This is a genomic window from Caviibacter abscessus (genome assembly GCF_001517835.1).
Lineage (GTDB): Bacteria > Fusobacteriota > Fusobacteriia > Fusobacteriales > Leptotrichiaceae > Caviibacter > Caviibacter abscessus.
Genome location: NZ_LOQG01000001.1, coordinates 230,686 through 275,563, shown reverse-complemented (window position 1 = coordinate 275,563; position 44,878 = coordinate 230,686). Strand labels below are relative to the sequence as shown.

The window sequence follows — 44,878 nt, the reverse complement described above, 5'->3', positions numbered from 1 at the left end:
CAAAGAGTAATAATTGCAATTGCACTTTCATGTAAACCTGACATATTAATTTGTGATGAACCTACAACAGCACTTGACGTTACAATACAAGCACAAATACTTGATTTAATAAGACAATTAAAAGATGAAATAAAAGCAGGAATAATATTAATAACACATGATTTAGGTGTAGTAAAACATATGTGTGATGAAATATATATAATGTATAAAGGAAGATTTGTAGAAAAAGGATTAAAAAATGATATATATGGTAATGCAACACATATATATACAAAAAGATTAATCGCTGCAATTCCAGATGTAGATCCTACAGTTAGAGAAAAAAATATGATAAATAGAATTAATATTGAAAATGAATATGTTGAAAAAGAAAAAGAATATTATGATAATAACGGAAGAGTATTAGACTTAAAACCTCTTTATAAAGATTCAACTCACTTTGTTGCATTGAAAGATGAGGTGAAGTAGTATGTGGAAAACAATACTTAGAAGAATTTTAGTTATGATACCTCAAATTATTATATTAAGTATTTTAGTATTTATATTAGCTAAGTTTATGCCAGGAGATCCATTTTCAGGAATGTTAGATCCTAATTTATCTCCTGAAACAATAGAAAGTTTAAGAAGAAAACTTGGTCTTTATGATCCTTGGTATATACAATATATTAGATGGATAAAAAACTTGTTCCATGGAGATTTTGGAATGAGTTATACATATAAGCTTAAGGTAATAACTTTAATAGGACAAAGAGGATATAATACATTTATATTGTCATTATTTAGTGTTTTATTATCTTATTCAATTTCAATTCCTTTAGGCATATTAGCAGGAAGATATAATGATTCAAAATTTGATAAAGCAGTAATATTATATAATTATATAAGTTATGCAATACCAACATTTGTATTATCAATATTAATGCTATGGTTATTTGGATATCAATTAAATTTATTCCCTACATCAGGTTCAGTTGACTTAAACGTGGAGCCTGGAACAATAGCATATTATTTTAATAGATTATATCATATAGCATTACCTTCTATAACGTATGCACTACTTAGTACGGTTGGAACAATACAATATTTAAGAAATGAAGTAATAGATGCTAAGGAACAAGATTATGTAAAAACTGCAAGAAGTAAGGGAGTTCCTGAAAATGTAGTTTATACAAAACATATATTTAGAAATTCTTTATTACCTATAGCAGCTTTCTTAGGTTATACAATAACAGGATTATTAGGTGGTTCTGTATTTATTGAAACAATATTTGGCTATCCAGGTATGGGACAGTTGTTTATAAGCTCAATAAGTTCAAGAGATTATAGTGTTATAACAATATTAGTATTGCTTTATGGAATACTTACATTAATAGGTAGTTTATTATCAGATATAATATTAAGTGTGGTAGACCCTAGAATAAGAATAGAGTAGGAGGAATTTTATGAATAACAATGAAGAAAAAAAACAAGAAATAAGTAATGAAATTCCTACAGGCTTTAATGTTATTAAAAGGGAATTTCAAAAAGATAAGGTTGCTTTGTTTTCTTTAGCACTTTTAGTTGCACTGATATTAATTATATTTATAACAGCAGCATTACTTGATAAAGAAGCAGTAACAAAAGTTGAAATATTAGATTCTTATGCAAGACCTGGTGAAGGATTTTTACTTGGTGCTGACTCAGGAGGGCGTCCTATATTTGGCCAATTAATAATAGGAGCAAGGAATTCAATTTTAATAGGATTTAGTGTTACATGTATAGCACAATTTATTGGTATTTCAATAGGATTAGTTGCTGGATATTATGGTGGAAAAATAGACAGTTACATAATGCGTATAATTGATTTTATAATGATATTACCTATAACAATGGTTATTATTGTATTTATAACAATAGTACCTAAATATACGGTCCCTAAATTTATATTCATTCTATCAGCATTTGCTTGGGTTGGATCTGCAAGACTTGTAAGATCAAAAGCATTATCAGAATCAAGAAGAGACTATATACAAGCATCAAAAACATTAGGAACAAGAGATTTTGTAATAATAGTTAAAGAATTATTACCTAATATAAGTTCGATAATACTTGTTAATTTAACATTAACTTTTGCCGGGAATATAGGAATTGAAACAGGGCTTACATATCTTGGATATGGATTACCGCTATCAACTCCTTCACTTGGGACACTAATAAGTTATGCATCAAAACCTGAAGTAATATCATCAAAACCTTGGGTTTGGATTCCAGCGTCAATACTTATATTAATATTAATGTTATGCATTAATTATGTAGGACAGGCATTAAAAAGAGCTACAAATGTTAAACAAAGATTAGGATAATATATTTGGTTAAATAGGAGGAATTTAAAAAATGAGAAAATTTTTATTAAAAAGCATGGCAAGTTTAATGCTAATATCGCTAGTTTCTTGTGGTTTAGGTCAAAAAAAATCGCAACAAACAACAAAAGTAGATACATCTGCTTTTGCAGAAAATTGGGTTTCTGATGAAGCAGGAATTGAAGGTGGAGTAATGAAAACAGCATTGGTTTCACAATCGCCATTTAAAGGTATATTTTTACCTATATTATCTAATGATAGTTTAGATAGCGTAATATATCAAAATATATATGAACAAGTGTTATTAACAGACGGTAATTTTGATGTTGTAGAAGGTGGACCTGGATCTCTTAGTGTTGATGTTGATAATAAAGTATTAACTGTAAAAATAAAAGAAGGAATGAAATGGTCAGATGGACACCCTTTAACAATAGATGATTATATTTATACATACGAATTAGTGGCACATCCGGATTATACAGGTTTAAGATATGATAAAAGCTATAGACTAGTTGAAGGTATTGAGGAATACCATGCAGGTAAGACAAAAACTATAAGTGGACTTGAAAAAGTAAGTGATACTGAAGTTAGAATTCATGTTAAAGAAATTGCACCAACTGTATTAAATGGTGTTGGAGGATTAACTGGTTATTTCACACCAAGACATTATTTACAAGATGTACCTGTTAAAGATTTAGAAAGCTCAGATAAAGTTAGATTACATCCTTTATCATATGGTAGATATATTTTGAAAAAAATAGTTCCTGGAGAAAGTGTTGAATTAGTACCAAATCCATATTATTATGAAAAAAAATATATACCAAAAGTTGAAAAGTTAATAATGAAAGTTATACCTGAATCTTCAGTGATATCATCAATGAAAAAAGGAGAATTTGATTTTTATTCAGGTGTTCCAGCAAATCTATATACAGAATATAAAGATTTAAGTAATATAGCAATAACGGGAACAACAGATTTAGCATATACATATTTAGGATTTAATTTAGGTTATTGGGATGCAAAAAAAGGTGAAAATATAACTGATACAAATGCAAAATTATATGATATAAATTTAAGAAAAGCGATGGCTTATGCTATGAATGTTGAAGCTGTAACAAAAAAATTCAGTAATGGTCTTTCAGAAAGAGGAAACTCACCAATACCACCTGCATTTAAAAAATATCATACAGATGAAGTTAGATTTACATATAATCCTGAAAAAGCTAAAGAAATATTAGATAAAGCAGGATATAAAGATATAAATGGTGATGGTATAAGAGAAGATAAAAATGGTAAACCATTAGAAATAAATGTTGCATTCATGGCAGGTGGAGATACAGCAGAACCAGTTTCAAAGCAGTATTTACAAAACTGGGAAGAAATAGGACTTAAAGTTAATTTAGCAACAGGAAGATTAATTGAATTTAATAGTTTTTATGACAAAGTTATAGAAAATAATAAAGAGATAGATGCTTGGATTGGTGGATGGAGAGTAGGAACAGCACTTGATTTAACAGGAGTTTATGCAAAAAATTCTAAACTTAATTTAGCTCGTATTGCGTCTGATAAAAATGAAGAATTAATTAATAAAACACAAAGTGTTGAAGGTGTAAAAAATCCTCAATTTAGAATTGATGCGGTTAGAGAATGGGAAAAGAATTATATGGAAAATGAATTAGGATTTATTCCATTAACGTTCGGATATAGAGTATCTCCTGTAAATAAGAGAGTTAAATACTCTTCATCAGTAGCAGATAATTCTAAATTACATAAACTTATAGATCAATTAACATCAAAAGAAGCATATATAGCAAAATAAATATATTAAGGGGGACTTTAAGTTCCCTTTTTTTTACTTGACATAAGCAAAAAAAGTATGTATAATCTTTTTTGTGATGGCAGTATGGTCGAGGGGTTTAGGCAGAGGTCTGCAAAACCTTTTACATCAGTTCGAGTCTGATTACTGCCTCCATTTTTTTTTATTTAATTTTGTTTTAATTTACGAAAAAATATGGTAGTATATTAATAAAAATAGTAAGGAGGAACATTTATGTCTACAATGCAAAGTCTAGATAGAGCGTTAAGTATTTTGGAAGTTTTATCTGAGGAAGAAGAAATAGGTCTTACATTAATCAGTAATCTTGTTAAACTTAATAAAACTACAACCTATAGAATAATAAATGCTTTAAAAGATAATGGATATGTTAAACAAGGAAAAAATAAAAAATATTCATTAACTTTTAAAATGTTTAGATTAGGAAATAGAACAGTCCAAAAATTTGATTTTATGAGTGAGGCAAAAAGATTTTTAATTAAACTTGCAAGTGAAGTAGAGCAAGTTATACATCTTGTTATACAAGATGGAGCACAAATACTTTATGTAGATAAATATACTCCTTCAAAAAAAACTGCTGTAATGAAAAATTCAGTAGTAGGTAAAAGAGCACCTATGTATTGTACAGCAGCAGGTAAAGCTATACTTGCATTTCAACCAGAAGATAAAATAAAAAAAGTATGGGACGAAAGTGAGATAGTAAAATATACATCAAGAACTATAATAAGTTATGATACATTTTTGCAAGATTTAAAGAGAATAAGAAAAAATGGGTATTCTACTGAATTTGAAGAATATCAATTGGGAGTATATTGTATAGGAACTCCTTTTTATAACCTACATGGAGATATAGTAGGAGCAATAAGTATCTCTGTCCCATTAAATGATGGTCAAACTAAGACATATTACGTAGATAAATTAATGAAATACGGTCAAAAAATATCAACTATCATTGAGGGGTGATTTTTCATGGGACGAAAAGAAGCATATGAACTGTTAATGCAAAAATGTAAAAATAATAATCATTTAAATTTAAAAAAAATTGAAGATGCATATATACTTGCATCTGAAGCACATAGCGGACAATATAGAAAAAGTGGAGAAGAATATATTATTCACCCAATAGAAGTTTCTCAAATATTGGTAGATTTAAAAATGGATACTGACACTATTGTGGCAGGTCTTTTACATGATGTTGTTGAAGATACTCTTATTACACTTGCTGATATTGAATACGTTTTTGGACAAGATGTAGCTCATCTAGTAGATGGAGTTACAAAACTTAGGAATTTACCTAAAAAGCAAGGAAAACAAATTGAAAATATCAGAAAAATGGTAGTTGCAATGTCACGTGACATTAGAGTGGTGATTATAAAGCTTGCAGATAGACTACATAATATGAGAACATTAAAATACCAAAGCTATGAAAAACAAATAGAAAAATCAAAAGAATGTTTAGATATATTTGCCCCTATAGCTCATAGAATAGGTATGTCAAAAATTAAAAGTGAGCTTGAAGATATAAGTTTTAGTTATCTTAATCCCGAAGCATATCAAGAAATGAAAGTGCTTGTAAATGAAAAAAAAGAAGAAAGAGAAAAATTTACAAATAAAGTAATAGATATACTAAGCAAAGAACTAGAAAAATATAAAATTAAAGGAACTGTAACAGGTAGACCAAAACATTTATATAGTATTTATAGAAAAATAAATGAAAAAAATAAAAAATTTGCTGATTTAATGGATTTGACAGCAATAAGAGTAATTGTAAAAAAAGAAGAAGAGTGCTATATGGTACTTGGAGTTGTACATAGTATTTTTGTGCCAGTTTCAGGTAGATTCAAAGACTATATAGCAGTGCCTAAATCAAATGGTTATCAATCAATACATACAACAGTAGAATTTGATAATTCACAAAAAGTTGAAATTCAAATTAGAACTAAACAAATGCATGAGGTTGCAGAAGAAGGAGTTGCAGCACACTGGAAATACAAGGAAAAAAAAGGCAAAGATAAAAACGAAAAATATTATCAAGTAGTTAAAAAGATAATAGATACAAGTTTAGATAAAGATAGTGGAGGTACGTTTGTACAATCTGTAACTGATGAATTATTAAATGAAACTATATTTGTATTTACTCCAAAAGGAGATGTTATAGAACTTTCAAACAATTCAACCGCACTTGACTTTGCATTTCAGGTACATACACAAATTGGATACAGAACTATCGGTGCAAAAGTTAATGATAAGATAGTTCCTTTAGACAGCATACTTGAAAATGGAGATAAAGTAGAAATTTTAACTTCAAAAGCAACAAAAGGTCCTGGTAAAGATTGGATAAATATGGTAAATAACCATAGTTCAAGACTTAAAATTAGAAAATGGTTTAAAGATAAAGAATTTGAGGAAAAATCAAAACAAGGTGAAGAGTTACTAGAACAGGAATTTCAAAAAATAGGTCTTAAATTTAAAGAACTTGAAGATGATGAAAGAGTATATTTGTATATGAAAAAATATAATTTATCAAATATACAAAGTCTTTATTACAAATTTGCTGTTGGAGATTTAAAATTAGAAACTTTTATTCAAAAATTTAAACAACTTATTTCCCAAACAGAAAGTGAATTAATAGAAGAAGAACAAAATAAAGCATCAAGATTTGCTAATAAGCATAATAATGCAAATAAATCTGGAATAAAAATTACAGGAGCAGATAACACATTATTTCACTTTGCAAAATGTTGTGATCCACTTCCAGGTGATAATATAAAAGGGTATGTAACAAGAGGACGTGGAATAGTAATTCATATAGGAACTTGTCAAAATATTAAAGAGCTGATATTAAAAGAACCTGACAGAGAGGTTGAAGTTTATTGGGACGAAGCTTTAATTAAAGATAATTCTTGTAAATATGAATATTCATTTACAATAAAAGCTATAGATAGAGAAGGTCTTTTATTTGATGTTATCAGGATTTTAAATGAACATAAAATGGAACTTTTAAGTGTAAACAGTATGAATAAAAAAGAACATGGACATTACTACGTAATGGTTAATTTAAGAATAATGATAAAAAATAAAGAAGATTTTGAAAGACTTAGAAAAAATTTATTTTCAATGAAAGATATAGTAGATATAATATAAGGAAAGGAGATGTATGATAAGTTATATATCATACAAGTAATCAGTTGAAACCAATTACATATGAATTAGAACATAAAGACGGTAATGCTAGGGTTGGAACAATAAAAACACCACATGGTATTATACATACACCAGTTTTTATGCCAGTTGGAACACAGGCAACTGTAAAAACTATGACTAATGAAGAGTTGGAAACAGTTGGAAGTGAAATAATCTTAGGTAATACTTATCACTTACATTTAAGACCTTCTGATGAATTAATATCATCTTTTGGCGGGCTTCATAAATTTATGAACTGGAAAAAACCAATACTTACGGATAGTGGTGGATTTCAGATTTTCAGTTTGGCACCTATTAGAAAAATAAAGGAAGAAGGTGCATATTTTAGCTCACATATAGATGGTTCAAAAAGATTTATAAGCCCTGAAAAATCAATAGAGATACAAAATAATCTTGGAAGTGACATAATGATGGTATTAGATGAATGCCCTCCTGGTATGTCAACAAGAGAGTATTTAAAACCGTCAATAGATAGAACAGTTAGATGGGCTAAAAGATGTATAGATGCAAATAAAAATCCTGATAAACAGGGTCTTTTTGCAATAGTTCAAGGTGGAATATATAAAGATTTAAGAGATTATTGCTTAGATGAATTACTAAAATATGAAGAAGATTTTTCAGGATTTGCAATAGGTGGACTTGCTGTTGGAGAGCCAACAGATAAAATGTATGAAATATTAGAGTATATAACACCTAAACTTCCGGAAAATAAACCAAGATATTTAATGGGCGTTGGAGAACCACTAGATATGTTAGAAGCGGTAGAACATGGAGTTGACATGATGGATTGTGTTCATCCATCAAGAATAGGAAGGCATGGAACTGTTTTTACAAAATATGGTAGATTAGTTATTAAAAATGCTAAATATGCAAAAGATCCGAGACCACTTGATATTAGTGACAATTATGTGTGTAAAAATTATACTAGAGCATATATTAGACATTTATTTAAAGCAGATGAAATTTTAGGTCAAAGACTTGCGACTTATCATAATATATGGTTTTTACTTAATTTAATGAAAGAAGCAAGACAAGCAATACTTGAAAACAGATTTAAAAGCTTTAAAGAAGAATTTATTAAAAATTATACTATGGGAGAAAAAAGTGATTGGATAAAACCAATTGAAATAGAAAGGGAAAATATATGATAGACAACAAGTTATTTGAAAAGTTTGAAAAAAGATACGAATCTGAAATAAAAAATAAAGTCATTGAAAATGCTATAGCAAATGTAGGTATAAATGAATCAAGTATAAGACAAGATACACTTAGAAAACATACATTTGTCTTTTCAGATGAAACAAAAAGAGGAGAAATAACAAATCAAAAAAGAAGCGGAAGATGTTGGATGTTTTCTGCATTAAATGTTGCAAGAGTAAAAACAATGGAAAAATTAAATCTTGAAACTTTTGAATATTCACAATGTTATTTACAATTTTTTGATAAAATTGAAAAGGCTAATAGCTTTTTAGATTATATAATTGAAACAAAAGATAAGCCATTAAATGATAGATTAGTTCAACATATATATTTTACTTGTGCTGAAGATGGAGGATATTGGAATTTCTTTGCAGGTCTTGCTAAAAAATATGGATTAGTACCTAAAAAATGTATGCCTGAAACACATCATTCATCAAATACAACTATTTTAAATGAAGTTATTGATTTAAGATTAAAAAAAGCTGCAATGTTAATAAGAAAAGCAAGTTCAAATGAAGAAATAGAAAAAATAAAAGAAGATGTACTTTACTCAGTATATAATATATGTGTTAAAGCTTTAGGAAATCCTCCTAAAACAGTTGAATGGGAATATAGAGATAAAGATAAGAAATTTAATAAAATAAGTGGAATAACACCTCTTGAATTTATGAAACAATACGCTCCCGAAGATATGCTTGATATGGTTGAGATTGTAGCAGATCCAAGACAATCAAATGAAAAAGGAAGACTTTATGAATTACCATATACAGCTTCTGTTAAAGAATATGGATCTTCAAGATTTTTAAATGTAAGTTTAGATGAACTAAAAAAAGATATAATAGCATCAATAAAAGATGGTGTACCTGTATGGTTTGCATGTGATGTAAGTAGATTTAGTGACAGAGAATTAGGTATTATGGATTCTGATTTATTTGATTATGATAATACATTAACAGAATTAGGACAGTTTACTAAAGAAGAAAGACTTAACAACAATGCTTCATTTTTAACACACGCTATGGCTATAACAGGTGTTGATCTTGATGAAAATGGAAAACCTGTTATGTGGCAAGTTGAAAATAGCTGGGGAGAAGATAACGGAGAAAAAGGAATGTTTTCTATGTCAGATAAGTGGTTTGATGAACATACTTATTCAGCAGTAGTTGATACAAAATATATTTCAGCTGAATTTGCAAAAGGTCTAAATGAAGAAGTAATTATGTTAGATTATTTTGATCCACTTGGATAGATAATAGAAGAAGTTTTAGAAATGGAGATTGTTTATGATTTTTAAATATAGAAAGGGAAATCCTATTCCAACTGAAAGTACAGTTTTAGATGTGAATATCAGTGAAAATATAGAATTTCTAAACAAAAAATTGATAAATAATGAAATATTTATAAACATTGACGAAAGCACTTATGTGTACGGACTTGGTGGGAGTAATAGAGGAATAAATAAAAAAGGATATATATACACATCTTACTGTAATGATGATCCTGTACATACTGAAGATAAGACTTCTTTATATGCAGCACATAACTTTTTTGTTTTGAAAAATGATAAAGAAATATATGGTTTGTTTATAGATAGCCCTGCCAAAATAACTTATGATATAGGTTTTTCAGATATAAATGAATTTAAAATAAGTATAGAAACTGATTCATATGATATTTACTATATTACAGGAAGCAGTATACTTGATATTGTAAAAGAATATAGAAAACTTGTTGGAAAAAGTTATTTAGCTCCTAAATGGGCATTTGGATATGGTCAAAGTAGATGGGGATATATGAATGAAAGCGATATTGAAAATGTACTAAAAGGTCACAATGAAAACGATATTCCGCTAGATATGATATACCTTGATATTGATTATATGGAAGATTTTAAGGATTTTACGGTAAATGAAGAAAGATTTCCTAATTTTAGTAAGTTTGTATCAAAAATGAAGGAGCAATCAATACATTTAATTCCTATTATTGATGCAGGTGTTAAAATTGAAAAAGGTTATGATTTATATGAACAAGGAGTAGAAAATAATTACTTTTGCTTTGATAAAGAAAATAAACCATTTATTGCAGCTGTTTGGCCTGGTCAAGTTCATTTTCCTGACTTTTTAAATAAAGAGGCAAGAGCGTGGTTTGGTAATAAATATAAATGTCTAATTGATAAAGGTATAGATGGTTTTTGGAATGATATGAATGAGCCTGCTATATTTTATTCTAAAGCAGGAATAAATGATATGTTTAAAACCATAGATAAATATAGACATAAAGAGAATATAGGTATATATGAATTATGGGAAATGAAAGACAGTTTTATGAATATGAATAATTCAGATAAAGATTACTCTTCATTTTATCATAATTATAACGGACAAATAGTAAATCATAAAGATGTTCATAATTTATACGGATATAATATGACAAAATCTGCCGGAGAACAAATTAGTTTGATATCACCTAATGAAAGAATTTTACTTTTCTCTCGTTCTTCATTTATAGGTATGCATAGATATGGAGGTATATGGACAGGAGATAATAGTTCATGGTGGTCACATATATTATTATCATTACAAATGATGCCTGGATTTAATATGTCAGGATTTATGTACATAGGTTCTGATATAGGTGGATTTTCATCAAACGTTAGTGAAGATTTAATGATGAGATGGTTACAACTTGCAATATTTACACCACTTATGAGAAATCATTCGGCAATAGGAACAAAGGAACAAGAATTATATAGATTTAAAAATATAGAAAAAATGAAAAATATAGTAGAATTAAGATATAGACTTTTACCATATTTATATAGTGAGTATATGAAAGCAATTTTAAATGATGACATGTACTTTAAGCCTTTATCTTTTGTATATCCTGATGATGAAATGGCTTACAATATTGAAGACCAGCTTATTATAGGTGATGAAATAATGATAGCTCCTGTTTATAAAGCGAATGGTAACGGTAGATTTGTATATATACCTGAAAGAATGAAAGCAATTAAATTTGTTTCATCAAGTGAATATGAAGAAAAAATTTATGAAAAAGGAAATTATTTTATAGAATTAAAATTACATGAATTTGTTATATTTATAAAAGAAAATAGAGCAATTCCTTTTTCTAATATAGCTAAAAGAGTTGAAAATATAAACTTTGAAAATTTTGAATTTTTAAGTTTTGGAAAAGCAACATATGATTATTATTTTGATAATGGTCTAACAAGGGAAATTAAAGAAGAAAATATAATAAAATATGAAATATAGCAGCCATTTGGTTGCTATTTTATTTTATGGTATAAGTAAAAAAAATATGATATAATTATGTTATCTTAAAAAAGAGGTGTAGAAATGAAAAAATATCGTATATCACAGTTTATATCACAAGAACAAATTGAAAAAAAAGTAGAAGAATTAGCTAAAAAAATTAAAGAAGATTATAAAGATGAAGAAGTTTTATTAGTAGGATTATTAAAAGGTTCTACAATATTTTTAGCAGATTTAATAAGAAAATTAGATCTTAATTCAAATCTTGATTTTATTGTTGCATCAAGTTATGGTCTTGATATGGATAGTTCAAGAGATGTAAGAATATTAAAAGACTTGGATACAGATATAAAAAATAAAAATGTACTGATAGTTGAAGATATAATTGACACAGGATATACGTTGAGTAAAGTTACAGAAACTTTAAAAATTAGAAATCCAAAAAGTATTAAAATTTGCACTTTACTTGATAAACCATCAAGAAGAGAAATAGATATTAAAGTAGATTACATAGGTTTTCAAATAGAAGATAAATTTGTAGTTGGTTATGGTATTGATTATGCAGAAAAACATAGAGGTTTACCATATGTTGGATATGTTGAAATGGAAGGATGATTTAATTTGAAAAAAGATACTTATGTTGTTTTAGGAACTCAGTGGGGAGATGAAGGAAAAGGAAAAATAATTGATGTTTTAGCTCCAAATGCAGATTATGTTGTTAGATTTCAAGGTGGAAATAATGCGGGTCATACAGTAGTTGTAGGAGATAAGAAATTTATACTTCATTTATTACCTTCGGGGGTAGTTAATTCAAAAGGTAAGTGTATTATAGGTGCAGGTGTAGTTGTGGACATTGAAGTTTTATTAAATGAAATATCTGCATTAGAAGAAAGAGATTTAAAACTTGATAATTTATTTATAGATGAAAGAGCACACATAATAATGCCTTATCATATTTCAATAGACAAAGCTAAAGAAGAAGCATTGGGAGAAAATAAGATAGGTACGACTAATAGAGGTATAGGTCCTGCTTATAACGATAAAATTTCAAGAAACGGTATAAGAATGGGAGATTTATTAGAATTATCAAGATTTAGAGATAAGCTTGAATGGAATATAAATGAAAAAAACGATATTTTGAAAAAATATGGAAAAGAAACATTTGATATCGAAGAAGTTTATACTAAATTTGTTTATTTAGCAGATAAAATAAAACATAGGATAATAGATGGTGTAGTTGAAATTAATGAAGCTATATCAAGTGGTAAAAAAGTTCTTTTTGAAGGAGCTCAGGCACTAATGCTTGATATTGATTATGGAACATATCCTTATGTTACATCATCGTCACCAACAGCAGGTGGAGTTTGTGTTGGAGCAGGAATAGCACCTTCAAAAATTAATAGAATATTAGGTGTTATTAAAGCATATACAACAAGAGTTGGAGAAGGACCTTTTCCTACAGAACAAGATAATGAAATAGGAGAAAATTTAAGAAAAGTAGGGTATGAATACGGAGCAACGACAGGAAGACCAAGAAGATGTGGGTGGCTTGATTTAGTTGTAGGTAAATATGCAGTGTTAATAGATGGATTAACAGATATAGTTCTTACTAAACTTGATGTTTTAACAGGATATGAAAAAATAAAAGTTGCAGTTGCATATGAAATAGATGGTGTTGAATATACAACATATCCTAGTATGCTTAGAAAATCTAAAAAAGTTAATGTAATATATAAAGAATTAGACGGTTGGAAAGAAGATATTACAAAAATAAAAAAATATGAAGATTTACCTAAAAATTGTAAAAAATATGTTGAGTTTATTGAAAATTACTTAAATTGTAAAATTACAATGATATCAGTAGGGCCTGATAGAAATCAAAATATATACAGAGGAGAATTTTAATGTACGATACATACCAAAATCCTTTAAATGATAGATATGCAAGTAATCAAATGAAGTATATATTTTCTCCTGATAATAAATTTAAAACTTGGAGAAAATTGTGGTATATATTAGCAAAATCTCAAAAAGAATTAGGTATAGATGTAATAACTGATGAAATGTTAATTGAGATGGAAAATAATATAGAAAATATTGACTACAATTTAGCAAATCAGTATGAAAAAAAATTAAAACATGATGTAATGGCACATATTCACGCTTATTCAGATTGTTTAAAAGATGCAAAAAAAATAATTCATTTGGGTGCAACATCTGCATATGTTGGAGATAATACAGATGTATTACAAACTAAAGAAGCACTTATACTTGTAAAAAAAAGGCTATTAGAACTAATAAGAACTTTAAGAAATTTTATAGATAAATATAAAGCAGTTGTATGTTTAGGATATACACATTTTCAATCAGCACAACCTACAACTGTAGGTAAAAGAGCAACACTATGGCTAAATTCATTTATTTCAGATTTGGAACAACTAGATTTTACGATTAATAATTTAAAATTTAGAGGAGTTAAAGGAACTACAGGAACTGGTGCGAGTTTTAAGGAACTGTTTTCAGATGACTATTCAAAAATGAAAGCTTTGGACGAAAAAGTAACCAAATATGCAAATATGGATAAAAAACAAATTGTTAGTGGTCAAACTTATGATAGAAAACAGGATTCAAGAGTTTTAGAAATGTTATCGCAAATAGCACAATCATCATTAAAACTTACGAATGATTTTAGATTGTTACAACATTTAAAAGAAATGGAAGAGCCCTTTTCAAAAGATCAAATTGGATCTTCTGCAATGGCTTATAAGAGAAATCCAATTAAATGTGAAAGAGTTTCGTCGCTTGCTAAATTTGTAATTTCAAATAGTCAAAATGGTGCATGGGTTGCAGGAACTCAGTGGTTTGAAAGAACTTTAGATGATTCTGCAAATAAAAGACTTTCTATACCACAATCATTTCTTGCAATAGATAGTATACTTATACTACTAATAAATATTATGAAAGATTGTGTTGTTTATGAAAATATGATAAGAAAAAACTTATTAAATGAACTTCCATATATGGCAACAGAAAATATATTAATGGAAGCAGTAAAAAAAGGACAAGATAGACAAGAAATTCATGAAGTTATAAGGCAGCTTTCTATGAAGGCAACTAAAGAAATAAAATTAGAGGGAAAAGCTAATAAACTTATCGAGTATATATTAGAAGATAAAAGAATTAATATGACAAAAGAAGATATTAGTGATATTTTAAACCCTGAACATTACTGTGGATTTGCAATTGAGCAGTGCAGTGACTTTTTAAATTATGTTGATGAAATATTAAAGCAAAATAAGGAATATACAATATCTGATGAGGAAGTTTTGATATGAATAAAGTAGTAATAGTAGGAGCATTAAGATCTGCTATCGGTGTTTACAAAAAAACATTTAATGACATTGATTTAATTGATATGTCATCTATTGTTTTAAAAGATTTACTACAAAAATCTAAAATATCATATGATATGATAGATGAGGTAATAATGGGAAATGTTTTGCAATCAAATAGGGGTCAAAATATTGCAAGACAAATAGCAATAAAAACCGGATTATCACAAAAAACGAGTGCGTATACTGTAAATATGGTTTGTGGCTCAGGGATGAAAGCAATAACTTTAGGTGCAAATTCTATTATATCCGGAGAAAATGAAATCGTAGTTGTTGGGGGCTGTGAACATATGAGTTCAACACCAATTGAAACAATATTAAAAGATGGATTAACTGATGCGTTTTCTAATGTCCATATGGGTATTACAGCTGAAAATATAGTAAAAAAATATAATTTTAGTAGAAAACAATTAGATGAATTTTCTCTTAAAAGTCAGTTAAAGGCAGAGAAAGCAACGATTATAGGTAAATTTAATGAAGAAATAGTGCCGATAAATAATGTATCAAAAGATGAGTTTATAAGATATGGACAGACATTAGATAAATTGAGTAGTCTAAAACCTGCATTTACTGAAAACGGAATAGTTACAGCAGGTAATAGTACAGGTATAAATGATGGAGCTGCTATGCTTTTATTAATGTCTGAAAAAAAAGCAAAAGAATTAAATCTTGAGATATTAGCATATATAAATTCATATGCAAATTGTGGATTAGATCCTAATTATATGGGACTTGGACCTATATATTCAACAAGAAAATTACTTGAAAAAAATAATATTAATATTGAAAGTATAGATATATTTGAAATAAATGAAGCTTTTGCGGCACAATCGTTAGCAGTTATAAAAGAATTAAATATAGATGAAAATAAAGTAAACGTTAATGGTGGTGCAATAGCACTAGGACATCCTATAGGTGCAAGTGGTGCAAGAATAGTTGTAAGCTTAGTACATGAAATGATAAGAGAAGAGCATAAAAGAGGAATTGCAAGTCTTTGCATAGGTGGAGGACAAGGCATCTCAATATTACTTACTAGAGGAGAGCTTAAATGAAAATTGGTATAGATAGAATAGGTGCATATATACCCAGCTTATATCTTGATATTGCTGATTTAGCTGAAAGTAGAGGCATTGATAAAAATAAATTTTTAATAGGTTTAGGACAAGAAAAAATGGCAATAGCACCAGTAACTCAAGATATAGTTACTTTAGGAGCTATGGCAAGTTTACAAATTTTAGATGATGATACAAAAGAAAAAATAGATATGATTATAGTTGGAACAGAAACAGGTCTTGATCATTCTAAATCAAGTGCAGTACAAATAAAAGAAATTCTAGGAATAAATGACTATTGTAGATGTTTTGAAATAAAACAAGCTTGTTATGGGGCAACGGCAGGACTACAACTTGCATATGATCATATATTAAGAAATCCTGAAAGTAAAGTTTTAATAGTAGCTAGTGATATTGCTAAATATGGTGTTAAGTCATCAGGTGAATCAACACAAGGTGCAGGAGCAGTTGCTATGTTAATAAGCAGTAGTCCTAGAATATTAGATATTGAAACTGACGGAGTATATTATACAAAAGATATAGATGATTTTTTTAGACCTAATAATGAATGTTATCCGGTAGTAAACGGGGCTTTATCGAAAGATGTATATCTTGATTTTTTATGTAAAGTATATGAAAGATACAGCAAAAAATATGATAAAAATATAGATGACTTTTCAGCAATATGTTTTCATATACCATATCCAAAATTGGGATATAAAGGTCTTAAATTAATAGCACCAGAGAATAAAAAACTTGATGATGAGTTTCATAATTCTATAATATATAACAAAAAAGTTGGAAATATTTACACTGGTTCAATGTTTCTTAACTTTTTATCGCTTATTGAAAATTCAAAAACTTTAAAGCCAAATGATAGAATAGGATTTTATAGCTACGGTTCAGGAGCAGTTGCTGAATTTTTTTCAGGAACTTTAGTTGAAGGTTATGAGAAAGTATTAAATAAAAATTATCATCAAAATTTACTTAATAATAGAAGAAAAATAACTATTGAAGAATATGAAAATATCTTTTTTGAAAAAGTTGAAAATGGTATTTTATATGAAAATAAATATAATGATAATATTTGGTTTAAGGGTGTTTTTGATAATGTTAGAAAGTATGGTAAAAAATAATGTGTGATTTCAAAGGATTTTATAAAAAAACCAGAGAGCAAAGATTAGACATTTTAAAAAGCAATAATATAATAGACGAAAATGCGTATAACTATCTATTAGAAAGTAAAATATTAAGTAATGAAATAGCATCAAAAATGGTAGAAAATCAACTTTCAGTTTATGGACTGCCATTTTCTGTTGCAACAAATTTTATAATAAACAATACATCATATATTATACCTATGGTAGTTGAAGAACCTTCGGTTGTAGCAGCAGCAAGTAACGGTGCTAAAATTGTTGGAAATATAAGTACAAGTATGGAAAAACGATATATGATAGGTCAAATATCATATTATGATGTTTTAGATATAGAAAAAGCAAAAAAATATATACATGATAATGAAAAAAAATTACTTAAATTAGCTGATTTAGCACATGAAAGTATAGTTAATTTAGGTGGCGGAGCAAAAAAAATAACAGTAGAAGAAAAAGGAGATTTTTTAATAGTTTACCTTTATGTAGATGTACTTGATGCTATGGGTGCTAATATTATAAACACTATGCTTGAAACTATTGCTCCGATAATTTGTGAAAATATAAGTTCAAAAAGATTAATGAGTATAATTTCAAATTATTCAACAAATTCTGTTGCGTATGCAAATTGTAAAATTAAAGTTGAAAAAGAATTAGGAGAAAAGATACAAAAAGCCTATGAATTTGCGTTAGTTGATGAATATAGAGCAGTAACAAATAATAAAGGTATATTTAATGGTGTAGATGCTTTAGCTATAGCTACAGGAAATGATTGGAGAGCTATTGAAGCTTGCGGAAATTCTTACGCTTGTAGGAACGGAAGATATGAACCATTAACTAAATGGGAATACAAAGATGGATATTTATATGGTAGTATAGAACTTGCAATACCTATTGCAACAGTTGGAGGCTCTATAAAACTTAATGAATTATCAAAAATATCTTTGCAAATTTTGAAAAATCCTAATGCTAATATGTTATCTCAAATAGCTGTTGCACTTGGACTTGTACAAAATTTTGCAGCTTTAAGAGCTTTAGTTACAGATGGTATACAAAAAGGTCATATGAAATTACAAGCAAATTCAGTTGCACTTTTGGCAGGTGCAAATAAAGATGAAGTTGAAATTATAGTAAGTAAAATCATAGAAAATGGAAAAATTGATATAGATAATGCAAAAAAAATTTTAAAAGAGGTAAGAAATGAGTGCACACGCTAAAGTCATTTTATTTGGAGAGCATAGTGTTGTATATGGTAAAAAAGCAATTGCTATGCCTTTATATGATTTAAGTATAAGTGTTAAAATAGTTAAAGAATATATAGAAGAAAACGAGCATGTTAAGTTTATAAAAGAATACATAATGAATAAATACAATATGCCGGAGTTTTTTATTAGAATAAACTCAACTATACCTATTTCAAAAGGCTTAGGTTCAAGTGCTGCACTTGCACTTGCAATAGCAAGAGAAGTAAAAAAAATAAATGATAATATAGATATTTATGATGTAGTTCTTGAATCTGAAAAAAAGGCACATAAAAATCCAAGTGGAATTGACAGTACAGTTGTTTCAGGAAAAAATAGTATAATTTTTGAAAAAACTAAAGGAATAACAAACATAGATATTTCATTGAACGCTTATTTGGTAATTTTTGATAGCAATATAAGTGGAAGTACAAAAGTAGCAGTAGAACATGTAAAAAATACAGGAAGAATGGATATTATTGAAAAGTTGGGAGATATAAGTGAAAGAGCTATAAAATATATATGTGAAAAAAATATATATGAAATAGGAAAACTTTTTAATAAGTCACAAAAGTTATTAAAAGAGTTAGGACTTAGTAACAATTATATAGATTATATGATAAAAAATATAAATTATCATAGCTTAGGTGCTAAAATTACAGGATCAGGAATGGGTGGTTGTGTTATAGCACTTTGTGAAAACAGTAAAAAAGTTTCACAGCTTTTAAAACAAATGAGTAAAAAGGGAGTTAAATTGGTATGTGTTGCAAAGATATGAGCATTTCATATATGAATATAGCAATAGTTAAATATTGGGGTAAAAAGGAATATAATCCATATTTAATACCACTTGTTCCAAGTATTTCATATAGGGCAAAAAATTTATACACTAAAACAAAAATTGAGAGTTCTGATATTGATGAATTTTATTTAAATGATAAACTGCAAGATAAAGTACAATGTAAAAAAATTTTTTCATATATAGACAAAATAGTTAAAAATAGACCAAAGCTTAAAGTTACAAGTTATAACACTATGCCTACAGCAGCAGGACTTGCTTCAAGTGCATCTGCATATAGTGCATTAATTCAAGAAATAAATAAGTTTTTTAATTTAAATTTAAGTATAGAACAAATGGCAAAATATGCCAGTATAGGTTCTGGTTCAGCAGGAAGAAGTTTTTATGAATTATGTGCTTTTGATGAAAATGGTAATATTTATGAATTACATACAGATTTAAATTTATGTATGTCTGCTATTATAATTTCAAAGGAAAAGAAGAGCATTAGTAGTAGAGATGCTATGCAACATTGTATAGATACTTCACCATATATGAATGAATGGGTAGAAGTTGGAATACGTTCATTTAATGACATGAAAAAAGCTTTACTAGATAATGATTTTACAAAAATAGGTGAAATAATGGAATACAATACGATGTTTATGCATAAGACAATGAAAACTGCAAATCCACCTTTTACTTATTTGACAAATGAAAGTATAGAATGTATTGAATATATTAAAGAGCTTAGAAATAAGGGATATCAAATATATTTTACCACAGATGCAGGGCCTAATGTAAAAGTATTGTACTTAAAAGAAGATGAAGAAAAAATTATTAATAAATTAAAAGAAAAATATAAAGATAAAGTAATAGAGTGTTGAGGTTAAAAAATGATAGTTAAAGCTCCATCTAAACTATATTTAGCAGGAGAATATGCAGTTTTAAATTCTGGAAGTTATGCAATAATAGCTTCGGTAGATAAATTTACATATCTTGAACTTATTAAAAGTGATGAAGAAAAAATAATATCTAATATAGAAGATAAAAGTAATATTTTAGTGTATGCAAGAAAAGTTGCATTTGATTTTGTAAAAAAATATGACAAGTTTACATATAAATACAGCACAGATTTATATGTTAATAATATAAAGCTTGGACTTGGTTCATCTGCAAGTATAACAGTTGTAACAATTAAGGCCATATTACAATACTATAATTTTTCATATACAAAAGATGATTTGTTTTTACTTTCAGTTAAAGCACTTAATATAGCAGGAATTTCAGGTTCTATGGGGGATGTAGCCTGTATTTGTTATGATGATTTAATATTGTATAAATCAATTAATTTAAGTACAAATGAATATGAAATAAAAAAGATAAATTTAAAAAATAATTTGAATATAAATGCAATTTGGACAGGAATACCTGCAAGTACAGGTTCTCAAATTAAAAATATGAAACAAATTATAGATACAAAAGAGTTTAAAATATTTAATGAAAAATCAAATATGTTTACACTTGAACTTTTTAAAATTTTAGAAACATCAAATACTTATGATTTACAACAATGTATAAAAAATCTTAGAGATAATTTAAAATATTTTGAATCATTTTCAAATATTAAAATATACACTGATAAAATAAATGATATAATAAAAAAGAATAAAAATAGTAAAACAAGTGGAGCAGGTTTAGGGGACTTTGTTATATCACTTGAATTTGGAGAAAAAGATGAGAAAAGACCAACACATAGAATTTTCTTTGATACAGGACAATAAAAATAATTGTCTTGATAAAATTAGACTTAAATATTATAGTTTACCAAATATAAATATAGAAGATGTAGATATATCAACAAGTTTTTGTGGTATAAAACAAAAACTTCCTTTTTATATTAACGCAATGACTGGAGGAAGTGAAAAAGCAAACCTTATTAATAAAAGATTGGAATTAATATGTAAGAAATTATCAATATTTATGTTTTCAGGTTCATATACTCCAGCCTTAAATAATGATAATTATTATTATCCTAAAAATATGGGTGTTAATATTGGTGCTGATAAAAGCTTTGAAAGTATGCAAATCGCAATAAATAAGACTAACGCAAAAATATTACAAATACATATAAACCCAATACAAGAATTTATGATGAAAAATGGTGATATAAATTTTTCAAATTGGGAAAATAATATAAAAAAAGCTTTAGAAAATATAACTATACCAATAATCCTTAAAGAAACGGGATTTGGTATGGGAGAACATAGTTTTGAAAAAGCTTTAGAACTTGGTATAAAAACAATTGATATAAGTGGAAAAGGTGGAACTAATTTTGCATATATTGAGGATAAAAGAATAAATAAAGATAGATCATATCTTTATGAACTTGGTTATAGCACAAAAGATAGTTTAATTTATTCAAGGAAATATCAAGATAAGCTGGAAATTTTGGCAAGTGGCGGAATAACAAATCCAATTGATATAGTAAAATGCCTTGCACTTGGTGCAAAATCTGTTGGAATTGCAGGACATATATTAAAATTAATTGATAAATATACAGATAATGAGATAATAGATGTCTTAGAACAATGGATATATGAAATAAAGGCAATAATGGCAATAACAAATTCAAAAAATATAGAAGAACTTAAGGATAAATGGGAGGAAATATGAGAATTAAACCATTAGGAAATAGAGTACTTGTAAAAACAATAAAAGAAATTTCTAAAACAAAAAGTGGCATAATATTATCGGACTCGTCGACAAAACAAGATATTTTTACAGCAAAAGTTATTGAAGTTTCTGATGAAGTGTCAAATATATTAAAAGATGATGTGGTAATTTTTTCAAAATTTAAAGGAGAAAACATAAGAGTTGATGAAGAAGATTATATAATAATTGAAGTAAAAGATATTTTGGCAAAGGAGAAATCTAATGAGTAAAGTTATTAAATTTAATGAGGATGCTAGAAAATCGCTTGAAAAAGGAGTAGATGTATTAGTTGATTCTGTCAAAGTAACTCTTGGACCTAAAGGTAGAAATGTTGTACTAGACAGAGGATATGGTGCTCCAATAATAACAAATGATGGTGTTACAATTGCAAGAGAAATAGAACTTGATGATATAGTTGAAAATTTAGGTGCACAAATTGTTAAAGAAGTTGCTACAAAAGCTAATGATAGTGCAGGAGATGGTACAACAACAGCAACAGTTTTAGCGGGAGCATTAATAAAAGAAGGGTTAAAATTAATTTCAGCAGGACATAATCCTGTATTTTTAAGAAAAGGTATGGAAAAAGCTGGACAGGAAATAATAAGAAGATTAAAAGAAATATCAAAAAAAGTTGAAAATGATGAAGAGATAAAACAAGTAGCTCAAGTATCAGCAAATAGTGAACATATAGGAGAATTAATATTAAATGCCATACAAAAAGTTGGGAAAACTGGAGTAATAACAGTTGAAGAAGATAGATCTTTACAAACAAGTCTTGAAATAGTTGAAGGTATGCAATTTGATAACGGGTACTTATCTCCATATATGGTAACAGATACACAAAGAATGAGTGCAAATCTAGAAAATCCATATATATTATTAACAGATAAGAAGATTTTAAGTATGAAAGAAATCTTACCATTACTTGAAAAAGTTGTAGAAACATCAAGACCTCTTTTAATAATTGCTGATGATATTGAAGCAGAAGCTTTAGCAACATTGGTAGTAAATAAAATAAGAGGAGCATTAAATATTTGTGTTGTCAAAGCACCTGCTTTTGGAGATAGAAGAAAGGAAATGCTTGAAGATATTGCAATATTAACGGGGGCTCAAGTTATTTCAGAAGATAAAGCAATGAAGCTTGAGGATGCTCAAATTGATGATTTAGGTCAATCTAAATCTGTAAAAGTAAGTAAAGATAAAACAATAATAGTAGATGGTAAGGGATATACAGAAGAAATAAAACAAAGACAAGAACAAATAAAATCTCAAATAAATTTATCAAATTCTGAATATGAAAAAGAAAAACTATCTGAAAGACTGGCTAAACTTTCAGGAGGAGTTGCGGTTATAAAAGTAGGGGCTGCAACGGAAACTGAAATGAAAGAATTGAAAATGAGAATTGAAGATGCCCTTAATGCAACAAGAGCAGCTATTGAAGAAGGTGTTATAATTGGTGGAGGAACTGTACTTGCCAAAATATCACATTCAATGAACGATTTTTGTTTACAAGGTGAAGAACAAATAGGTTGCGACATTGTAAAAAAAGCATTATATGCTCCTTTAAAACAAATAGTAATTAATGCCGGACTTGATTCAGGAGTTGTTATAAACAAAGTAATAGAAAGTGATAAAAATATAGGATTTGATGCTTTAAAAGAAGAATATGTAGATATGGTTGAAGCAGGTATATTAGATCCAGCAAAAGTTACAAGAATTGCAATACAAAATGCAATATCAGCATCTTCTTTATTAATTACAACAGAAGTAGCTATTGCAACTAAAAAAGAAGAAGAAAAACAAAATATAAACGGTATGTACTAAAAAATTAAGCTCAGGTTTATTACTTGAGCTTTATTTATAAAAAAGGAGAAAAAATGAAAAAAATATTGTGTTTTCTATTTTTATTAATTATTTCAATATCATGTTCACATAAAGAAGGTAAATATTATGAAAATACTAATGAAGATATAATTAATAAATCCGGAATATATTATGAAATATTTGTAAGATCATATGCTGATAGTAATGGAGATGGTATAGGGGATTTAAATGGTATAATTTCAAAATTAGATGAATTAAAAGAATTGGGCGTAAATGGTATTTGGCTTACACCAATTTTTACATCACCAAGTTATCATAAATATGACGTTACAGATTACTATAATATAGATAAGGAATATGGAACAATAGAAGATTTTAAAAATTTGGTTAAAGTTGCTCATCAAAAAGGTATAAAAGTAATAATTGATTTACCAGTAAATCATACAAGTAGAGAACATAATTGGTTTAAAAATGCAAGAAGTAGTAAAAATAGCGAATATAGAAATTATTACAGAATAGAAAATAAAAATAATAAAGAAATAAATTTTAAAGTTAAACCGCTAGGTTCAAAGGCATGGACAAAATTAAATGAAAATGAACTATATTATTCAATATTTTGGGAAGGAATGCCTGATCTTAATTTTAGTAATAAAAAAGTTAGAGATGAAATTAAAAAAATAGCAAAATATTGGGTTGAAATTGCAAATATTGATGGTTATAGATTAGATGCAGCTTTTCATATTTATGGTCAAGGTGAATATGAAAAGAAAATAAATACTCAAGAAGAAAATATTAAATGGTGGAACGAATTTAGAAATAGCCTTAGAGAAATAAAAAAAGATATATATTTAGTTTCTGAAGTTTGGCAAAGTTACAATCAAATTGCAAAATATTATAAAGTATTTGATTCAAGTTTTAATTTTACATTTTCAGAAAAAGGAATAATAAAAGCAATTATTTCTAAAAATGGAGATGAACTAGCGTATAATTTAGAAAAGATATATAAAAAGTATTCTGAAATAACAAAAAACTATATTGATGCCCTATTTTTAACAAATCACGATCAAAATAGAATAGCAAGTATATTAAAAAATACAGAACAGCAAAAATTAGCGGCTGCAATATTATTAACTCTACCTGGCAATCCTTTCATATATTATGGTGAAGAATTAGGAATGAAGGGTATAAAACCTGATGAAAGTATAAGAGAGCCATATTTATGGGGAGATAATTTTCAAACTAAATGGGAAGATATAGTATTTAATGCTGAAACAGATAATATAAAAAAGCAAAAGCAAGATAAAAATTCAATTTATAATCATTATAAAAAATGGATTAATATTAGAAATAAAAGTGATGTAATTAAATATGGAACTTTTAAACATATAAATATGGAAGATAAAGAAATCTTTGCATATGAAAGAGAATATGAAAATAAGAAAATTAAAATATATCATAATTTATCAAATGAGCAAAAAGAAATAAAAATTGATAATAGTTCATTAAAAATTAAAGGATATGAAAGTGCTATTATTTATTAAATAAATTATTACAATAAATTTTTAAGAGGTTGTTTTTCACACAACCTCTTTTATATTACTAAAATTTCCGTAATATTAACGGTAAAATTACAAATGGAAATTTATATAAATCATGGTAGGATTATTAGAGAGGAGTAGGTAAAGTTGCGTGATAAATACATTAAAATTTATGATATTTTAAAAGATAAAAAAAATCACACTTCTTTTGAAATATCAAAAAAAATAAATATGTCAGATAAAACTACAAGAAATATATTAAAAGAACTTAAAAAAATATTAAATAATAATGACTGTGATTTAATATCTGTTAGAGGGGTTGGCTATAGAATAGATGGTAATTTAGATGATATTTATAAATTATTATATGAAAAAGAAAAAATACCTACAACAAAATCAGATAGAATTAAGTTTTTATTTGAGATACTTGTAGTCCAAAATAGGTTGATAAAATTAGATGATATTTGTGAAAAAATATATACATCACCAAGTACAATATCAAGTGATATTAAGGAACTAAAAGTAAAACTTAGTGAATATAATTTAAAACTAGTATCAAAACCTTATCATGGTATTAGAATAGTTGGTAGAGAAACAGATATAAGAAGTTTTTTAATAAACTATTATAGTAATCATTTTAATGAAAATATTTTCGTTGAACCTGATGAAAAGTTTAAAATAATTTTAGAATTTACAAAAAGATTTGTATTTATGGAAGATATAACATTATCTGATTTATCATTTTTCTATTTAGTGATAACTATTTATGTGTGGATTAATAGAATGAAATTAGATTTAAAAATAGAAAAAAATATATTTTATTCAATAAATTATTTTGAAAAAAAAGAAATTGTAAAAAAATATATATTTGAACTTTTAGAGAGATTAAATTTAAAAATAAATATTACTGAAAATGAACTTAAATATTTAACTGTACATTTTATGGCTAAAGAAACATTTGATTTTAAAACTTTAAATTCAAAAGAAATAGATGATTTAATAAATAAATTGCTTAGCCAAATTGATATTACGTTTAATACCAATATAGCGAATAACACGGAACTTTATAAAAATTTATATTCTCATTTATACCCTCTTATAATAAGAATAAAATTTAATATAAAAACAAAAAATCCATTATTAGAAGATATAAAAAAGAATATGCCATTTTCATACAGTATAGCTAAATACGCAGGTAATATTTTAAATGAAAAATTTAATAAAATAATTTCTGATGATGAAATAGCGTATTTAGCAGTTATATTTGAAATGGGTATAGAATACAATAAAATCCCTCAAAATAATATTTTAATTGTTTGTCCTACAGGAAGAGGAACATCTAAGTTCTTAAAATATATGTATAAAAAATTATTTGGAGAATATATATATAATATAGATACATGTGGTATTAGAAACTTGGAATACATTAATTTAAAGAAATATGATTATGTTTTTTCTATAACTAATATAGAGAATGATTATGGTGTAAAAATAAACAAGGTAAATTGCTTTTTAGATAATAGCGAAAGAATATATATAGAAAATCTTTTAAAAGGATATAAAAATTTTGAAGATAGTGTATTTGATAAAAATTTATTTATTGTTCTAAATGGAAAACCTGATAAAAATGAAGTATTAAAAATTATGTCTGAAAATATAGTTAAACATACAAATGTTAAGTTTGATATATATAATTCTGTTTTAATGCGTGAAAAATTAGGATATACGGAAATGTTTAACGGTGTTGTTTTAACTCATCCATTAGATAGTGGTCACGGATTAAAGAAAATATGTGTAGGAGTGTTAAAAAATCCAATAAAATGGGATAAAAATTTTGTGAAAATTGTTTTATTAATTTGTATAGATAATTTAGATAACAAAATTGATGAAATTTACTTGAAAATAGGTAATTTAATTGAGAATAAAGCTAAAATTGAAAAACTTGTTGAAAAACCTAATTTTGAAAATTTTTTAGATGTAATAAATGATAAGGAGGATTAAAAAATGAATGATGATAAAATGATAGAAATTGTAATGGATTTGATTATTGAAGCAGGAAAATCAAAATCTCATTCTATGTCGGTTATATCTTTTGCAAGAAATTATGAATTTGAAAAAGCAAATGAAGAAATAGTAAAAGCTAGTGAAGCGTTTATAGGAGCTCACGAAATACAAACTAAATTAATAGCACAAGATTTGGAAAATGAAGGAATAAAAATAAATTTATTAATAATACATGCACAAGATCATTTATCAATGGCACTTATGGCAAAAGAAAATGCTTTGGAAATAATGAATATATATAAGAAAATAAAAAATATGGAGGATAATAAATGAAAATAAAATTATTTTGTGCATCAGGTATGAGTACATCGTTATTAGTAAATAAAATGAGAGAAGCTGCAAAATTAAATGGAATAGATGCTGAAATTTCAGCATATTCTGCTGATGTATTTATAAATGAAGTAGAAGATTGTGATGTAATATTATTAGGTCCACAAATTACATATATGTTAAATGATTTAAAAAAAATAGCTGATGAAAAAGGAAAAGCTATAGATGTTGTTCCAATTATAGATTATGGAATGATGAATGGAGCTAATGTATTAAATCATGCAATAAAAATATATTCTAAATAAAAAGGAGGATAAAATGAAAAATTTCATTAATTCAAAGCTACTTCCTATAGTTATGAAATTTACTAATTTAAAAGGAATAATTGCTTTAAGAGAGGGAATGTCTGCAATATTAACTATAACTGTTGTAGGTTCTATATTTTTGCTGTTAGCTGAATTTCCTTATGAGCCTATAAAAATATTTCTTGCAGATAAGGGAATAAGTCCATACTTATATCAGGTATTTAATTCAACATTTAATATGTTATCATTGGTATGTTCTATTACTATTGCTTATAGTTATGCCAAAAATGAAAAAATAGAGCCTATAGGTTGTGTTATTACTTCGCTTGTTTCATTTTTGATAGTATCAAATCAATTTATTATACAAGATGATAAAAAAATTTCTGGAGTATTATCTTTAGCGAATACATTGGGTGCAAGAGGTATGATAGCGGCTATAATAGTATCACTTATGTCATCTTATCTATATTGTCTATTTATTAAAAAGAAAATGATAATTAAGATGCCTGAAAGTGTTCCTCAAGGAGTTGCAAATTCATTTTCAGCTTTAATTCCTGGAGCTATAATTTTATCAATATTTGCTTTAGTTTATGGAATTATAAATATAGTAACTAGTGGAGATTTAGTTGATATAATATATAAATTAGTTCAAACACCACTTTTAAACTTGACTGATTCTTTAATTGGAGTTATGATAATAGGGTTCGTTGTATCGTTTTTATGGTGGTTTGGAATACATGGAAACAATGTTGTAGGTGGAATCATGACTGGGATTTGGTTAAGTGCTATTGCAAATAATCAAGAAATAATAAATAAAGGATTAGTTCTAACATCTGAAAATGGTGGAAGAATAGTAACATATCAATTTCATTATTTATTAATAACTGTAACAGGTTCAGGAATTACAATAGGTATGGTTATTGCTATGTTACTTAGTGCAAGATCTCAACAATTTAAGCAAATAGGTAGACTGAGTATAGTACCTGCAATTTTTAACATAAATGAACCGGTTATGTTTGGAACGCCAATTGTGTTTAACCCTATACTTTTTATACCATTTGTATGTACTCCTATGATAGTTTCTTTAATTTCATACCTTTCTATTAAAAGTGGATTAGTTCCGATGTTTGGAGGAGTAAATCCACCATGGACGACACCTCCTATTTTATCAGGGTTATTAAGTGGAGGAATTAGAACAGCTATATTACAGATTATAATAATAGCAATATCAACAGCGATATATTATCCATTTGTTATATATCTTGATAAGAAAGCATTAGAGCAGGAAAAGAGGTAAGATGTATGAGTAGTTTTAATGATGATTTTTTATGGTCGGCTTCAACAAGTGCATATCAGGTTGAAGGAGCTTCTGATAAGTATGGTAAAGGATTAAGTATTCAAGATATTAAAATTCCATTACCAGGAACACCAGATTTTAAAATATGTTCAGATCATTATCATAAATATAAAGAAGACATTAAGTTATTTAAGGAGTTAGGACTAAAAGCATATAGATTTTCTATTGCTTGGACTAGAATATTTCCTAATGGTTTTGGTGAAATAAATAAAGAAGGTGTAGAATTTTATTCTGATTTAATTGATGAACTTATAAAAAATGAAATAGAACCTATAGTTACAATGTATCATTTTGATTTACCATATGAACTGGAAAAAAATGGAGGCTGGGAAAATAGACAAGTTGTAGATTATTTTGTTGATTTTGCAAAAGTATTATTTGAAAAATATGGAACTAGAGTAAAATATTGGCTTACAATTAATGAACAAAATATGATGATAATACATTCAGATTTAATTGATGGAACAAAAGGTAATGAAAAACTTTATCAAAAAAATCATCATATGCTTTTAGCACAAGCAAAAGTTATGGATTTATGTCATAAAATGTTGCCAAATGCAAAAATAGGACCAGCACCTAATATTGCTGTAGTTTATCCTGAAACTTCAAGTCCAGAAGATAATTTAGCTGCACAATACGCAAATGTTTTAAGAAATTGGTTATACTTAGATGCTGCTGTATTTGGAAGATATAATCATATGGCTACAAAATATATAAAGGATAAAGGATATATTTTTAATGTTAGTGAAGAAGATATAAATATTTTAAAAAATGCTAAACCAGATTTTATAGGAATTAATTATTATAATACATATTGTGTATCACATTCTAAATCTACAAATGATATATCTAAACTTGATACAGTTTTAACTGAAAAAGGATATTATAATGCAGTTGCCAATAAATATTTAGAATTTACAGAATTTGGTTGGCAAATTGATCCTCTTGGATTTGAAATAACTTTAAATGAAGTATATAGTAGATATTCACTTCCTATATTAATTACAGAAAATGGATTAGGTGCATATGATAAGTTAGAAGAAGATGGAACCATTCATGATGATTATAGAGTAGATTATCTTAGAAAACATATTAATAGTATGAAAAGAGCAATTCAAAATGGAGTTGAAGTTATAGGTTATTCTCCATGGTCTGCAATTGATTTAATATCAACGCATCAAGGTTTTGAAAAAAGATACGGCTTTATTTATGTAAATAGAAATAATGACGATATATTGGATCTTTCAAGAATAAAAAAAGATAGCTTTTATTGGTATAAAAAAGTAATAGAAACAAATGGAGAGAAATTATAAATAATGAACAAGGAATTTTATAATATAAGATTCCTTGTTTTTTTACAAAATCTTTTAAAATTATTATCTTGACAAATTATTTAAAAATTGATATATTAAAAAGGTATCAAAAAAGTATTAATGGGCAGATGTCCGAACTGGCTAAGGAACCGGTCTTGAAAACCGGCGAAGGTGTAACAGCCGTCTGGGTTCGAATCCCAGTCTGCCCGCCAGTGGTGAAGTGTTAGAGTGGCCGAATATGCTCCCCTGCTAAGGGAGTGTCCAAGTAATATTGGACCGAGGGTTCAAATCCCTCCTTCACCGCCATTTTTTTTATATTCTATATGTGCTTCTAGCTCAATGGATCAGAGCATCTGACTACGAATCAGAAGGTTACAAGTTCGACTCTTGTGAAGCACGCCATAACTGTACCATATAGGTACTTTTTTTTGAGGAGAAAAATGATAACTAATATTAAAATAAAAGATTTTAATATATATCAAGATACAGACTTACAGGCGATAACTATTGATTCATTATTAATTGCAGATTTTGTGAAAATAAATAGAAAAAGTAAAAAATTTTAGATATAGGCTCAGGAAATGGAATAATATCTATGTTATTGTCAAAAAAATCTAATACTGATATACATGGAGTTGAAATTTTAAAAAGGTCATATGATTTAGCCATTAAAAATGTTAAAGAAAATAATTTGAATATACAAATGTTCAATGATGATGTGGAAAATTTTTCTGTTGGTAAACATCAAGAATATGATATCATAGTTTCAAATCCGCCATATTTTGATTTTGAAAAAAATGAAAATCAAATGAAACAAAACATAGAAAAACAAATAGCTAGAAATGAGAAAAGTCTTACTATTGAAAAAGTAATAAGTCTTAGCTCTTTTATGTTAAAAAATAATGGGCATTTATATTTAGTATTTCGTGCAGATAAGCTTTTTAAAGTTTTTAAATTTTTAGAAAAATATAATTTGACACCAAAAGTTTTAAAGTTCGTTTATACAAAAAATGATTCAAGTGCAAAAATAGTTTTACTTGATTGTGCTAAAAATGTTAAAGATAATTTGATAGTTGAAAAAAGCATTTATGTATATGATGAAAATAATGAAAAGAGCAAATATATAAATGATTTATATAGTTAAAATGTACCTAAAAAACAAAAACTAGTTTGAAGGGACATTTTTTTATTTAACATTTTGAGTCAGTTCAAATGTTGCATTTACTTTTTATTTTAAACTAGGTATAATAATACTACTAGAGACTAATATTTATTCATAAGATTAAAATACAATAAATTTGAAAGAAAGTGTTAATATGTTAGGATTGCTTGTTATGTTTTTTTTGTTTACAATAATTGTTGAAATTGCACCATTTTTAGTGTATGTGTGGTTGATAGTTATATTTTTAAAACATAAGATATTTTTTCTAACAGTAATAATAGTTGGCATTGTGTTAATTTATAACATAGAATGTTGGGTTTTAAAAAAATTAATATTTTGTATGGAGCAAAAGGAAAAAAATCAGGATAAAAATAATAAATAAAATAATATCTATGATGAAAGGCACTTTTAAGGTGTCTTTTTTATTCTAAAAGTGATAAATAATAATCTTTCAAATATAATTTATATAATTGAAAATATTACTTGATATGTGATAAAATAAAATGGCAAATTAAAATATAATGAGGTAAGAATATGGAATTTTCTGATAGAATAAAAAATATGCAATATTCACCAATAAGAAAGCTTGTTCCTTATGCTGATAAAGCAAAAAGTGAGAGAGTTAGTGTTTATGGTTTTCATATAGGACAACCTGACGTAAAAACTCCGGATTCGTTTTTTAATGGTGTATTTTCTTATCAAGAAAAAATAGTTAAATATACAAATTCACAAGGTTTATTAGAATTATTGGAAGCATTTGAAAAATCTTATGAAAAATTTAATATGAATATAGGGAAAGAAAATATATTAGTAACAAATGGAGGTAGTGAAGCATTACAATTTGCTATACTTACTATTTGTAATAAAGGTGATGAAGTTTTAGTTCCTGAACCGTATTATTCAAATTATGATAGTTTTTTAAGAACTGCTGATGCAAAATTAGTACCAATAGTTACAAAAATAGAAGATGGGTACAGATTACCAAAAAAAGAAGAAATACAAAAATTAATAAATCCAAAAACAAAAGCTATTTTATTTTCAAATCCTTGTAATCCAACAGGTGTTGTATTAAGCACTGAAGAAATGAATATCATAAAAGAGATAGCAATTGAAAATAATTTATACATAATTTCAGATGAAGTTTATAAACAATTTATTTACAGTGGACAAAAATTTAAATCTTTTCTTAATATGACAGACATAGACGACAAAGTTATAATGGTAGATAGTATCTCAAAACATTATAGTGCTTGTGGAGCAAGAATTGGTGTTGTAGCATCAAGAAATAAAGAACTTATCGCACAAATGATGAAATTATGTCAAGCAAGATTATCAGTATCAACTATTGAACAATATGCAAGTGCAAGTTTATTAAAAGGGATTGATTTGTATATTCCTGATGTTGTTGAAGAGTACATGAAAAGAAGAGATACAATGTATGAAAAATTAATGGAAATTGAAGGCGTAACAGCTTGTAAACCTGATAGTGCCTTTTATATTATCGCTAAACTTCCGGTAGATGATGTTGAGAAATTTACTTTATGGTTATTGAATGAATTTAGACATAACAATAGTACAATTATGTTTGCTCCAGGTCCTGGTTTTTATTCAAATGAACATTATAACTACGGAATACAAGAAGCAAGATTTTCATTTTGTTCTCATAATGTAAAACAAATTGAATATGGAATTGAATTACTTAAAATAGCATTGAAAAAATATAATGGAGAAAATAGATAATATGTATAGAAATGGAATTGTAAAAAACATTGAAATATCTTTAATTAGACAAATAGCGTTAAAAATGAAAAATTACTCAGATGGTATAGACTTAACAATAGGAGAACCTGCTCAAGATTTACCTGAATCAATAAAAAAAGAAATGAGTGATAGAATATTAAATGATAAAATAGGTTATACCCAAACTGGAGGAATGCCTGAATTAAAAAAAGAAATTGTTAAATATTATAATGAACAGTTTGAATCAGATTATAAGATAGAAAATTGTCTTATAACGGTTGGCTCTACAGAAGGATTATCAACTTTTATAAGATATTTTGTTCAAGAAGGTGACGAAGTATTAATGCCAACTCCTACTTATCCTGGATATGCCCCTAATATAAAAATGCAAAAAGGAAAAGAAGTTTACATTGATACAAGCAAAAATAATTATAAATTAACAGCAGAAATGTTAAAAGCTGCAATTACGCCAAAGACAAAGGCATTAATATTAACTTATCCTAATAATCCTTCAGGATCTGTTCTTGAACTTGAAGAAATGGATAAAATAGCACAAGTTATTAGAGAAAATAATATATATGTTTTAAGTGATGAAATATATGGTGCAATAGCTTTTGAAAAGTATAATTCATTTGCAAGATATAAAGATTTAAAAGATAAAATAATTGTTATAAATGGATTTTCTAAATCACATTCAATGACAGGTTATAGAGTTGGATATATGTTAGCATCAGAAGTACTAATTTCTGATTTTACAAAATTATCGCAGTATACAACAACAGGAGTATGTACTATAGGTCAATATGGTGCAATAAAAGCACTACAAGATTACCCTACTAGAGAAGATATAATTTCTGAAAATAAAAAAAGAATAGAATATTTTGTAAATGGTCTTGAAAAATTAGGATTTGATGTAATTAAACCTGAAGGAGCATTTTATATTTTTGCAGGTTATGGTAAGTTATCAAATATGAATTCACTTGATTTTGCAAATTATATAGTTGAAAATACACATGTAGGTGTAGTTCCAGGATTATGTTTTATGGTAGATAAATATTTAAGATTTTCTATAACAAAAGATATACCTGATCTAGAACAGGCATTAAAAAGAATAGAAAAAGCCTTAAAGGAGCTTAAAAATTGAAAAAAGGTGATATAGTAGAATTATATATTCAAGGCGTTGATTATCCTGCTAAATTTTATGGATATTTACCTAATGATGATAGAAAGTATTATTGCAATATAAATTTAAAAAAAGGACAAAAAGTTAGAGGTAGAATCGGTAGAATAAAGAATAATAAAGTTGAAGTAAGAGATATACAAATAATAAGTTCAGATACAACGCCCTTTTGCAATGTTTTTAACAGTTGCGGAGGGTGTTCTTTTCAATATTATAATTATGATGAACAGCTTGAAATAAAATCAAATCATATAAAGAAAATGATATCAGATAATATTGGAGATGATTTTATATTTGAAAAACCTGTTAGAAATCCAAAAGAAACAGGTTATAGAAATAAGATGGAATATAGCTTTGGAAATGAATTTTTAAATGGACCTACAGTTCTTGGACTACATAAGAAAAATAGTTTTCATGATATAGTAGATGTTTGTGATTGTAAGTTAATTGATGAAGATTTTAAATCAATATTAATTGCGACAAATACTTTTTTTCAAATTGAAAAAATTGATTTTTATCACAGAACATTACACAAAGGTTATCTTAGAAATTTAATAATTAGAAAAGGTGAAAAAACAAAAGAGTTGCTTATAAACCTAGTAACAAGTTCACAAAATGATGATGATAATTTGATAAAAAGGTATAAAGATAAACTACTTAATTTAAAATTAGATAAAAAAATTGTTGGTATACTACATACTATAAATGATAATTTGTCTGACAGTGTTGAGTCTGAAAAAGAAAAGATACTATATGGTAGAAGAGATATAGAAGAAAAATTATTTGACCTAAGTTTTAATATTAGTCCGTATTCATTTTTCCAAACAAATTCATTTGCAGTAGAAAAACTTTATTCAAAAGTTACTGAATATTTAAGTGAAGTTAATGATGGTAAAAATGTAGTATATGATCTGTTTTCTGGAACTGGAACGATTGGTCAAATAGTATCTAAGCATTCAAAAATGGTATATGGTATTGAGCTTATTGAAGAAGCAGTAGAAAAAGCAAATGAAAATACGAAGAAAAATAAAATAAGTAATGCTAAATTTATAGCAGGAGATGTTTTTGAAAAATTAAATGAAATAGAAGATAGACCTGATATTTTAATATTAGATCCTCCAAGAGCTGGAGTTGGTGAAAAAACTATAAATAAGCTAACAGAATATGGTGTGAATTATATTATATATGTTTCTTGTAATCCCAAAACATTAGTAGAAGATTTAAAAACGTTTAAAAAACAAAATTATAAACTTATAAAGGCTGCATGTGTAGACATGTTTAGTTATACGACACATGTGGAGTGCATAGCGTTGATACAAAGAGTGAAATCGTGAAAATCCTGCATTTTAAGCAGTTTTACAAGCATTATGTATTTGTAGAAGATGGCGAAGGTGGACGAAAAAAAGTCCTAAAAAATTATATTGATGTGAATGTTTGCATTGATATGGTGTGTGGAGACACAAGGAATGAATTGGGAAGTGAGGAATAAGAAATGATTAGGTGGATAGTAAAAATAATCTTGTTTCCAATCAGCTTGGTGTTAAGTATCCTCACAGCATTTCTGACATTTCTACTTGGTATCGGAACAGCCCTACTATATTTGCTGATGATGTTTTGCATATTTGGAGCAATTGCATCTTTTCTGCAAAAAGAAGTTACCATCGGAATAGAAGCATTGATTATTGGATTCTTAGTTAGTCCATACGGAATACCGATGGTTGGAGCAGCAGTTATAGCTTTTTTACAAGGTATCAATGAAGCAATAAAATCAATCTAAAAAATTTCATAAAAATGGTTACCAAAGGCGATAGAGAAAAAACTATCGTCTTTTTCTTTGCAAATTTTTAAGGAGGGAGGTGATTCTGTATGGACTTTGACTATTTCTATAATCGTGAAGCAGAGCGATTTAACTTTCTGAAAGTGCCTGAAATATTGGTAGACGGAGAAGAATTTAGGGGACTGTCTGCTGAAGCAATTATCCTTTATTCCATGCTTTTGAAACGAACAGGAATGTCATTTAAGAATAACTGGATAGACAAGGAAGGTAGAGTATTTATCTATTTCACAGTTGAGGAAATTATGAAAAGAAGAAATATTTCAAAGCCTACTGCCATAAAAACATTAGACGAGTTAGACAGCAAAAAAGGGATAGGACTGATTGAAAGAGTAAGGCTTGGACTTGGTAAGCCGAATGTCATATATGTCAAAGATTTTATGAGCATATTAGCGGTAAAAGAAAATGACCTCTTGAAGTCAAAAAACTTAACTTCAGAAGTAAAAGATTTTAACCTCAGAAGTAAAGAAAATGAACTTCAGGAAGTTCAAAATGTTGACTCTAACTATATAGAGAATAATAAGAGTAAATATAGTAAGAGAAAATATAGTTTTGGTGAAAACGGACTTGGAACATTTCAAAATGTCTTTTTAAAGAACGAAGATATAGGTGAATTACAAATCAAAATGGCAGGAGAGCTTGATAACTACATTGAGAGATTATCAACCTATCTTCAAAGTACCGGAAAGACATATAAAGACCATAAAGCAACAATCCTTTCTTGGTTTTATAAAGATCAGGGAAGTAAGAAAACATCCAATATCCCTACATGGGAGGAATATAACAAAGGAGAGCATCTATAATGGAAGAAACTGGTACATTTAAAGGTCTCGAATATTTAGGGCTTTATCCATACATAGAATATGAAAAGATAAGTGGTAAAAATACTTATGAGTTTTGGGTTATAGATCAAGGCGATAGTAGTAGATATGCATCTCTGAGGAGCTGGTTAAATGGAGCTACATTAGAAAAACATTAAAAATAATAAGGAGATGGCTATCTTTCCATCTCCTTACCCATGTAAATTCCATAGTTCTTTCGTATTTGATAAAGCTCGTCCATAGTAGATTTGGTAGAAGAATACTTTTGCATAAGGGTATTCTTTTTTTCTTGCAATTTATCAAGTTTATCTAAAATATCCTTTGAATTTGGCAGCTTTGAATAGGATTTTTTTAGTTTTGAAAGATCCATTTCGTAGCGTGTGATTTCAGCCTTATGCTCCTCAAAAAATGCCTTATCAGAAGGATTTGCTTTATATTCTTTGTAGTAGGCTCGATTTTTTTTAACAGTATGAACTTGTTCCATAGTATCAGAAAGTAGCTGCATGTCCTTATCAATTTCTTTGATTTTATCTTGTAAGGCTTGTCTTTCTTCAGCACTTTTCCTGATGTATTCATCAAGTTGTTTAATGGAGTTAATGCCATGTTCTCTGATGAAAACAATTGACTCAGCCATTGTATTTAAGTTATGTTTTGTTGCCCAATATTCATAGCCTTTGCTCTCTTTCACTTTGGCATTGGTATTCATATTGATGACATTTCCGATTCGCTTTTTGACAGGTGAGGCTTTGATATTTTGATTTTCTGTAATACGCTCTTTTAGTCTTTCTTCGGTATAATCCTCACCAATCGTCTTAGCCCTTGTAAATCTCTGCTTATCTTTTGGCTTAAAGGCTATATTTTTTCCATGATTTATTTCATAACCAAGTTCCGCCATCTTATTTAGAAATTGTTCCCAATCATTAGACTGTTTTATCAAACGATCAATGTCAAATTGAAGCCTGCTTTTCCAAGAAGTACCTTTCTTAGATTGCTCATTTTCATACCATGACTTACCATTTGTTTTGTACTTTCTCTTATAGCTCTCGTAGAATTCATCAATCACAGAAAGGTTATTATCCTTGCATAGCTTATCGCTTTGATACCTGATTTGGTGGTAGCTTTTCTTGTTGGATTGGTAGCATTTACCCGTTACCATATTTACATTATTGAAGATGATATGGTTGTGGATATGCCCTTTATCTATGTGGGTAGACAAGACATATTCGTACTCGTCTTTTAATATCTTTTTACAAAGTTCAAGACCGATTTGATGTGCCATTTCCGGAGTTGCTTCTCCCGGTAAAAAGGATTGAATAAGATGTCTTGCAAGGACAGTTCCGTTTGTTCCGGCATCATTTCGTGCTCTTAAAAATTGAGTATGAGCAGTTTCCTGATGACATTTATGAGTGCTTACTAAGATTTGCTCATCTGTTTTTTCTCCATTAACAATATATGAAATGGCAAGATTAAGGGTTGATTTTATAGGATGTATTTTTGTGATAGCCATAAAATTTAATCACCTCCGGAAGTTCTGTTAAGAAGTAGAGAATGTATCTGCCACAGTTCTTTTGAGAAATATTCAATCTGCTTTTTCATATCGTTTATATCGTCTTTATAGATTATGCCGGTGGAATTTAAACGCTTTGCAATCTGATTGATGTTGCTTGTAGCGTTGGAAAGCAAGCCTTGTAAATCTCTGAACGGTTCCAAATCTACTTGATAAATTTCCTTTTCTAAAACGCACTTGCGAATGAAATGGCTCATATTTCTGCATTTAGCAAGTTTTCTTTTCTCCTCAAAAAGAGCCTTTTCTTCTTCGGTTAATTTAATTTCAAGTCTTTCATTTCGTATTCTATTTGCCATAGGTAAATCCTCCTTTGAATTTATTTCGGGGTCTTAGGGTACACCCTAACAAGTTAAAAATTGATAAAAAAAGAAGCAGATCCCAGAGGGCTGCTTCATCAATTTTTTCGTAAGTGTCCGTACACTTACTGTGCTTGCTACAAAAGAATGATTTGTAGCAAGCATTAAGCAAATTATTATTATAATTATATCATAAGTAGTAGCTTTTATAAATCTTTTAGGAATGGTTTGTTTTATAAAAAACAAACCATTTAGAGCGATATAGGGCTTTTTGGGGTGGAAAGGAAAAATGATAAATGCTATCATAATTAAAATTAGTATTAGCTAACAATATTATATGGATGAGGTGAGATATATGGAAAAACAAAATAAACTTGAAGCAAAGGACTTGATTAATATTGGAATTTTTACAGTAGTGTATTTTATGATTGAATTTGCTGTTTCAATGTTAGGGTATATTCCAATATTTAATTTACTATTAGTTTTTTTATGCCCATTAGTTTGTGGTATACCAAGCATATTCTATATAGTTAAGGTCAAGAAGTTTGGTGTAATTTCAATAACAGGAATATTATTAGGTCTTCTTTATATGCTAATGGGTGGTGGCATAGTTGTCCTCGCTTTTGGGATTATCTTTGGATTTTTAGGAGATTTGATAATAAAAAAAGGTAAATATGAACAATGGAAATATATTTCTATTGGATATAGCGTATGGTAAAGTATATGCAGAATCGTTGCGTATGTATACGCCATATTGGATTATTCCTGTGCTGTTTATTATTTGTTTTTAGGTTCGCTATTAGGAAAGAGTATTCTAAAAAAGCATCTTAAAAAAGCAGGAATAGTGTAATGATGGAGGAAACAGTAGTTAGATATAAACCATCATATATTACAGTAGATCCACGCACAAAAATTTTTCTTATGGTAACTGTAACGAGCATCATGGCTACTGGAAGCAGTCATGGTGCTATGTTTTATTTGCGGCATCTTTTAATGGTTCTGCCCTTTATTGCACTATTTATTTCTAAAAAAGGTAAAGCAGCTATAAGATTTTTGATATTGTATTTGATTATATTTGCATTAAATTTTGTTGTTTTACCTTATACGACAGGATTTTTGAGTTTTTTGGTATTAGCAACAGTAGGAATATATACAAATATATTGGCCGGGATTTATTATGGGTTACTATTTAATCAGTACCACTTCTGTTAGTGAATTTATCGCAGCTATGGAAAAACTTAAAGTGTCATATAAAATCATTATTCCGTTTTCGGTAGTATTTAGATTTTTTCCAACAGTAAAAGAAGAATATATTTCTATACAAAATGCCATGAAAATAAAAGGTGTAACAATAAGGAAGAGTCCAATAGAAATGATTGAGTATAGATTAGTTCCTTTGCTAATATCTGTAACAAAAATTGGCGAGGAATTATCTGCATCAGCTTTGACAAGAGGGTTGGAGCTCCGATTAAAAGAACTAATATTTGCAAAATCGGACTAAAAAAAATAGATTATTTTCTGCTTTTACTTGCGAGCTTATGTTGGGTTGTTTTTATTTTTTTTAGGAGCGAAGTATGATCGAATTTAAAAATGTATCATTTAGATATGCAGAACAAAAAAAATACTCCATTCAAAATATAAACATAAAAATTAAGTCAGGTCAGATAGCTTTGGTTTGTGGAACTTCGGGTAGCGGAAAAAGTACTTTAGTAAATTTATTACTTGGATATATTGAAAATTATGAAGGACAAATACTAATAAATGACATAGACATAAAAGAAATATCAAAAGAAAGTATATTTTCAAATATATCATATGTAAACTCTGACAATATAGTATTTTTAACTAATATAAAAGAAAATATAAATTTATATGGATCAATAGATGATAAAAATATTGATGAAATAATAGATACACTAAAACTTAGTGATATAGACAAAGAAAAAGAATTAGATGAAACAAATATATCAACAGGTCAAAAACAGAGAATAAATATAGCAAAATTATTATTATCAGATAAAAGATTATTAATATTAGACGAAGCAACTGCAAATATAGATTTTGAAAATAGAGGTATAATTGAAGATATCATACTAAAAAATAATAATAAAACAGTAATAATGATAACACATCATTTAGATGAAAGTCTAAAATCTAAATTTTATGAAATTATTGAAATAACAAAATACGTGTAAAATAGAATAATAAATAAAAAATCGTTACGAGCTATATAAGCAGATGACGATTTTTTTAGATATGACATACATAAACTAATAAAATTATAATGTAATTATAAGGAAATTCTAAGGAACGAATGTTATACTTACAATGTAGTAAATATATAAATAATCATGTTTTTCAATTCAAACTAAGCACACTAAAAATTAGTGTGTTTTTTTTATGTATTATGGTATAATTTTATAAATTAATATTAACTTTAAGGAGGTAAGATGGTTAAACTAAATAACGATTGGGACGATATATTAAAAGATGAATTTCCAAAAAAATATTATTTAACTCTAAGAGAGTTTCTAAAAAAAGAATATTCAAATTATAAGATATTTCCACATATGAATGATATTTTTAATGCTTTAAAATTAACAACTTATAAAGATACAAAAGTAGTTATTTTAGGTCAAGATCCATACCATGATGATAATCAGGCACATGGACTGGCATTTTCAGTAAAACCTAATGTTGCAATACCACCATCATTACTTAATATGTATAAAGAATTAAACCAGGAGTTGGGTTGCTATATTCCAAATAATGGTTATTTAATTTCATGGGCTAATCAAGGAATATTGTTACTTAATACGGCACTTACCGTAAGAGCACACGAGGCAAATTCACATAAAAACAGAGGATGGGAAATATTTACAGACAGTATAATTTCTTACTTAAATGATAGAAATGAGCCAGTAATATTTGTTTTATGGGGTGCAAATGCAAGAAATAAAAAAATGTTAATAACAAATCCTAAACATTTTATACTTGAAGCTCCACATCCAAGTCCATTATCTGCTAGTCGTGGATTTTTTGGTTGTAATCATTTTAAAAAAATAAATGAAATTTTGATAAAATTAGGTAAAGAGCCAATTAATTGGCAAATTGAAAATATATAAAATTTTTTTACGTAAAGCATATTGACAAAATAAAAAAATAAGGTAGACTTTAGTATAAAAAATTTATTTACTTACAATATTTAATTTGGAACGGTTTATAATATAAGGCGTCAGTTTTTTGATGTGTATGTGTATAAACCTTTTTTTATTATCTTAAGTATAGGAGTGTATATGTTAAGAGATATAATTGAAAAAAAATATTATAGCTTTTATGAAAGTGCAAAAGATTGGGAAGACGCTATAATAAAAAGTTGTGAATCATTAGAAAAAAATGGAGCTGTAAGCTCTGAATACAGTAAAGAGTTGATAAAATGTGTCAAAGAATATGGACCATATATAGTAATAGAACCAGGAATTGCAATGCCACATTCAACTCAACAAGGTGCAAATGTATTTAAAACAGAAATAGCATTTACAAAATTTGAAAAAGCAGTAAATTTTGACGATGAAAATGAAGCTACTTTATTTTTCACGTTAGCTTCAAAAGATCCAGAAATTCATATTGAAAATATTCAAAAATTAATGGAAGTATTAGTTAATGATAAATTGAAAGAAGAATTATTTACTGTAAAAAATATAGAAGATTTAAAAAAATTATTTGAGAAATATAATATATAGGAGGAAATATGAATATTTTATCAATTGTTTGGACATTTTTTTATTCAAATATTTTGACAAAACCTGCATTCTTTATTGGATTTATGGTTTTAATAGGATATCTTTTATTAAAGAAATCTTGGTATGAAACTTTAGGTGGAACTTTAAAAGCAATAATTGGATATTTTATTTTATCAGTTGGTTCAGGTGGACTGGTAAAAAACTTTAGACCTATTTTAGTAGGACTAAAACAAAGATTTCAATTAGATGCTATGGTTATCGATCCTTATTTTGGTCAAAATGCGGTTGAAAATGGGGTTCAAGAAGTATTTGGAAAAGGATTTTCAGGTGTAGTATTACTTCTAGCAATTGCATTTATCACTAATTTATTATTAGTTAGATTTTCAAAATATACTAAATTAAGAGCAGTGTTTACAACAGGGCATGTACAGTTACAACAAGCAGCAACAGCATATTGGTTAATATTGTTTGCATTACCAGGTTTAATAACAAATGATGTTAAAATTATGGTAATTATGGCTGTACTTTTAGGTTTATATTGGGCTGTTGGTTCAAATTTATTAGTAAAATATTCTCAAGAACTTACAGATGGTGCAGGATTTACAATAGCTCATCAACAAATGTTTGGAGTAGCATTATTTACTTATCTTGCAGATAAAATGGCTAAAGCTGATAAAAAAGCTGGAAGAACTTCAAGTAAAAAAATAGAAGATATAAATTTACCTGGATTTATGTCTATATTTAACGATAATATGGTTTCAACAGGGATATTAATGTTAATTTTCTTTGGTGGAATACTTGCAGCATTAGGGAAACCTTTCTTAGTAGAAGCTAAATTTATGAAACCAAATGCTAATTTCTTATTCTATATTATAGAAACTTGTTTACATTTTGCAGTTTATCTTGCAATATTACAACTTGGTGTTAGAACATTTATAGCGGAATTAACACAATCGTTTAAAGGAATATCAGATAAATTATTACCTGGTGCAGTTCCAGGAGTAGATTGTGCTATTTCATATAATTTTGGGTCTCCAAATGCAATAACTTTAGGATTTTTAGCAGGAGCATTAGGACAATTTATAGCAATAGTAGCATTGATATTACTTAAGAGTCCAGTATTAGTTGTTGCAGGATTCGTTCCTGTATTCTTTGATAATGCAACAATTGGAGTACATGCAAATAGTAAAGGTGGATTAAAAGCAACATTAATATTTCCATTTATTTCAGGTATATGTCAAGTATTTGGTTCTGCATTTATTGCAAGTTTTGTTGGAATGGCAGCATATGGAGGATATCTTGGAATGTGGGACTGGGCAGTAGTATGGCCTGTATTTACAGTTATAATGAAATATTTAAGCTATTTAGGTGTTGGTATAATAGTTATAATATTAGTTCTTATACCACAATTACAATATTTAAAAGACAAAGAAAATTATTTTTTAATAACTGAAGATTATGAAGAATATAAAAATAGAAATAATATACAATAAGGGGGATAAGGTATGACATTTTTAGTAGCATGTGCAAATGGTGCAGGAACAAGCTTAATGATGAAACTAACAGCAGAAAAAGTAATAAAAAGAAACAATATACAATGTACTAAAATACATCACTGTTCTTTATCAGAAGGTAAGGGACAAGCTAAAATGTATGATGTGACATTATGTCCTTTGGCATTTATAA

General features: G+C 27.4%; 44 protein-coding genes, 4 tRNA genes and 1 pseudogene (1 of these 49 cut by a window edge). 47 read left to right on the top strand and 2 right to left on the bottom strand.

The window, feature by feature from the left end; genetic code table 11:
• The 39 genes and pseudogenes from AWT63_RS06495 to AWT63_RS06070 all read left to right on the top strand — a co-directional run.
• A pseudogene (locus AWT63_RS06495) lies at positions 1-468 on the top strand (ABC transporter ATP-binding protein); the annotation flags it as partial.
• Position 469: 1 nt separating this feature from the next.
• Positions 470-1,432: an oligopeptide ABC transporter permease gene (gene opp4B, locus AWT63_RS01420; RefSeq protein ID WP_068267900.1), complete on the top strand. Its 963-nt coding sequence runs from the start codon at positions 470-472 to the stop codon at positions 1,430-1,432.
• Between the two features lie 10 nt (positions 1,433-1,442).
• Complete coding sequence (locus AWT63_RS01415) at positions 1,443-2,342, top strand: ABC transporter permease (RefSeq protein ID WP_068267899.1); 900 nt, start codon at positions 1,443-1,445, stop codon at positions 2,340-2,342.
• Between the two features lie 31 nt (positions 2,343-2,373).
• Positions 2,374-4,158, top strand: coding sequence for an oligopeptide ABC transporter substrate-binding protein (locus AWT63_RS01410; protein ID WP_068267898.1), 1,785 nt, complete (start codon positions 2,374-2,376; stop codon positions 4,156-4,158).
• Between the two features lie 78 nt (positions 4,159-4,236).
• Positions 4,237-4,311: transfer RNA gene (locus tag AWT63_RS01405), tRNA-Cys, on the top strand.
• 78 nt (positions 4,312-4,389) lie between these two features.
• Complete coding sequence (locus tag AWT63_RS01400; RefSeq protein WP_068267897.1) at positions 4,390-5,136, top strand: IclR family transcriptional regulator; 747 nt, start codon at positions 4,390-4,392, stop codon at positions 5,134-5,136.
• A gap of 6 nt (positions 5,137-5,142) precedes the next feature.
• Positions 5,143-7,317, top strand: coding sequence for a RelA/SpoT family protein (locus AWT63_RS01395; protein WP_068267896.1), 2,175 nt, complete (start codon positions 5,143-5,145; stop codon positions 7,315-7,317).
• A gap of 44 nt (positions 7,318-7,361) precedes the next feature.
• Positions 7,362-8,525 (top strand): tRNA guanosine(34) transglycosylase Tgt, encoded by a 1,164-nt coding sequence (gene tgt, locus AWT63_RS01390; protein WP_068267895.1) that lies wholly within the window; start codon positions 7,362-7,364, stop codon positions 8,523-8,525.
• Positions 8,522-9,826 (top strand): C1 family peptidase, encoded by a 1,305-nt coding sequence (locus AWT63_RS01385; RefSeq protein WP_068267894.1) that lies wholly within the window; start codon positions 8,522-8,524, stop codon positions 9,824-9,826. The genes tgt and AWT63_RS01385 overlap by 4 nt, the downstream gene beginning before the upstream one ends.
• A gap of 34 nt (positions 9,827-9,860) precedes the next feature.
• Entirely contained in the window at positions 9,861-11,849 is a 1,989-nt protein-coding gene (locus tag AWT63_RS01380) for a glycoside hydrolase family 31 protein (protein WP_068267893.1), read from the top strand.
• An 84-nt stretch (positions 11,850-11,933) separates the two neighbouring features.
• Positions 11,934-12,464 (top strand): hypoxanthine phosphoribosyltransferase, encoded by a 531-nt coding sequence (gene hpt, locus AWT63_RS01375; RefSeq protein WP_068267892.1) that lies wholly within the window; start codon positions 11,934-11,936, stop codon positions 12,462-12,464.
• Between the two features lie 6 nt (positions 12,465-12,470).
• Positions 12,471-13,754: an adenylosuccinate synthase gene (locus AWT63_RS01370; RefSeq protein ID WP_068267891.1), complete on the top strand. Its 1,284-nt coding sequence runs from the start codon at positions 12,471-12,473 to the stop codon at positions 13,752-13,754.
• Positions 13,754-15,184: an adenylosuccinate lyase gene (purB, locus tag AWT63_RS01365; RefSeq protein ID WP_068267890.1), complete on the top strand. Its 1,431-nt coding sequence runs from the start codon at positions 13,754-13,756 to the stop codon at positions 15,182-15,184. The genes AWT63_RS01370 and purB overlap by 1 nt, the downstream gene beginning before the upstream one ends.
• On the top strand, positions 15,181-16,293 hold the full coding sequence (locus AWT63_RS01360) for a thiolase family protein (RefSeq protein WP_068267889.1): 1,113 nt from the start codon (positions 15,181-15,183) through the stop codon (positions 16,291-16,293). The genes purB and AWT63_RS01360 overlap by 4 nt, the downstream gene beginning before the upstream one ends.
• Positions 16,290-17,429: a hydroxymethylglutaryl-CoA synthase gene (locus tag AWT63_RS01355; RefSeq protein ID WP_068267888.1), complete on the top strand. Its 1,140-nt coding sequence runs from the start codon at positions 16,290-16,292 to the stop codon at positions 17,427-17,429. Before AWT63_RS01360 ends, AWT63_RS01355 begins: the two co-directional genes overlap by 4 nt.
• Positions 17,429-18,661 carry a hydroxymethylglutaryl-CoA reductase, degradative gene (locus tag AWT63_RS01350; RefSeq protein ID WP_068267887.1) on the top strand — a complete coding sequence of 411 codons (1,233 nt, stop codon included), beginning with the start codon at positions 17,429-17,431 and terminating at the stop codon, positions 18,659-18,661. The genes AWT63_RS01355 and AWT63_RS01350 overlap by 1 nt, the downstream gene beginning before the upstream one ends.
• Positions 18,645-19,463, top strand: a complete 819-nt coding sequence (mvk, locus tag AWT63_RS01345; RefSeq protein ID WP_068267886.1) for a mevalonate kinase — start codon at positions 18,645-18,647, stop codon at positions 19,461-19,463. Before AWT63_RS01350 ends, mvk begins: the two co-directional genes overlap by 17 nt.
• Complete coding sequence (gene mvaD / locus AWT63_RS01340; RefSeq protein ID WP_068267885.1) at positions 19,445-20,350, top strand: diphosphomevalonate decarboxylase; 906 nt, start codon at positions 19,445-19,447, stop codon at positions 20,348-20,350. Before mvk ends, mvaD begins: the two co-directional genes overlap by 19 nt.
• Before the next feature lie 9 nt (positions 20,351-20,359).
• Positions 20,360-21,247, top strand: a complete 888-nt coding sequence (locus AWT63_RS01335) for a mevalonate kinase family protein (RefSeq protein WP_068267884.1) — start codon at positions 20,360-20,362, stop codon at positions 21,245-21,247.
• Entirely contained in the window at positions 21,201-22,139 is a 939-nt protein-coding gene (gene fni, locus AWT63_RS01330; protein ID WP_068267883.1) for a type 2 isopentenyl-diphosphate Delta-isomerase, read from the top strand. Before AWT63_RS01335 ends, fni begins: the two co-directional genes overlap by 47 nt.
• Complete coding sequence (locus AWT63_RS01325) at positions 22,136-22,408, top strand: co-chaperone GroES family protein (protein ID WP_068267882.1); 273 nt, start codon at positions 22,136-22,138, stop codon at positions 22,406-22,408. Before fni ends, AWT63_RS01325 begins: the two co-directional genes overlap by 4 nt.
• Positions 22,401-24,002, top strand: coding sequence for a chaperonin GroEL (gene groL, locus AWT63_RS01320; protein ID WP_068267881.1), 1,602 nt, complete (start codon positions 22,401-22,403; stop codon positions 24,000-24,002). The genes AWT63_RS01325 and groL overlap by 8 nt, the downstream gene beginning before the upstream one ends.
• Positions 24,003-24,055: 53 nt before the next feature.
• A complete protein-coding gene (locus AWT63_RS01315; RefSeq protein WP_068267879.1) occupies positions 24,056-25,543 on the top strand; it encodes an alpha-amylase family glycosyl hydrolase in 1,488 nt (495 codons plus the stop codon).
• A 144-nt stretch (positions 25,544-25,687) separates the two neighbouring features.
• Positions 25,688-27,541 carry a BglG family transcription antiterminator gene (locus AWT63_RS01310; RefSeq protein ID WP_068267877.1) on the top strand — a complete coding sequence of 618 codons (1,854 nt, stop codon included), beginning with the start codon at positions 25,688-25,690 and terminating at the stop codon, positions 27,539-27,541.
• A gap of 3 nt (positions 27,542-27,544) precedes the next feature.
• A complete protein-coding gene (locus tag AWT63_RS01305) occupies positions 27,545-27,877 on the top strand; it encodes a PTS lactose/cellobiose transporter subunit IIA (RefSeq protein ID WP_068267875.1) in 333 nt (110 codons plus the stop codon).
• Positions 27,874-28,179, top strand: coding sequence for a PTS sugar transporter subunit IIB (locus AWT63_RS01300; protein ID WP_068267873.1), 306 nt, complete (start codon positions 27,874-27,876; stop codon positions 28,177-28,179). Before AWT63_RS01305 ends, AWT63_RS01300 begins: the two co-directional genes overlap by 4 nt.
• 13 nt (positions 28,180-28,192) lie before the next feature.
• Positions 28,193-29,476: a PTS sugar transporter subunit IIC gene (locus tag AWT63_RS01295; protein ID WP_068267871.1), complete on the top strand. Its 1,284-nt coding sequence runs from the start codon at positions 28,193-28,195 to the stop codon at positions 29,474-29,476.
• Positions 29,477-29,481: 5 nt separating this feature from the next.
• Entirely contained in the window at positions 29,482-30,849 is a 1,368-nt protein-coding gene (locus AWT63_RS01290; RefSeq protein ID WP_068267869.1) for a glycoside hydrolase family 1 protein, read from the top strand.
• 122 nt (positions 30,850-30,971) lie between these two features.
• A tRNA-Ser gene (locus tag AWT63_RS01285) sits at positions 30,972-31,061 on the top strand.
• A gap of 2 nt (positions 31,062-31,063) precedes the next feature.
• A tRNA-Ser gene (locus tag AWT63_RS01280) sits at positions 31,064-31,155 on the top strand.
• 19 nt (positions 31,156-31,174) lie between these two features.
• A tRNA-Arg gene (locus AWT63_RS01275) sits at positions 31,175-31,251 on the top strand.
• A 38-nt stretch (positions 31,252-31,289) separates the two neighbouring features.
• Complete coding sequence (locus AWT63_RS06490; RefSeq protein ID WP_269431474.1) at positions 31,290-31,415, top strand: hypothetical protein; 126 nt, start codon at positions 31,290-31,292, stop codon at positions 31,413-31,415.
• Between the two features lie 29 nt (positions 31,416-31,444).
• Entirely contained in the window at positions 31,445-31,993 is a 549-nt protein-coding gene (locus tag AWT63_RS01270; protein WP_068267867.1) for a tRNA1(Val) (adenine(37)-N6)-methyltransferase, read from the top strand.
• A 552-nt stretch (positions 31,994-32,545) separates the two neighbouring features.
• The gene (locus AWT63_RS01260; RefSeq protein WP_068267863.1) at positions 32,546-33,751 is read left to right on the top strand and encodes a pyridoxal phosphate-dependent aminotransferase; all 1,206 of its coding nucleotides are present in this window, start codon (positions 32,546-32,548) and stop codon (positions 33,749-33,751) included.
• Entirely contained in the window at positions 33,735-34,895 is a 1,161-nt protein-coding gene (locus AWT63_RS01255; RefSeq protein WP_231723206.1) for a pyridoxal phosphate-dependent aminotransferase, read from the top strand. The genes AWT63_RS01260 and AWT63_RS01255 overlap by 17 nt, the downstream gene beginning before the upstream one ends.
• The gene (gene rlmD / locus AWT63_RS01250; protein WP_068267859.1) at positions 34,892-36,265 is read left to right on the top strand and encodes a 23S rRNA (uracil(1939)-C(5))-methyltransferase RlmD; all 1,374 of its coding nucleotides are present in this window, start codon (positions 34,892-34,894) and stop codon (positions 36,263-36,265) included. Before AWT63_RS01255 ends, rlmD begins: the two co-directional genes overlap by 4 nt.
• Positions 36,266-36,423: 158 nt before the next feature.
• Complete coding sequence (locus AWT63_RS06485; protein ID WP_068267857.1) at positions 36,424-36,708, top strand: CD1845 family protein; 285 nt, start codon at positions 36,424-36,426, stop codon at positions 36,706-36,708.
• A gap of 89 nt (positions 36,709-36,797) precedes the next feature.
• Positions 36,798-37,568 carry a replication initiator protein A gene (locus tag AWT63_RS01240; protein ID WP_068267855.1) on the top strand — a complete coding sequence of 257 codons (771 nt, stop codon included), beginning with the start codon at positions 36,798-36,800 and terminating at the stop codon, positions 37,566-37,568.
• Complete coding sequence (locus AWT63_RS06070; protein ID WP_197407521.1) at positions 37,568-37,744, top strand: hypothetical protein; 177 nt, start codon at positions 37,568-37,570, stop codon at positions 37,742-37,744. Before AWT63_RS01240 ends, AWT63_RS06070 begins: the two co-directional genes overlap by 1 nt.
• A gap of 17 nt (positions 37,745-37,761) precedes the next feature.
• Here the strand turns inward: AWT63_RS06070 and AWT63_RS01235 are convergent, their stop codons facing one another.
• Both AWT63_RS01235 and AWT63_RS01230 read right to left on the bottom strand, forming a co-directional pair.
• Positions 37,762-39,093, bottom strand: coding sequence for a relaxase/mobilization nuclease domain-containing protein (locus AWT63_RS01235; protein ID WP_068267853.1), 1,332 nt, complete (start codon positions 39,091-39,093; stop codon positions 37,762-37,764).
• A 5-nt stretch (positions 39,094-39,098) separates the two neighbouring features.
• Positions 39,099-39,449, bottom strand: a complete 351-nt coding sequence (locus AWT63_RS01230; protein WP_068267851.1) for a plasmid mobilization protein — start codon at positions 39,447-39,449, stop codon at positions 39,099-39,101.
• Between the two features lie 355 nt (positions 39,450-39,804).
• Between AWT63_RS01230 and AWT63_RS01225 the strand changes: the two genes are divergently transcribed.
• The 8 genes from AWT63_RS01225 to AWT63_RS01195 form a co-directional block, all read left to right on the top strand.
• Positions 39,805-40,167, top strand: coding sequence for an MptD family putative ECF transporter S component (locus tag AWT63_RS01225; RefSeq protein ID WP_068267849.1), 363 nt, complete (start codon positions 39,805-39,807; stop codon positions 40,165-40,167).
• A 134-nt stretch (positions 40,168-40,301) separates the two neighbouring features.
• Positions 40,302-40,661: a hypothetical protein gene (locus AWT63_RS06290; RefSeq protein WP_197407839.1), complete on the top strand. Its 360-nt coding sequence runs from the start codon at positions 40,302-40,304 to the stop codon at positions 40,659-40,661.
• Positions 40,627-40,950, top strand: coding sequence for an energy-coupling factor transporter transmembrane component T (locus AWT63_RS06285; protein ID WP_197407523.1), 324 nt, complete (start codon positions 40,627-40,629; stop codon positions 40,948-40,950). The genes AWT63_RS06290 and AWT63_RS06285 overlap by 35 nt, the downstream gene beginning before the upstream one ends.
• A 73-nt stretch (positions 40,951-41,023) precedes the next feature.
• Positions 41,024-41,644, top strand: coding sequence for an ATP-binding cassette domain-containing protein (locus AWT63_RS01215; protein WP_068267847.1), 621 nt, complete (start codon positions 41,024-41,026; stop codon positions 41,642-41,644).
• Positions 41,645-41,899: 255 nt separating this feature from the next.
• Complete coding sequence (locus AWT63_RS01210; protein ID WP_068267845.1) at positions 41,900-42,574, top strand: uracil-DNA glycosylase; 675 nt, start codon at positions 41,900-41,902, stop codon at positions 42,572-42,574.
• 171 nt (positions 42,575-42,745) lie between these two features.
• Positions 42,746-43,192, top strand: a complete 447-nt coding sequence (locus AWT63_RS01205) for a PTS sugar transporter subunit IIA (RefSeq protein ID WP_068267842.1) — start codon at positions 42,746-42,748, stop codon at positions 43,190-43,192.
• Positions 43,193-43,200: 8 nt separating this feature from the next.
• Complete coding sequence (locus tag AWT63_RS01200; RefSeq protein ID WP_068267840.1) at positions 43,201-44,685, top strand: PTS ascorbate transporter subunit IIC; 1,485 nt, start codon at positions 43,201-43,203, stop codon at positions 44,683-44,685.
• A gap of 12 nt (positions 44,686-44,697) precedes the next feature.
• A protein-coding gene (locus tag AWT63_RS01195; protein WP_068267838.1) for a PTS sugar transporter subunit IIB crosses the window boundary here: on the top strand, positions 44,698-44,878 show its 5' portion. 110 nt of this gene lie beyond the right edge of the window; only the first 181 of its 291 coding nucleotides appear in the window; the start codon lies at positions 44,698-44,700; its stop codon lies beyond the right edge, outside the window.

Bases quoted from the DNA above. Each gene is read 5' to 3' on its own strand.
- opp4B (WP_068267900.1), top strand. From the start codon at position 470: ATGTGGAAAACAATACTTAGAAGAATTTTAGTTATGATACCTCAAATT.
- AWT63_RS01415 (WP_068267899.1), top strand. From the start codon at position 1,443: ATGAATAACAATGAAGAAAAAAAACAAGAAATAAGTAATGAAATTCCT.
- AWT63_RS01410 (WP_068267898.1), top strand. From the start codon at position 2,374: ATGAGAAAATTTTTATTAAAAAGCATGGCAAGTTTAATGCTAATATCG.
- AWT63_RS01400 (WP_068267897.1), top strand. From the start codon at position 4,390: ATGTCTACAATGCAAAGTCTAGATAGAGCGTTAAGTATTTTGGAAGTT.
- AWT63_RS01395 (WP_068267896.1), top strand. From the start codon at position 5,143: ATGGGACGAAAAGAAGCATATGAACTGTTAATGCAAAAATGTAAAAAT.
- AWT63_RS01385 (WP_068267894.1), top strand. From the start codon at position 8,522: ATGATAGACAACAAGTTATTTGAAAAGTTTGAAAAAAGATACGAATCT.
- AWT63_RS01380 (WP_068267893.1), top strand. From the start codon at position 9,861: ATGATTTTTAAATATAGAAAGGGAAATCCTATTCCAACTGAAAGTACA.
- hpt (WP_068267892.1), top strand. From the start codon at position 11,934: ATGAAAAAATATCGTATATCACAGTTTATATCACAAGAACAAATTGAA.
- purB (WP_068267890.1), top strand. From the start codon at position 13,754: ATGTACGATACATACCAAAATCCTTTAAATGATAGATATGCAAGTAAT.
- AWT63_RS01360 (WP_068267889.1), top strand. From the start codon at position 15,181: ATGAATAAAGTAGTAATAGTAGGAGCATTAAGATCTGCTATCGGTGTT.
- AWT63_RS01355 (WP_068267888.1), top strand. From the start codon at position 16,290: ATGAAAATTGGTATAGATAGAATAGGTGCATATATACCCAGCTTATAT.
- AWT63_RS01350 (WP_068267887.1), top strand. From the start codon at position 17,429: ATGTGTGATTTCAAAGGATTTTATAAAAAAACCAGAGAGCAAAGATTA.
- mvk (WP_068267886.1), top strand. From the start codon at position 18,645: ATGAGTGCACACGCTAAAGTCATTTTATTTGGAGAGCATAGTGTTGTA.
- mvaD (WP_068267885.1), top strand. From the start codon at position 19,445: ATGTGTTGCAAAGATATGAGCATTTCATATATGAATATAGCAATAGTT.
- AWT63_RS01335 (WP_068267884.1), top strand. From the start codon at position 20,360: ATGATAGTTAAAGCTCCATCTAAACTATATTTAGCAGGAGAATATGCA.
- fni (WP_068267883.1), top strand. From the start codon at position 21,201: ATGAGAAAAGACCAACACATAGAATTTTCTTTGATACAGGACAATAAA.
- AWT63_RS01325 (WP_068267882.1), top strand. From the start codon at position 22,136: ATGAGAATTAAACCATTAGGAAATAGAGTACTTGTAAAAACAATAAAA.
- groL (WP_068267881.1), top strand. From the start codon at position 22,401: ATGAGTAAAGTTATTAAATTTAATGAGGATGCTAGAAAATCGCTTGAA.
- AWT63_RS01315 (WP_068267879.1), top strand. From the start codon at position 24,056: ATGAAAAAAATATTGTGTTTTCTATTTTTATTAATTATTTCAATATCA.
- AWT63_RS01305 (WP_068267875.1), top strand. From the start codon at position 27,545: ATGAATGATGATAAAATGATAGAAATTGTAATGGATTTGATTATTGAA.
- AWT63_RS01300 (WP_068267873.1), top strand. From the start codon at position 27,874: ATGAAAATAAAATTATTTTGTGCATCAGGTATGAGTACATCGTTATTA.
- AWT63_RS01295 (WP_068267871.1), top strand. From the start codon at position 28,193: ATGAAAAATTTCATTAATTCAAAGCTACTTCCTATAGTTATGAAATTT.
- AWT63_RS01290 (WP_068267869.1), top strand. From the start codon at position 29,482: ATGAGTAGTTTTAATGATGATTTTTTATGGTCGGCTTCAACAAGTGCA.
- AWT63_RS06490 (WP_269431474.1), top strand. From the start codon at position 31,290: ATGATAACTAATATTAAAATAAAAGATTTTAATATATATCAAGATACA.
- AWT63_RS01270 (WP_068267867.1), top strand. From the start codon at position 31,445: ATGTTATTGTCAAAAAAATCTAATACTGATATACATGGAGTTGAAATT.
- AWT63_RS01260 (WP_068267863.1), top strand. From the start codon at position 32,546: ATGGAATTTTCTGATAGAATAAAAAATATGCAATATTCACCAATAAGA.
- AWT63_RS01255 (WP_231723206.1), top strand. From the start codon at position 33,735: ATGGAGAAAATAGATAATATGTATAGAAATGGAATTGTAAAAAACATT.
- AWT63_RS06485 (WP_068267857.1), top strand. From the start codon at position 36,424: ATGATTAGGTGGATAGTAAAAATAATCTTGTTTCCAATCAGCTTGGTG.
- AWT63_RS01240 (WP_068267855.1), top strand. From the start codon at position 36,798: ATGGACTTTGACTATTTCTATAATCGTGAAGCAGAGCGATTTAACTTT.
- AWT63_RS06070 (WP_197407521.1), top strand. From the start codon at position 37,568: ATGGAAGAAACTGGTACATTTAAAGGTCTCGAATATTTAGGGCTTTAT.
- AWT63_RS01235 (WP_068267853.1), bottom strand. From the start codon at position 39,093: ATGGCTATCACAAAAATACATCCTATAAAATCAACCCTTAATCTTGCC.
- AWT63_RS01230 (WP_068267851.1), bottom strand. From the start codon at position 39,449: ATGGCAAATAGAATACGAAATGAAAGACTTGAAATTAAATTAACCGAA.
- AWT63_RS01225 (WP_068267849.1), top strand. From the start codon at position 39,805: ATGGAAAAACAAAATAAACTTGAAGCAAAGGACTTGATTAATATTGGA.
- AWT63_RS06290 (WP_197407839.1), top strand. From the start codon at position 40,302: ATGGAGGAAACAGTAGTTAGATATAAACCATCATATATTACAGTAGAT.
- AWT63_RS06285 (WP_197407523.1), top strand. From the start codon at position 40,627: ATGGGTTACTATTTAATCAGTACCACTTCTGTTAGTGAATTTATCGCA.
- AWT63_RS01215 (WP_068267847.1), top strand. From the start codon at position 41,024: ATGATCGAATTTAAAAATGTATCATTTAGATATGCAGAACAAAAAAAA.
- AWT63_RS01210 (WP_068267845.1), top strand. From the start codon at position 41,900: ATGGTTAAACTAAATAACGATTGGGACGATATATTAAAAGATGAATTT.
- AWT63_RS01205 (WP_068267842.1), top strand. From the start codon at position 42,746: ATGTTAAGAGATATAATTGAAAAAAAATATTATAGCTTTTATGAAAGT.
- AWT63_RS01200 (WP_068267840.1), top strand. From the start codon at position 43,201: ATGAATATTTTATCAATTGTTTGGACATTTTTTTATTCAAATATTTTG.